The 55,533-nt window shown below is 72.4% G+C and carries 56 protein-coding genes and 2 pseudogenes (2 of these 58 running past the window's edge); 36 read left to right on the top strand and 22 right to left on the bottom strand.

Features of this window, described 5'->3' with window-relative positions:
• From D3272_RS07870 to D3272_RS07835, 8 genes are all read left to right on the top strand, one after another.
• Positions 1–206 carry the 3' portion of an AbrB/MazE/SpoVT family DNA-binding domain-containing protein gene (locus D3272_RS07870; protein ID WP_129218605.1) on the top strand. Its footprint begins 73 nt before the window's first position, so 206 of the gene's 279 nt are visible here — the last part of the coding sequence; its start codon lies off the left edge, out of view; its stop codon occupies positions 204–206.
• The gene (locus D3272_RS07865) at positions 193–537 is read left to right on the top strand and encodes a type II toxin-antitoxin system PemK/MazF family toxin (protein WP_129218604.1); all 345 of its coding nucleotides are present in this window, start codon (positions 193–195) and stop codon (positions 535–537) included. The genes D3272_RS07870 and D3272_RS07865 overlap by 14 nt, the downstream gene beginning before the upstream one ends.
• 70 nt (positions 538–607) lie before the next feature.
• Positions 608–1,261, top strand: coding sequence for a shikimate kinase (locus D3272_RS07860; RefSeq protein WP_129218603.1), 654 nt, complete (start codon positions 608–610; stop codon positions 1,259–1,261).
• Entirely contained in the window at positions 1,258–2,409 is a 1,152-nt protein-coding gene (aroB, locus tag D3272_RS07855; protein WP_129218602.1) for a 3-dehydroquinate synthase, read from the top strand. Before D3272_RS07860 ends, aroB begins: the two co-directional genes overlap by 4 nt.
• A gap of 4 nt (positions 2,410–2,413) precedes the next feature.
• Positions 2,414–3,871 (top strand): HlyC/CorC family transporter, encoded by a 1,458-nt coding sequence (locus tag D3272_RS07850; protein ID WP_129218601.1) that lies wholly within the window; start codon positions 2,414–2,416, stop codon positions 3,869–3,871.
• A gap of 111 nt (positions 3,872–3,982) precedes the next feature.
• Positions 3,983–4,237, top strand: coding sequence for a hypothetical protein (locus D3272_RS07845; RefSeq protein ID WP_129218600.1), 255 nt, complete (start codon positions 3,983–3,985; stop codon positions 4,235–4,237).
• A 101-nt stretch (positions 4,238–4,338) separates the two neighbouring features.
• A complete protein-coding gene (locus D3272_RS07840) occupies positions 4,339–4,551 on the top strand; it encodes a dodecin (protein ID WP_129218599.1) in 213 nt (70 codons plus the stop codon).
• 238 nt (positions 4,552–4,789) lie between these two features.
• On the top strand, positions 4,790–5,995 hold the full coding sequence (locus D3272_RS07835; protein ID WP_428977968.1) for an alpha-hydroxy acid oxidase: 1,206 nt from the start codon (positions 4,790–4,792) through the stop codon (positions 5,993–5,995).
• Positions 5,996–6,047: 52 nt separating this feature from the next.
• On the opposite strand, the pseudogene D3272_RS07830 reads toward D3272_RS07835, so the two are convergent.
• Together D3272_RS07830 and D3272_RS07825 are read right to left on the bottom strand one after the other, a co-directional pair.
• Positions 6,048–6,425 (bottom strand): annotated as a pseudogene (locus tag D3272_RS07830) (type II toxin-antitoxin system VapC family toxin); the annotation flags it as partial.
• Positions 6,422–6,682, bottom strand: coding sequence for a type II toxin-antitoxin system Phd/YefM family antitoxin (locus D3272_RS07825; protein WP_129218597.1), 261 nt, complete (start codon positions 6,680–6,682; stop codon positions 6,422–6,424). The gene D3272_RS07825 and the pseudogene D3272_RS07830, both read right to left, overlap by 4 nt.
• A 293-nt stretch (positions 6,683–6,975) precedes the next feature.
• On the opposite strand from D3272_RS07825, the gene D3272_RS07820 reads away from it, so the two are divergent.
• The 12 genes from D3272_RS07820 (at position 6,976) to trmB (ending at position 18,276) form a co-directional block, all read left to right on the top strand.
• The gene (locus tag D3272_RS07820) at positions 6,976–7,470 is read left to right on the top strand and encodes a DoxX family membrane protein (protein WP_129218596.1); all 495 of its coding nucleotides are present in this window, start codon (positions 6,976–6,978) and stop codon (positions 7,468–7,470) included.
• Positions 7,471–7,583: 113 nt separating this feature from the next.
• The gene (locus D3272_RS07815) at positions 7,584–8,153 is read left to right on the top strand and encodes a NifU family protein (RefSeq protein ID WP_129218595.1); all 570 of its coding nucleotides are present in this window, start codon (positions 7,584–7,586) and stop codon (positions 8,151–8,153) included.
• 102 nt (positions 8,154–8,255) lie between these two features.
• Positions 8,256–8,954 (top strand): tRNA (adenosine(37)-N6)-threonylcarbamoyltransferase complex dimerization subunit type 1 TsaB, encoded by a 699-nt coding sequence (gene tsaB / locus D3272_RS07810; protein WP_129218594.1) that lies wholly within the window; start codon positions 8,256–8,258, stop codon positions 8,952–8,954.
• 10 nt (positions 8,955–8,964) lie between these two features.
• Positions 8,965–9,441: a GNAT family N-acetyltransferase gene (locus tag D3272_RS07805; protein ID WP_165361269.1), complete on the top strand. Its 477-nt coding sequence runs from the start codon at positions 8,965–8,967 to the stop codon at positions 9,439–9,441.
• A gap of 144 nt (positions 9,442–9,585) precedes the next feature.
• A complete protein-coding gene (miaB, locus tag D3272_RS07800) occupies positions 9,586–11,145 on the top strand; it encodes a tRNA (N6-isopentenyl adenosine(37)-C2)-methylthiotransferase MiaB (protein WP_129218592.1) in 1,560 nt (519 codons plus the stop codon).
• Positions 11,142–12,251 (top strand): PhoH family protein, encoded by a 1,110-nt coding sequence (locus tag D3272_RS07795; protein ID WP_129218591.1) that lies wholly within the window; start codon positions 11,142–11,144, stop codon positions 12,249–12,251. The genes miaB and D3272_RS07795 overlap by 4 nt, the downstream gene beginning before the upstream one ends.
• Positions 12,248–12,751 (top strand): rRNA maturation RNase YbeY, encoded by a 504-nt coding sequence (gene ybeY / locus D3272_RS07790; RefSeq protein ID WP_129218590.1) that lies wholly within the window; start codon positions 12,248–12,250, stop codon positions 12,749–12,751. Before D3272_RS07795 ends, ybeY begins: the two co-directional genes overlap by 4 nt.
• Positions 12,748–13,719: a hemolysin family protein gene (locus D3272_RS07785; RefSeq protein ID WP_129218589.1), complete on the top strand. Its 972-nt coding sequence runs from the start codon at positions 12,748–12,750 to the stop codon at positions 13,717–13,719. The genes ybeY and D3272_RS07785 overlap by 4 nt, the downstream gene beginning before the upstream one ends.
• Before the next feature lie 150 nt (positions 13,720–13,869).
• Entirely contained in the window at positions 13,870–15,597 is a 1,728-nt protein-coding gene (gene lnt, locus D3272_RS07780) for an apolipoprotein N-acyltransferase (RefSeq protein ID WP_245496436.1), read from the top strand.
• A gap of 103 nt (positions 15,598–15,700) precedes the next feature.
• A complete protein-coding gene (locus D3272_RS07775; protein WP_129218588.1) occupies positions 15,701–16,165 on the top strand; it encodes a helix-turn-helix domain-containing protein in 465 nt (154 codons plus the stop codon).
• Between the two features lie 202 nt (positions 16,166–16,367).
• The gene (gene metK / locus D3272_RS07770; RefSeq protein ID WP_129218587.1) at positions 16,368–17,558 is read left to right on the top strand and encodes a methionine adenosyltransferase; all 1,191 of its coding nucleotides are present in this window, start codon (positions 16,368–16,370) and stop codon (positions 17,556–17,558) included.
• Positions 17,542–18,276, top strand: coding sequence for a tRNA (guanine(46)-N(7))-methyltransferase TrmB (gene trmB, locus D3272_RS07765; protein ID WP_428977965.1), 735 nt, complete (start codon positions 17,542–17,544; stop codon positions 18,274–18,276). The genes metK and trmB overlap by 17 nt, the downstream gene beginning before the upstream one ends.
• 69 nt (positions 18,277–18,345) lie before the next feature.
• Here the strand turns inward: trmB and D3272_RS07760 are convergent, their stop codons facing one another.
• From D3272_RS07760 to D3272_RS07740, 5 genes are all read right to left on the bottom strand, one after another.
• Entirely contained in the window at positions 18,346–20,319 is a 1,974-nt protein-coding gene (locus D3272_RS07760; RefSeq protein ID WP_207210162.1) for an acyl-CoA synthetase, read from the bottom strand.
• Positions 20,316–21,080, bottom strand: coding sequence for a M48 family metallopeptidase (locus D3272_RS07755; protein WP_129218586.1), 765 nt, complete (start codon positions 21,078–21,080; stop codon positions 20,316–20,318). Before D3272_RS07755 ends, D3272_RS07760 begins: the two co-directional genes overlap by 4 nt.
• A gap of 92 nt (positions 21,081–21,172) precedes the next feature.
• Complete coding sequence (locus D3272_RS07750) at positions 21,173–22,438, bottom strand: polyhydroxyalkanoate depolymerase (protein ID WP_129218585.1); 1,266 nt, start codon at positions 22,436–22,438, stop codon at positions 21,173–21,175.
• Between the two features lie 148 nt (positions 22,439–22,586).
• Positions 22,587–23,372, bottom strand: coding sequence for an ABC transporter permease (locus tag D3272_RS07745; RefSeq protein ID WP_245496442.1), 786 nt, complete (start codon positions 23,370–23,372; stop codon positions 22,587–22,589).
• A 64-nt stretch (positions 23,373–23,436) separates the two neighbouring features.
• Positions 23,437–24,240: an ABC transporter ATP-binding protein gene (locus tag D3272_RS07740; protein ID WP_129218662.1), complete on the bottom strand. Its 804-nt coding sequence runs from the start codon at positions 24,238–24,240 to the stop codon at positions 23,437–23,439.
• Positions 24,241–24,459: 219 nt separating this feature from the next.
• Between D3272_RS07740 and D3272_RS07735 the strand changes: the two genes are divergently transcribed.
• The 4 genes from D3272_RS07735 to D3272_RS07720 all read left to right on the top strand — a co-directional run bounded on the left by D3272_RS07735 (position 24,460) and on the right by D3272_RS07720 (position 29,296).
• Positions 24,460–25,830 (top strand): ActS/PrrB/RegB family redox-sensitive histidine kinase, encoded by a 1,371-nt coding sequence (locus D3272_RS07735; RefSeq protein ID WP_129218583.1) that lies wholly within the window; start codon positions 24,460–24,462, stop codon positions 25,828–25,830.
• Positions 25,831–25,954: 124 nt separating this feature from the next.
• Complete coding sequence (locus D3272_RS07730; RefSeq protein ID WP_129218582.1) at positions 25,955–26,530, top strand: ActR/PrrA/RegA family redox response regulator transcription factor; 576 nt, start codon at positions 25,955–25,957, stop codon at positions 26,528–26,530.
• Positions 26,531–26,659: 129 nt separating this feature from the next.
• The gene (locus D3272_RS07725) at positions 26,660–27,874 is read left to right on the top strand and encodes a lytic murein transglycosylase (RefSeq protein ID WP_129218581.1); all 1,215 of its coding nucleotides are present in this window, start codon (positions 26,660–26,662) and stop codon (positions 27,872–27,874) included.
• Positions 27,875–27,949: 75 nt separating this feature from the next.
• Positions 27,950–29,296, top strand: a complete 1,347-nt coding sequence (locus D3272_RS07720) for a sodium:proton antiporter (protein ID WP_245496435.1) — start codon at positions 27,950–27,952, stop codon at positions 29,294–29,296.
• Positions 29,297–29,300: 4 nt separating this feature from the next.
• On the opposite strand, the gene D3272_RS07715 is transcribed toward D3272_RS07720, so the two are convergent.
• From D3272_RS07715 to D3272_RS07700, 4 genes are all read right to left on the bottom strand, one after another.
• On the bottom strand, positions 29,301–30,599 hold the full coding sequence (locus tag D3272_RS07715; protein ID WP_129218580.1) for an MFS transporter: 1,299 nt from the start codon (positions 30,597–30,599) through the stop codon (positions 29,301–29,303).
• Positions 30,600–30,663: 64 nt separating this feature from the next.
• On the bottom strand, positions 30,664–30,894 hold the full coding sequence (locus D3272_RS07710) for a hypothetical protein (RefSeq protein ID WP_129218579.1): 231 nt from the start codon (positions 30,892–30,894) through the stop codon (positions 30,664–30,666).
• A 118-nt stretch (positions 30,895–31,012) separates the two neighbouring features.
• Positions 31,013–32,518, bottom strand: coding sequence for a carboxypeptidase M32 (locus D3272_RS07705; protein ID WP_129218578.1), 1,506 nt, complete (start codon positions 32,516–32,518; stop codon positions 31,013–31,015).
• A gap of 77 nt (positions 32,519–32,595) precedes the next feature.
• On the bottom strand, positions 32,596–32,799 hold the full coding sequence (locus D3272_RS07700) for a hypothetical protein (RefSeq protein WP_129218577.1): 204 nt from the start codon (positions 32,797–32,799) through the stop codon (positions 32,596–32,598).
• A 164-nt stretch (positions 32,800–32,963) separates the two neighbouring features.
• Between D3272_RS07700 and D3272_RS07695 the strand changes: the two genes are divergently transcribed.
• A complete protein-coding gene (locus D3272_RS07695) occupies positions 32,964–33,191 on the top strand; it encodes a hypothetical protein (RefSeq protein WP_129218576.1) in 228 nt (75 codons plus the stop codon).
• 21 nt (positions 33,192–33,212) lie between these two features.
• A pseudogene (locus D3272_RS28365) lies at positions 33,213–33,470 on the top strand (type II toxin-antitoxin system RelE/ParE family toxin); the annotation flags it as partial.
• Positions 33,471–33,524: 54 nt separating this feature from the next.
• On the opposite strand, the gene D3272_RS07685 reads toward D3272_RS28365, so the two are convergent.
• Both D3272_RS07685 and putA read right to left on the bottom strand, forming a co-directional pair.
• Complete coding sequence (locus D3272_RS07685) at positions 33,525–33,743, bottom strand: hypothetical protein (protein WP_165361268.1); 219 nt, start codon at positions 33,741–33,743, stop codon at positions 33,525–33,527.
• A gap of 67 nt (positions 33,744–33,810) precedes the next feature.
• The gene (gene putA / locus D3272_RS07680) at positions 33,811–37,488 is read right to left on the bottom strand and encodes a trifunctional transcriptional regulator/proline dehydrogenase/L-glutamate gamma-semialdehyde dehydrogenase (protein ID WP_207210161.1); all 3,678 of its coding nucleotides are present in this window, start codon (positions 37,486–37,488) and stop codon (positions 33,811–33,813) included.
• Positions 37,489–37,656: 168 nt separating this feature from the next.
• Between putA and D3272_RS07675 the strand changes: the two genes are divergently transcribed.
• Positions 37,657–38,118, top strand: coding sequence for an Lrp/AsnC ligand binding domain-containing protein (locus tag D3272_RS07675; RefSeq protein ID WP_129218573.1), 462 nt, complete (start codon positions 37,657–37,659; stop codon positions 38,116–38,118).
• 84 nt (positions 38,119–38,202) lie between these two features.
• Here D3272_RS07675 and D3272_RS07670 read toward each other — a convergent pair whose 3' ends face one another.
• Genes D3272_RS07670 through D3272_RS07660 form a run of 3 tightly spaced genes read right to left on the bottom strand, consistent with a single transcriptional unit; the run spans position 38,203 to position 39,071 of the window.
• Positions 38,203–38,589: a type II toxin-antitoxin system VapC family toxin gene (locus tag D3272_RS07670; RefSeq protein WP_129218572.1), complete on the bottom strand. Its 387-nt coding sequence runs from the start codon at positions 38,587–38,589 to the stop codon at positions 38,203–38,205.
• Between the two features lie 4 nt (positions 38,590–38,593).
• On the bottom strand, positions 38,594–38,842 hold the full coding sequence (locus D3272_RS07665) for an AbrB/MazE/SpoVT family DNA-binding domain-containing protein (protein WP_129218571.1): 249 nt from the start codon (positions 38,840–38,842) through the stop codon (positions 38,594–38,596).
• A 1-nt stretch (position 38,843) separates the two neighbouring features.
• The gene (locus D3272_RS07660) at positions 38,844–39,071 is read right to left on the bottom strand and encodes a hypothetical protein (RefSeq protein WP_129218570.1); all 228 of its coding nucleotides are present in this window, start codon (positions 39,069–39,071) and stop codon (positions 38,844–38,846) included.
• A gap of 228 nt (positions 39,072–39,299) precedes the next feature.
• Here D3272_RS07660 and D3272_RS07655 point away from each other — a divergent pair, with 228 nt between their 5' ends.
• From D3272_RS07655 to D3272_RS07640, 4 genes are all read left to right on the top strand, one after another.
• Entirely contained in the window at positions 39,300–39,629 is a 330-nt protein-coding gene (locus D3272_RS07655; protein ID WP_207210160.1) for a LysE family transporter, read from the top strand.
• Between the two features lie 163 nt (positions 39,630–39,792).
• A complete protein-coding gene (panS, locus tag D3272_RS07650; protein WP_129218568.1) occupies positions 39,793–40,737 on the top strand; it encodes a ketopantoate/pantoate/pantothenate transporter PanS in 945 nt (314 codons plus the stop codon).
• A 105-nt stretch (positions 40,738–40,842) separates the two neighbouring features.
• A complete protein-coding gene (locus tag D3272_RS07645) occupies positions 40,843–41,454 on the top strand; it encodes a pyridoxamine 5'-phosphate oxidase family protein (RefSeq protein WP_129218567.1) in 612 nt (203 codons plus the stop codon).
• 137 nt (positions 41,455–41,591) lie between these two features.
• Entirely contained in the window at positions 41,592–42,764 is a 1,173-nt protein-coding gene (locus D3272_RS07640; protein WP_129218566.1) for a dimethylmenaquinone methyltransferase, read from the top strand.
• Positions 42,765–43,054: 290 nt separating this feature from the next.
• On the opposite strand, the gene glcE is transcribed toward D3272_RS07640, so the two are convergent.
• Together glcE and D3272_RS07630 are read right to left on the bottom strand one after the other, a co-directional pair.
• On the bottom strand, positions 43,055–44,236 hold the full coding sequence (glcE, locus tag D3272_RS07635; protein ID WP_129218565.1) for a glycolate oxidase subunit GlcE: 1,182 nt from the start codon (positions 44,234–44,236) through the stop codon (positions 43,055–43,057).
• Between the two features lie 4 nt (positions 44,237–44,240).
• Complete coding sequence (locus tag D3272_RS07630; RefSeq protein WP_129218564.1) at positions 44,241–45,704, bottom strand: FAD-linked oxidase C-terminal domain-containing protein; 1,464 nt, start codon at positions 45,702–45,704, stop codon at positions 44,241–44,243.
• A 189-nt stretch (positions 45,705–45,893) separates the two neighbouring features.
• Here D3272_RS07630 and D3272_RS27880 point away from each other — a divergent pair, with 189 nt between their 5' ends.
• The 4 genes from D3272_RS27880 to D3272_RS07610 all read left to right on the top strand — a co-directional run bounded on the left by D3272_RS27880 (position 45,894) and on the right by D3272_RS07610 (position 50,779).
• Positions 45,894–46,586 (top strand): glutathione S-transferase family protein, encoded by a 693-nt coding sequence (locus D3272_RS27880; protein WP_129218563.1) that lies wholly within the window; start codon positions 45,894–45,896, stop codon positions 46,584–46,586.
• A complete protein-coding gene (gene queG, locus D3272_RS07620) occupies positions 46,583–47,707 on the top strand; it encodes a tRNA epoxyqueuosine(34) reductase QueG (protein WP_428977967.1) in 1,125 nt (374 codons plus the stop codon). The genes D3272_RS27880 and queG overlap by 4 nt, the downstream gene beginning before the upstream one ends.
• Positions 47,704–48,591 (top strand): SDR family oxidoreductase, encoded by an 888-nt coding sequence (locus D3272_RS07615; RefSeq protein WP_129218561.1) that lies wholly within the window; start codon positions 47,704–47,706, stop codon positions 48,589–48,591. Before queG ends, D3272_RS07615 begins: the two co-directional genes overlap by 4 nt.
• A 103-nt stretch (positions 48,592–48,694) precedes the next feature.
• The gene (locus D3272_RS07610; protein WP_129218560.1) at positions 48,695–50,779 is read left to right on the top strand and encodes a COG3904 family protein; all 2,085 of its coding nucleotides are present in this window, start codon (positions 48,695–48,697) and stop codon (positions 50,777–50,779) included.
• A gap of 3 nt (positions 50,780–50,782) precedes the next feature.
• On the opposite strand, the gene D3272_RS07605 is transcribed toward D3272_RS07610, so the two are convergent.
• Positions 50,783–52,399, bottom strand: a complete 1,617-nt coding sequence (locus D3272_RS07605; RefSeq protein ID WP_129218559.1) for an AMP-binding protein — start codon at positions 52,397–52,399, stop codon at positions 50,783–50,785.
• A gap of 94 nt (positions 52,400–52,493) precedes the next feature.
• Between D3272_RS07605 and D3272_RS07600 the strand changes: the two genes are divergently transcribed.
• Positions 52,494–52,997, top strand: coding sequence for an RNA pyrophosphohydrolase (locus D3272_RS07600; RefSeq protein ID WP_129218558.1), 504 nt, complete (start codon positions 52,494–52,496; stop codon positions 52,995–52,997).
• A gap of 21 nt (positions 52,998–53,018) precedes the next feature.
• Here D3272_RS07600 and D3272_RS07595 read toward each other — a convergent pair whose 3' ends face one another.
• The 3 genes in view from D3272_RS07595 to dxs are tightly spaced (each overlapping or abutting the next) and all read right to left on the bottom strand, a layout consistent with a single transcriptional unit that may run on beyond the window.
• On the bottom strand, positions 53,019–54,293 hold the full coding sequence (locus D3272_RS07595) for a class I SAM-dependent RNA methyltransferase (RefSeq protein WP_129218659.1): 1,275 nt from the start codon (positions 54,291–54,293) through the stop codon (positions 53,019–53,021).
• Positions 54,289–55,047 (bottom strand): TlyA family RNA methyltransferase, encoded by a 759-nt coding sequence (locus D3272_RS07590; protein ID WP_129218557.1) that lies wholly within the window; start codon positions 55,045–55,047, stop codon positions 54,289–54,291. Before D3272_RS07590 ends, D3272_RS07595 begins: the two co-directional genes overlap by 5 nt.
• Positions 55,044–55,533, bottom strand: partial view of a 1-deoxy-D-xylulose-5-phosphate synthase gene (dxs, locus tag D3272_RS07585; RefSeq protein WP_129218556.1) — the 3' portion only. Its footprint extends 1,466 nt past the window's final position; the window shows 490 of its 1,956 coding nt (coding positions 1,467–1,956); the start codon falls outside the window, past its right edge — the gene reads right to left on this strand; it ends in the stop codon at positions 55,044–55,046. Before dxs ends, D3272_RS07590 begins: the two co-directional genes overlap by 4 nt.

The following is a 55,533-nucleotide window of genomic DNA, read 5'->3' as shown; positions in this document are numbered from 1 at the left end:
CGCTTCGGATCCCCGCCCCGCTCGCCCAGACGCTGAGCGTCAAGGAAGGGCGTTCGGTCGAACTCAGGGTCGAGGATGGGCGTCTGATCGTCGTGCCGATCGATGACAAGCCGAGCTACGCCCTCGAAGACCTGATCGCCGGCATGGCCACCGACATGGCGGACGAGGCTTTCGCCGGAAGTCCGGTCGGCCATGAATCCTTCTGATGCCTACTGCCCCGACAGAGGCGACCTCATCTGGCTCGACAACGATCCATCCAAAGGACACGAACAGAGCGGTCACAGGCCGGCGCTGGTGCTGTCCCCCCGCGCCTACAACGTCAAATCGGGCCTCTGCGTCGTAGCGCCGATCACGAGCCGCAAGGCGAAATATGCGTTCGACGCCGAACTTCCCGAAGGTCTCGGCATCAAGGGCCTGGTGATCTCGGACCAGGTGTCGAGCAAGTCCTGGGCGCAGCGACGCTCCCGCCTCATCGGCACGGCTCCGCGGGCGCTGGTCGAGGACGTCGCCGCGAGGTTCAGGGCCCTGCTGCCGTGATCGCCCCCCTTGCGGGCGCTGTCCGCACGCGGGATTAGCAAGGCCGGATCTCCGTGCTAAGGGTCGGGGCATGAGGGCGACGGCGCAGTTCGGGGACCACGGGAGAGCGGAGCACGGCAGGGACGGCCACGGCGGCGAATCCCGCGCCGAACCGTCCGCGCGCGCCGACCCCGGCACCCGCACGGGCGTCATCCTGCAGCACCTCGGCGCCCGGCCCATCGTGCTCACCGGCATGATGGGTGCCGGCAAGACCGTGATGGGGCGCCGCCTCGCCGCCCACCTCGGGCTCGACTTCGTCGACAGCGACATCGAGATCGAAACCGCCGCCGGCATGACGATCCCCGACATCTTCGCCCGCCACGGCGAGCCCTTCTTCCGCGACCGCGAGAACCGCGTCGTCGGCCGGCTGATCGGCGGCGGCCCGCGCGTCGTCGCCACCGGCGGCGGGGCCTTCATCCACCCCGCCACCCGCGCCGCCATCAAGTCGGGAAGCTTCTCGGTTTGGATCAAGGCGGATTTCGACGTATTGATGCGCCGCGTGCGCAAGCGGTCCAACCGGCCGCTGCTGCGCACGCCCGACCCCGAAGGGACCCTGAAGCGCCTCATGGCCGAACGCTACCCCGTCTACGCGGAGGCCGATCTTACGGTCGAATCGCGCGACTGCTCGCACGACGTCATGGTGGACCAGATGGCGGCCGCCATCGCGGGGCGCCTCGTGCCATGACGCCCGACGCGGAAGCCAGCGGCACCGGCTCGGCGCCGACCCGCGTCCCGGTCGGGCTCGGGGACCGGTCCTACGACATCCTGATCGGGCCCGGCCTGCTGGCGCAGGCGGGGGCGCGCATCGCCGCGCTGGCGCCGGGCGCCGCCTGCGTGGTCGTCACGGACCGGCACGTCGCGGCCCGCCACCTCCCGGCGCTCGGGGCCTCGCTCGACGCCGCGGGCCTGCGCCATGCGGCCGTCGTGGTGGCGCCGGGCGAGGGCTCCAAGAGCTTCGACGCCTATGCCGAGGTCTGCGGCGCCGTGCTCGACGCGCGGGCGGAGCGCGGCGACATCGTCGTGGCGCTCGGCGGCGGCGTCGTCGGCGACCTCGCCGGCTTCGTGGCCGCCACGCTGAAGCGCGGCATGCGCTTCGTGCAGGTCCCGACGAGCCTCCTCGCCCAGGTCGATTCGTCGGTCGGCGGCAAGACCGGCATCAATGCCCCCCAGGGCAAGAACCTCGTCGGCGCCTTCCACCAGCCCAGCCTGGTGCTGGCCGACACCGGCTGCCTCGACACGCTGAGCCCGCGCGAGTTTCGCGCCGGCTATGCCGAAGTCGCCAAATACGGCCTCATCGACGATGCGGCCTTCTTCGATTGGCTCGACGGGAACCGCGCCGCGGTGTTCGGCGAGAACGGCCCGGCGCGCCGCCACGCCATCGCCCAGTCCTGCCGGGCCAAGGCCGCCGTCGTGGCGCGCGACGAGCACGAGCACGGCGACCGGGCGCTCCTCAACCTCGGCCACACGTTCGGCCACGCGCTGGAGCGGCTGAGCCGCTACGACGGCACCCGCCTCGTGCACGGCGAGGCGGTGGCGATCGGCATCGCGCTGGCTTTCCGCTTCTCGGCCGCGCAGGGCCTGTGCCCGATGTCCGATGCGGACCGCGTCGCCGCCCATCTCCGCGCCGTGGGCCTGCCGACCCGCATCCGGGACGTGCCGGGCTGGACGGACGGTGCCGAGGCGATCCTCGACGCCATGATGCAGGACAAGAAGGTGACGCGCGGACGCCTCAACCTCATCCTCGCCCGCGGCATCGGCCGGAGCTTCGTGGCACCGGACGTGCAGGCCGAAGCGGTGCGGGGCTTCCTCGACGACGAGCTGGTGAAGGACTGAACCGATGCATGGCGCTCCGGCCGAAGTCGCCGCCCAGGGGGTGGACCTTTGGCTCGATATCGCGATCGTGGTGGCCTGCATCACGCTGTCGGCCTTCTTCGCCGCCGCCGAGACGGCGCTGACGGCGGCGTCCCGGGCCCGCATGCACGCCATCGAGAAGGGTGGCGACGTGCGGGCCGGCATCGTGACGCGCCTGCTCGAGGACCGCGAGCGGTTCATCGGCGCCATGCTGCTCGGCAACAACGTCGCCAACATCAGCGCCTCGGCCCTCATCACCAGCGTGCTGCTGGCGCTGGTGGGCGAGACCGGCGTGATCTACGCCACCGTGATGATGACGGTGATCATCCTGGTCTTCGCCGAGGTGCTGCCCAAGACCATCGCCATCAACTTCCCGGACCGGGCCTCGCTGTTCCTGGCCCGCATGGTATCCGTGATGGTGGCGGTGTTCGGGCCCGTGCTCGCCGCGGTCGAGATCGTCGTGCGCGGCATCCTGCGGCTGTTCGGCGTCGACCTCGACGAGAACCGCTCCATGCTGAGCGGGGTCGAAGAGCTGAAGAGCGCCGTCGACCTGCTGCATCAGGAGGGCGGCGTCGAGCGCAGCGACCGCGACATGGTGGGCGGCCTGCTCGACCTCCATGACCTCGAAGTGCAGGACGTCATGGTCCACCGCACCAAGATGCAGAGCATCAACGCCGCCCTGCCTCCGGCCGAGGTGCTGCGCGAGGTCCTGGCGTCGCCCCACACGCGGCTGCCGCTGTGGCGCGGCGAGCCCGACGAGATCATCGGCGTGCTGCACGCCAAGGAAGTGCTGCGGGCGTTGAGCGAACTCGGCGGCGACGGGACGCGGCTCGACATCGACGCCATCGCCTTCGAGCCCTGGTTCGTGCCCGCCACGACCAGCCTGCAGGACCAGCTGCAGGAATTCCTGCGCCGCAAGCAGCATTTCGCCCTGGTGGTCGACGAATACGGCGAGGTCGAAGGCCTGGTGACGCTCGAAGACATCCTCGAGGAGATCGTCGGCGACATCCGCGACGAGCACGACCTGGCCGTCCAGGGCCTGCGCCTCAACGCCGACGGCAGCGTGACGGTGGACGGCTCGGTGCCGATCCGCGACCTCAACCGGGTGATGAACTGGGAGTTGCCCGACGAGGAGGCCAACACCATCGCCGGCCTCGTCATCCACGAGGCCCAGACCATCCCGGACGTCGGCCAGGTCTTCACCTTCCACGGCTTCCGCTTCGAGGTCCTGCGCAAGGTGCGCAACCTCCTGACGTTGATGCGGGTGACGCCGGACGGGGACGACGAGGCCGGCAAGGGGACGGCCGCCAAGGGCGCGGCACCCAAGGGCGCGGCACCAAAGGGCGCGGCCGCCAAGGGCGCGGCCTCGAAGCCGCTCCCCGCGCCCGCCGGCCGACGCAGGCCCGCCCCGCCGACGCCGCGCCTGCAGCTCGGCGCAGAATAATGTCGCACCCGGGAACTTTCCGTCGTCGGGCATTTCAGGTCCCATCATAGGTGAATGCCCGCCCCTTCGCCGGCCCTATCCTGACCCGTGCCACACGGACGGGACCGCCCGATGGACCGCGACGCCGACTTCCGCACCTGGAACATCTTTCGACGTCGTCACGACGAGGGGCTCTGCTGCGCGATCTCGGCCGAGACGCCGGTGCCGACCTTCCTCCTGTCCGGGGATTGGAACTTCGGCTTCGCCTTCGCCGACGGCGACCCGCCGGTCACGGGCTTCTGCGCCGAGGCCGCCGAGGTCGGCACCGGCTTCGGCGGCTTCTACCTGTTCCTGGCTTTCGCGGTGACGAGCCGGCAGCGTCACTGATCGGGCAGAAAAGCCCGGCCGCGGGAGCCGAAAGCGGGGTTCGCGCATTTCTCCTGTCCAGAGCGCCCGACGACGCGGCGCCACAGGCGACAGGAAGAGCGATGTCCGAGCATACCTACCGGCTGATCGAGGTCGTGGGCTCGTCCCCGAACGGCATCGACGATGCCATCAAGGAAGCCATCGTGGACGCGTCGAAGACCATCCGCAACATCCGCTGGTTCCAGGTGGTCGAGACCCGTGGCCACGTCGAGGACGGCAAGGTGGCGCACTTCCAGGTGACGTTGAAGATCGGCTTCACGCTCGACGACCGCTGAGAGTTGGTGAATGAGTGCCCTCGACCCTGAACGCGACGAGACTTCTCTCAACGTCCTCGGCGGGCACTCAGGCACGGGCTCGAAACGGCCACCACCTTCGACGTCTGCCCCGCCGCCTCCGCCCAAGAGCGCTTCCGTGAGCGACGCCGAGACGACGGGCCAGGCCCGACGCGACCGGCCGGCGTTTCCGGGCGATGGCGTCGGTCCGGCGGCAGCTCAGGCGACAGGCGTGGCGGGGGTGGCGCGGCGCCCCGACGAGGCGGTGCCGCGGCCGCTCCGGCGTTTCCTGGCGCTCGACGACTTCGTGCCGGCGGCGCGGCAGCGGCTGCCGCGGCAGATCTACGGCTATTACGCCGGTGCTGCCGAGACGAACCAATCGCGCGACGACAATCGGCGCGCCTTCCGCGACATCGCCTTCGTGCCGACGGTGCTGGCCGACGTGTCGCGTCGCTCGACGGCCGCGACCCTCTTCGGCCAGCCCTATCGCTTTCCCTTCGGCATCTCGCCCATGGGCCTGTCCGGCCTCGCGTGTTTCGAGGGCGACCTCGTGCTGGCCCGAGCCGCGCGGGCCGAAGCCATCCCCATGGTGGTCAGCGCCACCTCCATCATGCGGCTCGAGCGGCTCGCGGCCGAAGGCGGGGCGCGCTGGTTCCAGGCCTACCTGCCGGGCGAGCCCGAGCGCATCGCCGCCATGGTGGACCGCGTGGCGGCGGCGGGCTTCGACACCTTCGTCCTCACCGTCGACGTCCCGGTGCCGGCCAACCGCGAGAACAACACCCGCACGGGCTTCTCCATCCCGCTGCGCCCGAGCCTGCGGCTGCTGCTGGACGGCCTCACCCATCCGGACTGGTCGGTCGGCACCTTCGCCCGCACCCTGCGGGCCGGCATGCCCCACATGGAGAACATGGACGCCCACCGCGGCCCGCCGATCCTGTCGCGCGACCTCGTGCGCGCGGTCGGCAAGCGCGACGGGCTCTCGTGGGACCACGTCGACCTGATCCGGCGGCGCTGGCGGGGCCGCTTCGTGCTCAAGGGCGTGCTGTCGGCCGCCGATGCCGCCGAGGCCGCCCGGCGCGGCGTCGACGCCGTGTGGGTGTCGAACCACGGCGGGCGCCAGCTCGACGGCGCCCTCGCCCCCCTCCATGCCCTGCCCGCCATCAAGGCCGCCGCCGGTGCCATGACGGTGCTGTTCGACAGCGGGGTGCGGCGCGGCACTGATGTCCTGAAGGCGCTGGCGCTCGGCGCCGACTTCGTCTTCCTCGGCCGCCCCTTCCTCTTCGCGGCCGCGGCGGCCGGCGAAGCCGGCGTGCGTCACGCGGTCGGGCTGCTCGGCGCCGAGGTGGAGCGCGACATGGCGCTGCTCGGCGTCACGGACGTCGGCACGCTCGGCCCGCAGCACCTCTGCGACGCGCATCCGCGGCTGGGCTCGCACGGCGCCGACTAGCCCGCGCCGATCCGCAGGCTGGCGGGCCTGCGCATACGTGAACTGGCCGCAGCGCCGGCTGAACATCGGTCCCGGCGAAGTCGGTACCGACGTACAGGAGCGGTGCATCGCGCCCACTGGCGAGTGCATAGGCGAAGCAATCGCCGAAGTTGAGACTCGCTGGATCCACACCCTTGCCCCAGCGCGCATAGGCATCGGCGACCCGCCGAGCCTACAGTGCCGTCACGCTTTCGACTTCGAACGCGAGCCCATCGAGCAGCCGGCGCATCTCCTGACCGAGACTGCGCCGGTCCGCCACGACCAACGCCTCGGCCATTGTCCCAGCCGAGGTCGCCGGCGCTCCGGCGGTCTCCAGGGCGTCCATGCAGGCCTCTGCCTGTGGCTCATCGAGCAAGATGGCCATCAGCGCCGAGGTGTCCACCGCCATCATCGCGGCAGCCCATCATCGCCGTAGAGGTCGTCCTGGCTGCGGGCAGCGGAGGCGGAGGCGGCCGCCGCCTTTGCGGACCCGAGCCGGCGCAACTCTTCCCTCAGCGCCCGCCGCTCGACGGCTCCCCGCATCGACGGGACCGGCACCAGCCGCACCGCCGGGCGGCCATGGCGCGTCAGGACGACCTCGTCGCCCGCCTCGGCCCGGCGGACGAGATCGGTCAGCTGGGCCTTCGCATCCGTGACGGAAACCTGCATGTCCAGCCCTCGCCATACGGTCGTGTCGGCAGACCCGAGACAGACCGTCGAGCGATCCGCCTCAATGCCCCATCACGCCATGGACCGCGTCGGCCGATCCCAGCCCTGGGCCGGGATCCGGCCCTGGATCCGGCCCACGCCGCCGGGGGCGCGGGGCCGGGTGCGGAACGGCCGATCGCGTCTCGCCGGCGCGACGTGCCCCGGCTGGGCGCCGCGCCCCCGGATCCGAACCGGGACCCGGCCCGTTCCGAACCCGCCGGGGCGCCCGTCCCCCGCGATGTGCAGGAGCCAGCATGATCCGCAACCCCTTTCTCCGGACGCTGACGCGCGTCAGCCTCGTGTGCCTCTTCCCGCCGAGCGCGCTCGACAAGATCGTCAACCGCCAGCAGGCCCTGCAGCAGGCCTCGTCCGGCCCCCTGCCCGACCCGGCCCTGCTGCTCGACCTCGGCATCGCGGTCGAGACCATCGCGCCGCTGATGATCGTGATGGAGAAGCGCGACCGCGAGGCCGCCGTGGTGCTGGCCGGGTTCTGCGCCGCCACCGCCCTGCTCTATCACCAGTTCTGGACCTACGACGACCTGATGGTGCAGGACGGGAAGAGCGAGGGTCGCGAGCACCTGTGGGAGTTCCTGAAGAACTTCGGCCTCGTCGGCGGCCTCATGACGGTGGCGCTGGAGCATCGCCCGCGCCCGCCCAGGCCCGCCCCGCCCGTGCAGCGCCGGCCGGCGCCGAACCCCGCCCGCAAGGCGCAGATCCCGCCGCGGGCCCGCTACACGGCCTTCCGCTGAAGCCCGGTCCGCGCGGCGCGTGACGCGGGGACGGTCCCGGCCCTATAAGCGGGCGGGGCGCGTCCCCATCTCACCCATCTGAGGCCGGCTTTGAACCGGCTGGAGGATCATCCATGTTCATCGAAACCGAGCCGACCCCCAACCCCGCCACCCTGAAGTTCCTGCCCGGCCGCCCGGTGATGGCCGAGGGGACGCTGGACATGCGCGACGCCGCCGGCGCCGAGCGCTCGCCGCTGGCCCAGGCGCTGTTCTCGATCGAGGGCGTGTCGGGCGTGTTCTTCGGCGCCGATTTCCTGTCGGTCACCAAGGCGGGCGGCGATTGGGCCCAGATGAAGCCCGCGATCCTCGGCGCCATCATGGAACACTTCACCTCCGGCGCCCCCCTGCTCGAGGCCGGCCACGCCGCCCCCGCCGCCTATGGCGCGGACGGCGACGAGTTCTTCGACGACGCCGACACCGACACGGTCGACACCATCAAGGACCTCATCGAGACGCGCGTGCGCCCGGCCGTGGCCGGAGACGGCGGCGACATCACCTTCAAGGGCTTCCGCGACGGCATCGTCTACCTGAAGATGAAGGGCGCCTGCGCGGGCTGCCCGTCCTCGACGGCGACGCTGAAGAGCGGCATCCAGAATCTGTTGAAGCATTTCGTGCCGGAAGTTCACGCCGTCGAACAGATCTGATAGGCCGGACGGAGGAGCCCGTCACACGGGCGACATCAACCGGCCGCATCGCCGTCACGTCCCGTGGCCGCTGCAGAGCGGCCGCGACGGGGCGGTGCGGCGGTGATCCTGGCGATCGATACGGCATTGGCGGCGACGTCGGCCTGCCTGCTGGCCCCGGGCCAGACCGTGCCGGTCGCGGCCGAAACGCTGTTCATGGTGGCGGGGCATGCCGAAGCCCTGCTGCCCCTCGTCGACCGCGTCGTCGCCCGCGTCCCCGGCGGCTTCGCGGCCGTGACCCGCGTGGCCGTGACGATCGGGCCGGGATCCTTCACGGGCATCCGCATCGGCGTCGCGGCGGCCCGGGCCTTCGGCCTCGCCTGCCGGGTGCCGGTGGTGGGCGTGTCGACGCTGGCCGCCCTCGCCGCCCCCGCCATCGCGGTCGGGGCCCGCCCCCCCATCGTGGCGGCGATCGATGCGCGCCACGGCAACGTCTTCGTTCAAAGCTTCGGGTCACGCGGCGAAACCCTGATGGGCCCGGCGCTGCTGTCCGCCACCGAAGCGGCCCGCGCCCTCGGCCAGGGACCCCTGCGGCTCATCGGCTCCGGCGGCCCCGCGGTGGCGCGCGCCGCCTTCGCGCTCGGCGTCACGGCCGACACCGAGGGCTTCCACGCCCTGCCCGACATCGACTTCGTCGCCCGGCTCGGCCTGCTGGCCGATCCCGAGAGCGCCATCGCACGCCCGCTCTATCTCAAGGCGCCCGATGCCACGCCGCCGCGGCCCAGCGGCCTCCTTGCGGCCCCGGCCGCGCCGGCGTCCTGAGGAGCGCGCCATGTTCGGATGGACCCGGCCCAACCACGTGGCGGTGCTCCACGGCGACCGGGCGGCCGACTGCGCGCGGCTCCACGCCACCGGGTTTCCCCACCCCTGGGACGCGCTCGATTTCGAACGCCTGATCGGCGCCGAAACCTCGTTCGGCCATGCCGCCGTCGACACCCGGGACCCGCGCCGGGTGCTGGGCTTCATCCTGTCGCGCCGCGCCGCCGACGAGGCCGAGGTCCTGACCATCGTGGTCGACCCGGCGAGCCGCCGGCAGGGCGTGGCCGGGCGCCTGATGCAGGCCAACATCGAGACGCTGTCGCGCTATGGGGTGAGGTCGCTGTTCCTCGAGGTCGGCGAGGACAACGCGCCGGCGCGCCGGCTCTATGCCGGGCTCGGCTTCGCCGAGGTCGGTCGCCGCCAGGGCTATTACCGCCAGGCCGGCAGCGCCCCCGCCACCGCGCTGATCCTGCGCCGCGCCGTCGGCTGACGCGGCTCCGCCCGCCCGGCGGGGCGTGGCTGCGGCGCCGTGCACCGCGCTTTTTCGGGTCGCGTGCCGGGATTTCGGTCGTAACGGCGCGGAAAACGCTTAATATGAACTCTGGCGCCACCGCCTCGGCCCCATCGCGAGATCATGACGGACACACCTGTTCAGACGTTCGCCCACCCCGACGCGGCCCAAGGCGCGGGCCCAGGGGCCCGGCCCGGCCCGCAGCCAGGCAGTCCGGCGGGGGCGGGCGAGGCCCGTCCGCTGAAGCTCTTCATCAAGTCCTTCGGCTGCCAGATGAACGCCTATGACGCGGCCCGCATGGCCGACGTGCTGGCGCCCGAAGGTTACGCCGAAACCGCCACGCTGGAGGAGGCCGACCTCGTGGTGCTGAACACCTGCCACATCCGCGAGCGCGCCGCCGAGAAGATCTATTCCGAGCTCGGCAAGATCCGCGAGATGAAGGAGGCGGCGGGCCGCCCCGTCACCCTGGCGGTGGCGGGCTGCGTGGCCCAGGCCGAAGGCGCCGAGATCATCCGCCGCCAGCGCGCCGTGGACCTCGTGGTCGGCCCGCAGAGCTATCACCGTCTGCCCGACCTCGTGCGCCGGGCGCGCGCGGGCGGCGGGGTCGTCGACACCGACTTCCCGCTCGAAAGCAAGTTCGACCACCTGGCGGCGCCGTCGCGGGCCCGGACGCAGGCCCGCGGGGTTTCGGCCTTCGTCACCGTTCAGGAAGGCTGCGACAAGTTCTGCTCGTTCTGCGTCGTCCCCTACACGCGCGGGGCCGAAACGTCGCGGCCGCCCGAAGCCGTGCTGGCCGAGGTTGTCACGCTGGTCGACGCCGGGGTGCGGGAGGTGACGCTGCTCGGCCAGAACGTCAACGCCTATCACGGGGTGGATGCCGCGGGCGCCGGCTGGACGCTGGCGCGGCTCGCGCAAAGGCTCGCCGTGATCCCGGGCCTCGCCCGCATCCGCTACACGACGAGCCACCCGAACGACATGGAGCCGGCACTGGTGGCGGCGCACCGCGACCTCGGCGCCCTGATGCCCTTCCTGCACCTGCCCGTGCAATCGGGTTCGGACCGCATCCTGCACGCCATGAACCGCCGGCACGATGCCGCCGCCTATCTGGCGCTGGTCGGGGAGATCCGCGCCGCCCGGCCCGACATCGCCCTGTCGTCGGACTTCATCGTCGGCTTCCCGGGCGAGACCGAGCGCGATTTCGAGGATACGCTGGCGCTGGTGCGGCGCGTCGGCTTCGCCTCGACCTTCTCGTTCAAATATTCGCCACGGCCCGGCACGCCCGGCGCCGACCTCCCCGGCCAGGTGCCCGAGCCCGTGATGCGCGAGCGTCTCCACCGCCTCCAGGCGCTGCTGGAGGAGCAGAGGCAGGCCTTCAACCGCGCCTGCGTGGGCCGCACGCTCGACGTGCTGTTCGACAAGCCCGGCCGCCATCCCGGCCAGGTCGGCGGCCGCACGCCCTACCTCCAGGCCGTCCACGTCGAGGGCGCGCCGGACCTCGTCGGCACGGTGCGGCCGGTCGAGATCCTCACCGTCGGCCCGAACTCGCTTTCGGGCCGATTGGCCGATGCCGGCGACCGCGCCGGCGCCCTCTTCGACTCCGGCGCCCACGCCGGCACCTCCTTCGCCTCCGGCGCCCCCGCCGGCCTCTCCCCATCCCCCGTCGCGGAGCGGCTGGCATCATGAAGTCGCCCGATCGCACGCCCCAGCGCCGTTCCATCCGCGATGCCGGCCTGCCCGCACTCGGCCCCGACGGGCTGCCGGCCGACGGGCTCGGCGGCGCGACGGAGCGCACGGAGGTCACCCTGGCCTTCGGCGACAACCGGCTGACCTCGCTGGTGCTGGGCCAATACGACCAGAACATCGCCAAGCTCGAGCGCCGGCTCAACGTCGTCGCCAATGCCAACGGCAACCACATCGTGCTGAAGGGCACGCCCGAGGCCTGCGACCACGCCCGGCGGGTGCTGGAAGCGCTCTACGGGCGCGTGCAGGGCGGCGAATCCATCACGCCCGGCGACGTCGACGGCGCCATCGAGGAGGGGGCCCTGCAGGCCTCGCTCTTCCCCAAGGAGGCCGTCAACGAGCGGCTGGTCTTCGACGAGATCCGCACGCGCAAGCGCGGCGCCGTCAAGGCCCGCACCGTCGCGCAGGACCTGTACCTGCGCGCGCTGAAGAAATACGAGCTCGTCTTCGCCGAGGGGCCGGCCGGCACCGGCAAGACCTGGCTGGCGGTGGGCCATGCCGTGTCGCTGCTGGAGCGCGGCGCCGTGGAGCGGCTGATCCTGTCGCGCCCCGCCGTCGAGGCGGGCGAACGCCTGGGCTTCCTGCCGGGCGACATGCGCGAGAAGATCGACCCCTACCTGCGCCCCATCTACGACGCCCTCAACGAGTTCATGGACGCCCGCACGGTGGAGCGCGGCATGCAGACCGGCATCATCGAGGTGGCGCCGCTCGCCTTCATGCGCGGCCGCACTCTGTCCAACGCCGTGGTCCTGCTCGACGAGGCGCAGAACACCACGTCGATGCAGATGAAGATGATGCTGACCCGCCTCGGCGAAGGCTCGCGCATGATCATCAACGGCGACCCGAGCCAGACCGATCTGCCGCCCGGGCAGAAGTCCGGCCTGACGGAAGCCGTGAACCTGCTGTCCGGCGTCGAAGGCGTCGGCCACGTCAAGTTCCGCGAGGGCGACGTGGTGCGCCACGACCTCGTGCGGCGCATCGTGCAGGCCTACGACAAAGCTTCGCGCGACGCCCAGGAGGCCAGGGAGGCCCAGAAGCCGAACCGATGAGTCTTTCCGTCGATCTCGCCGTCGAAGACCCGTCCTGGACGGCGCTCGGCGACCTGCAGACCCTCGTCGGGCGGGCGGTCGAGGCCGCGCTGGCCGAGGCCGGCATCGCGCCGGACGACGCCGCCGAACTGTCCGTGCTGTTCTGCGACGACGCCACCATCCAGGGCCTGAACCGGCAGTGGCGCGGCCAGGACAAGCCCACCAACGTCCTGTCCTTCCCGACCGAGGGGCCCGGCGCCGAGGTGATGCTCGGCGACATCGCGGTGGCCTACGGCACGGTGCGCCGCGAAGCCGAGGCCGACGGCAAGACGATCGCCGACCACGTGAGCCACCTCGTCATCCACGGCACGCTCCACCTCCTGGGCGAGGACCACGAGGACGCCGCCGAGGCCGAAGCCATGGAGGAGCTCGAGCGCCGCGCCATGGCCCGGCTCGGCCTGCCGGACCCCTATGCCGGCACGGTGCCGGAGGCGGCCGACGGCGTGGGGACGATGCCATGAGGGACAACGACCGCGACGCGGCCGCCCGGCGCGCCAAGGCCGCGGCGCCGCCGGCCGGGCCGACCCTGTTCGACCGCGTCCGCGCCGTCTTCGGGCTGGGCGCGCCCTCGATCCGCGACGACATCGAGGACGCGCTCGAGGACACCGGCGCCGACAGCGTCTTCTCGCCCCAGGAGCGCGCCATGATGCGCAACGTCCTGGGCCTGCACGACCTGCGGGTCGTGGACATCATGGTGCCCCGTGCCGACGTCGTCGCGGTGGGCTCCAACATGACGCTGGGCGAGGTGCTGGGCGTGTTCCGCGAGGCCGGCCACTCGCGCCTGCCGGTGCACGGCGACACGCTCGACGATCCGCGCGGCATGATCCACATCCGTGATTTCGTCGAGATCCTGGCGTCGGGCGAGGCCGGGGCGCTGGAACGGCCGGTGGCGGGCGCCGACGTGACCCGCACGGTGCTCTTCGTGCCGCCCTCGATGCAGGCGCTGGACCTGCTCGTGAAGATGCAGGCGTCGCGCACCCACATGGCGCTGGTCATCGACGAATACGGCGGCACCGACGGGCTCGTCACCATCGAGGACATCGTCGAGATGATCGTCGGCGACATCGAGGACGAGCACGACGAGGACGAGGCGCCGCTGATCGAGGCCGGGACGGACGGCACCTTCCTGGCCGACGGCCGCGCGGCGCTCGACGACGTTTCCGCCATGGTGAGGGTCGACCTCACGGCGGGCGACGATGCCGAGGAGATCGACACGATCGGCGGCCTCGTCACCAGCCTCTGCGGTCGCCTGCCGATGCGGGGCGAGGTCGTTTCCGGGCACCCGGATTTCGACTTCGAAATCCTGGACGCCGATCCGCGCCGCGTGAAGCGCCTGCGCATTCGGCCGGTGGCGCCGGCCGCGGCGGAACCGGCGCCGGACGCGCCGCAGGACGGGGCCGAGGCCGGCCCGCGACCCGACCCGGCCTGAGCCCGTCCGCTCCCACGCGGGGGGGCGGCGGGCCGCCGGTGCCGTCCGTGACGCCGCCGGGACGGTGCGAAGCGGCACGGCCGGCGACCTCACCGGGCCGGGTCCAAGCTCCGCTTTAACGTGAGCCGAACAGGCTTTATGAGCACCGCCATGCCGATGGAAAGCGCCGCCCTGCCCCGACCGACGTCCCCCGCCGGCACTTCGCCGTTGAGCCACAGGATCGTCCTGGCCACGGGCTGGAGCCGCGCCGTCCTGGCGTTCCTCGCGGGAGCCTGCGGGGCGCTCGCCATGGCGCCGGTCGGCTTCTTCCCCGCCATGGTCCCCTCGCTGACCGTCGCGGTCTGGCTGATCGACGGGTCGGACCGGGCGACGCTGTCGCGGTCCGGCGCGCGCCGCCACCTGTGGCCCACGCTGCGCTGTGCCTTCGGCGCGGGATGGTGGTGGGGTTTGGGCTATTTCGTGGCGGGCCTCTATTGGCTCGGGGCCGCCTTCCTGGTCGATGCGGACAAGACCGCCTGGCTGATGCCCTTCGGCGTGCTCGGCCTGCCGGCCGTCCTGGCCGTCTATATGGGGCTCGCCTTCGCGGTGGCGCGGGCCGGCTGGATGGCGGGGACCGGGAGGGTCGCGGTCCTGGCATTGGCCCTGCTGATCACCGAACTCCTGCGCGGCGTGCTGTTCACCGGCTTTCCGTGGAACGACCTCGGCATGGCGCTCGGCACCGATCTCGTCCTCGCCCAGGGCGCCGCCATCGTCGGGCTGCACGGGCTGACGGCCCTGACGGTGCTGATCTTCGCCACGCCCGCCACGCTGGCCGACCGGCGCGCCACCGCCGCGGACGGCACGCCCGGACGGGTGGTGCTGCTGCCGACCGTGCTGGCCGCCGCCGCCCTGGCGGGGCTCGCGGGCTTCGGCGCGCTTCGGCTCGAGCAGGGCCATGTCGGCGCCGTGCCGGGCGTCAAGTTGCGCATCATGCAGCCCGACGTCTTCGGCGACGGCAGCTTCACCTACGAGAACAGGGACGCGTTGCTGCACAAGTACCTCGCGCTGTCGGACCGGGCGACCTCGGACGAGACCGGCGGGCTGGCGGACGTCACCCATCTGATCTGGCCCGAATCGCCCTTCCCCTTCATCCTGTCGCGCGATCCCGACGCCATGGACGCCATCGCCCGCGCCCTGGGGAAGGACGGCGTGCTGGTGACGGGGGCGGCGCGCGTCGACGGCACGCCGGGCTCCGCCACCCATCCGCCGCGCTACTTCAACGCCATCCAGGTGATCGGCCGGCAACCCGGCCCTGACGGCGGCGGGGCGGTCGGCGACACCTACGACAAGGTGCACCTCGTGCCGTTCGGCGAATACACGCCCTTCATGGCCGTGATGGAGCGCCTGGGGATCTCGCAGTTCGTCCCGATCCCCGGCGGTTTCACGCCCGGTCAGCGCCACCGCCTGCTCCATGTGCCCGGCCTCCCCCCGGTCGTGCCGGCCGTCTGCTACGAGGCCATCTTCTCGGGCGGCATCCTGCCACCAGAAGAGGCGCGGCTGGACGAAGGTGTCATCCTCAATGTTTCCGACGATGGCTGGTTCGGACACACGGCCGGCCCCTACCAACACCTGGCCCAAGCCCGGCTACGGGCCATCGAGCAAGGTTTGCCGCTGATCCGGGCCGCCAATACCGGCATATCCGCGATCATCGACCCATATGGCCGCATTTTAGAGGAGCTGCCGCTAGGTGAAGCTGGCGTTCTGGACGGTTTTTTGCCGAAAACTGTCGCGCCCACCATTTTCTCTGAGATAAATAAGTTCATTCCCATCATCGTAGCTTCTCTGTTGTTGACCCACATTTTTAACATGCGATACGGGATCGGACGGCGGCGCGCGTGAAGCTTGTCAGCGAGGTGGGCCGCCCACGTTTGGGCGCTCGACACTGCCCGGAACGGCCCGGCCCTGCGATCTTGAGGTGAGACACTTGTCCGAGGAACAACCCGTGAAGAAGCTGCCCAATCCCATCGACAAGCACGTCGGGAGCCGGGTCCGGATGCGCCGTGTGCTGATCGGGATGAGCCAGGAGCGGCTCGGCGGTGCTTTGGGGCTCACGTTCCAGCAGGTCCAGAAATACGAGAAGGGCACGAACCGCATCGGGGCGAGCCGCCTGCAGCAGATCGCCGGCGTGCTCAGCGTGCCCCCGGCCTTCTTCTTCGAGGACATGCCCGTCTCCGAAGGTGCGCCGGGCGAGGCCAGCTTCGCCGAGGAGGGGGCGGGTTTCGTCGTCGACTTCCTGTCCACGGCGGAAGGGCTGCTGCTCAACAAGGCCTTCGTGCGCATCAGGGAGCCGCGCGTGCGCAAGAAGATCATCGACCTCGTCACGGCGCTGGCCGACGAGGCTGCCCCGGCACCCCACGCCCTGGCCGCCGACGCGAGCGAGCGCGAAGACCACGACATGGTCGGTTGAGCGGCGCGGGGGCCGCCCGGAGGGCGGCAGCGACGTGACGGTCATGCCACCGTCGTTCTGTTTACCGAACGAAATGGCTTCTTTCGCTTGACGAAACGAACGCCCGGCGTTTAACAGGCAGTCATCGAAGCTTTTCGAGCGTCTGACAGGGCTGCGGCATCGGCCGGCCCGGGCTCCGTTCGACTCAACGAGGAGGCGTGGCGTGGCCCGTCCGAACTACCTTTTCACCAGCGAGTCCGTTTCCGAGGGACATCCCGACAAGGTCTGCGACCGGATCTCCGACGAGGTCGTCGACCTGTTCTTCCGGGAGGGTGCGAAGGCCGGCCTCGACCCCTACCAGATCCGCGTCGCCTGCGAGACGCTCGCCACGACCAACCGGGTCGTCATCGCCGGCGAGGTGCGCGGCCCCGCCATCGCCCCCGAGGCCATCGAGGCCGCGGCCCGCGCCGCCATCCGCGACATCGGCTACGAGCAGGACGGCTTCCACCACGAGACCGCCAAGATCGAGATCCTGCTGCACGCCCAGTCGGCCGACATCGCGGTCGGCGTCGACCAGGCCGGCAACAAGGAAGAGGGCGCGGGCGACCAGGGCATCATGTTCGGCTACGCCTGCCGGGAAACGCCGGAGCTGATGCCGGCGCCGATCTATTACGCCCATCGGCTGCTGCACGGCCTGTCGGACGCCCGCCGCTCGGGCCGCGAAACACGCCTCGGGCCCGACGCCAAGAGCCAGGTGACGGTGCGCTACGAAGACGGCGTGCCGGTCGGCGTGACTCAGATCGTGCTGTCGCACCAGCACACCGACGAGCACCTGACGTCGAACGACATCCGCACCCTCGTCGAGCCCTACATCCTCGCGGCCCTGCCGGACGGCTGGGTGAACGGCGACACGGTGTGGCACGTGAACCCCACCGGCAAGTTCTTCATCGGCGGGCCGGACGGCGACTGCGGCCTGACGGGCCGGAAGATCATCGTCGACACCTACGGCGGCGCCGCCCCGCACGGCGGCGGTGCCTTCTCGGGCAAGGACCCCACCAAGGTCGACCGCTCGGCCGCCTATGCGGCGCGCTACCTCGCCAAGAACGTCGTGGCGGCGGGCCTCGCCGACCGCTGCACGCTGCAGCTCTCCTACGCCATCGGCGTCGCCGAGCCGCTGTCGATCTACGCCGACTTGCACGGCACCGGCCAGGTCGACGCCGCCAAGCTCGAAACCGTGCTGATGCAGGTGATGCGCCTGTCGCCGCGCGGCATCCGCGAGCACCTGAAGCTTAACAAGCCGATCTACGCCCGCACCTCCTCCTACGGTCATTTTGGCCGGGCACCCGACGCGGACGGCGGCTTCTCCTGGGAAGCCACGGACCTCGCCGAGACGCTGCGTGGCCATTTCGCCTGAACGCGTGACGGTGCCGGACGCGGCGCCGGACCTCCCCGAGGGCCGGCACCGCGCCGGCGTGCTGCATGGGCGCCGCGCCGGCCGGCCGCTGCGCAAGGACCAGCGCGCCCGCATGGCGCGCGACCTGCCGAGCCTCGAGATCCCGCTCGCCGCGCTGTCGGACCCCGCCGCCCTGTTCCCCGCCCCCTTGGCGGGCCTCCGGCTCGAGGTGGGCTTCGGCGGCGGCGAGCACCTGGCCACCGAGGCCGGGCGTTTTCCCGACGTCGGCTTCATCGGATGCGAGCCCTTCCTCAACGGCGTCGCCAAGCTGGTGGAGCGCATCGACGCGCTCGACCTCGCCAACATCCGCCTGCATCCGGGCGATGCCGGCGAGCTTCTCGACGCCTTGCCGCCAGCCTGCCTCGACGGCGCCGACGTCTTCTATCCCGACCCCTGGCCGAAACGCCGCCAACGCAAGCGGCGCTTCCTGTCCGAGGGCAACCTCGACCGCCTGGCCCGGGCGCTGAAGCCCGGCGCGCCCCTGCGCTTCGCCACCGACATCGACGATTACGCCGGCTGGGTGCTGGCCCGCATCCTGCGCTCGACGGACTTCACCTGGGAGGCGGGCGAGGCCGACGACTGGCGGCGCCCCTTCCCGGGTTGGCCCTCCACCCGCTACGAGCAGAAGGCCATCCGCGAGGGCCGGCCGCCGGCCTATTTCACCTTCCGGCGGGGGTGACGGCTCCCGGGCCGGGCGCCCCGGGGACCGACGCCGCGGTGCCGCCCGGCCCGCGGGGCCTTCGGCGCGTCACCCCGCCGCCACATCCACCTGGAAGGTGGTGACGCCCGTGAAGGCCTGCCGGGCCGCCTGGGCCGATGCGGCCGGCACCGCCAGGGTCGCCACGGTGCCGCGCCGCGGATCCTGGGCGATGGAGGCCTGTCCCGCGATGCCCGCCTCCCGCAGCGTCTCCTCCACGAAGCGAAGGACCTCCGCTTCGCGCAGCGCCGGCTTGAAGATCTTGCCGACCGCGGTCAGCGGCAGCTTGTCGAGGATGCGGACGGCCTTGGGCCGTGCGGCGCGCTCGCCGACTTCGTTCTCGCAGTGGGCCAGCAGCCCGTCCTCGTCGATCGCTGCGCCGGGGTGGAGCTGGACATAGACGACCGGCAGTTCGCCGGCGTGGGGGTCGGGCCGGCCGATGGCGGCGGCGAGTTCGACGGCCGGGTGGCGCAGCACCGCGTCCTCGATGGCGCGGGGGTCGATGTTGTGGCCGCCCCGGATGATGAGGTCCTTGGCGCGCCCGGTGAGCCAAACGTAGCCCTCGGCGTCGATCCGGCCGAGGTCGCCGGTGTTGAGCCAGCGCCTGCCGTCGCCGCGGTCGATCCAGAGGCCGGGTTCCTGCGGCGCGCCGAGGTAGCCCTGGAACACGTTGGCGCCGCTGATCGCGATGGTGCCGGCCTCCCCCGGGGGGGCGTCGCCGAGATAGGCGCCGTGCTCGTCGAGCCGCACCGGGAGGATCGGCTGGAACGGCACGGCCAGCCCGACCGAACCCGGGCGGCGCTCGCCCCCGAAGGGGTTGATGGCCGACACGCAGGTGGTTTCGGTCAGGCCGTAGCCTTCGAGGAGTTGCACGCCGGTCAGGCGCTCGAAGGCGCGGATTTGGTCCGCCGACATGGGCGCGGCCCCGCAATAGCAGTAACGCAGGCAGGAGATGTCCTGCCCCGCCACGGGCCGGTCGAGCAGGGCCGCGTAGAGGGTCGGCACGCCGCTGAAGCTCGTGATCCGGTGATGCGCGACGATGTCCCAGAACCGGTCGAGCAGGCCCGGGGCCCGGAAGCCCTGGGGCGTACCGACCAGCACGCGGATGCCGCGATGGAAGGCGGCGAGGCCCGTCACCATCACGGCGTTGACGTGGAACAGCGGCAGCCCGCAGAACCAGGTGTCGCCCGGGCCCGCCACCTCCCCCACCATGCGGCCGCTCATCCAGGCGTTGGCGACCTCGTTGGCGTGGGTCCGCACGGCGATCTTGGGCCGGCCGGTGGTGCCGCCGGTGCAGAACAGCGAGGACACGTCGCCAGGCGCGATCGGCCGGGCGCGCAGCAGCCGATCGGTCGGCGCCGCCGCGGCGAGCCGGGCGTAGCGGTGGAGGGTGGGCCCGGTGGCGGCCTCCGCCTCCGCGGCGGCCCGCCGCCCGGCCCGCCAGCCCATGAGCTTGGCGGGGATCCGCCTCCAACCCGCCACCCCGTCGGCGAGGTCCACCAGGACCACGTCCCGCACCCCGGCCGACCGGGCCGCCGCCATGGCCTTGGCGTGGATGTCGGTGCCCGGGAAGGCCGCCAGCGTCACCACGACCCGCGCCTGCGCGACCCGAAGGATCTCGGCCACGGCCTCGGCGTCGAGCAGCGGGTTGATGGCCAGCGCCACGCCGGCCGCCTCGGCGCCCCAGAGCACGAAATGCGTCTCGGGCAGGTTCGGCAGGATGTAGGCGACGACGTCGGTCGGGCCGACGCCGAGCCGCGTCAACAGGTTGGCGGCCCGGGTCACCTCGGCGAAGAGGTCCTCGAAGCTCCAGTCCCGCGTCGTGCGGTGGTGCTTCACGCTCAGGAAGGAGGAGAGCGCCGGCCCGTCGCCGAAGCGCGCCGCGGCGCGGCGGAGCAGGTCGTAGGTGTCGGTCGGCAGGTCGGCCGGCCAGCCGGCGGCCTCGATGGCGGCGACGTCGGCGAGGCTGGCGAGAGGCGGCTCGCTCCCGCGTGGCGCCGCGCCGTCCGTCGCCATGCCGATCATGCTGCCGCTCCATATCGGTGCAGCGCCGGCCCGTGGCGCTTCAGCCAGTCTTCCGCCTCGTCCATCGCAGGTGCGAGGCCGCGCGTCACCTGCCAGAACCGCTCCGAATGGTCCATGTGGACGAGGTGGGCCACCTCGTGGGCGGCGAGGTAGTCGAGCACGGACGGGGGCGCGAGAATCAGCCGCCACGAGAAGTTGAGCGCCCCGCGGGACGAGCAGGACCCCCAGCGCGAGCGCGTGTCGCGCAGGGTGATGCGGGCGACGGGCCGCCCGACCGCCGCGGCATGGCGGGCCACGGCCGCGGCGAGATCCCGCCGCGCCTCGCCCATGAGGAACTGCAGCACCGCGGCCTCGGGATCGGCGGCGCGGGGCGACAGGCGCAGTACGGGCTCGCCGGCCTCGCCGAGGCCCGGCTGGCACAGCCGCAACGTCCCGGTGTCGAGCACGATGCGGTGGTCGATGCCGCGGAGCGGCACCGACGTGCCGGGCGCGAGGGGAAGCCGGCCCGGCAGGGCCGCGAGGCGCGTGCCGATCCACGCGGCGTTGCGCGCCGCAAAGGCCTGCGCGCTCTTCAGCGAGGCGCGCGGCGGCATGGTCAGCACGGCCGCGCCGTCGGCGGAGCGAACCCGCAGCGTGAAACGGCGCGCCGCCGCGACGCGCTTGACGCTCACCCGATAGGTCACGCCCTCGTGGACGACGTCCAGCACCGGCGCCGGCCCGCGCTCGGGCGGCTTCGGAACGGCGCGGGCGGGGGGACGCATCCAGAACATGCCAGGCAGTCTAAGCCGGATCGCGCCGGCACACCAAGGCTTCGCCGGACGAGGCCGCCGCCGTGGTCGCGTCGGACCTTCGATCAGGCCGCCTGCGCCCGGTCCACCGTCTCGACCCGGCGGGAGAACTCCACCATGCGGGGCACGATCTCGCTGCGGTAGCGCGAGCCGTTGAACACGCCGTAATGGCCGACGCCGGGCTGCAGGTAATGCAGTTTCAGCGCATCCGGCAGGTTGCGGCAGAGCCTCTGCGCGGCATTGGTCTGGCCGACGCCGGAGATGTCGTCGCGCTCGCCCTCCACCGTCATCAGGCCGGTGCGGCGGATGTCGCCGAGGTCGATCGTCTGCCCGGCATAGACGAACTCGCCCTTCGGCAACGACTGGCGGACGAACACCTGCTCGATCGTCTGCATGTAATATTCGGCGGTGAGGTCGAGGACCGACAGGTATTCGTCGTAGAACTCGCGGTGCTTCTCGGCGGGTTCGCCGTCGCCGGCCACGAGGTGGTGGAACATGTCGGTGTGGGCCTTCACGTGCCGGTCCATGTTCATCGCCATGAAGCCCGACAGCTGCAGGTAGCCGGGATAGACCCGCCGGCCCATGCCGGGATAGGGGAACGGCACGGTCTCGAGGCAGTTCTCGCGGAACCATTCGGTGCCGCGCTCCTCGGCGAGCTTGTTCACCGCCGTGGGGCTGCAGCGCGTGTCGATGGGGCCGCCCATCAGCGTCATGGAGGCGGGATGCAGCGGGTCGCCGTTCTTCTCCATGTGGGCCACCGCGATGATGAGCGGCACCGCCGGCTGGCACACGCCGAGCGTGTGGACCGGCACGCCGTCGCGTCCGAGGACCTGCAGCATCTCGATCAGGTAGGCGATGTAGTCGTCGAGGTCGAACTTGCCGAGGGCCAGCGGCACCATGCGGGCATCGGCCCAGTCGGTGACGTAGACGTCGAAATGCGGCAGCAGGGCCTCGACGGTGCCGCGCAGCAGCGTGGCGTAATGGCCCGACAGCGGCGCCACGACCAGCATGCGGGACTTCGGTGCCGTCCCGCCGTCGTCGTGCTTGCGGAAATGCAGCATCTTGCAGAAGGGCCGTTCCCACACGACCGTCTCGGTGACGGCGAGTTCGCGCCCGTCCACCGTCGTGTGGTCGAGGCCGAAGACCGGCTTGCCGTAGCGCCGCGTCATGCGCTCGAACAGTTCGGCCGAGGCGGCGAGGTTGCGGCCGAGCGGCGTATAGGTCCAGGGGTTGAGCGGGTTCTTGAACGTGAGGCGCGTCGCGTCGGACAGCGCCCGCGCCGGAGCCAGGGCGAGATGCGTCATCTCGAACATGGGATAGGTGATCTTCATCTGGCCCACGGCACACCAAGGGTTGGAGTTCGACGCCGGGGCGGGACGCGGGGGTGCCCCTCCCCGTGGCTGCACAGATAGCCGCTGCGCCCAGGGGCGACAACGGCGCGTGTCACGTTTCCGCATCGAATGCGGGCCGGATGCCGAATCATTCACCCATCTGCAGCAGGGTCCCGGCCGCGCGCGAAGCCCGCAGGAACCACAGGAAGGCCAGCGTGGCGGCGGCGAAGAGGCAGGCGTTGATGGCGAGCGCCTCGACCATGAGGTCGGTCCGCACGACGCCGTCGTTGAGGACCGCCCTGAGGCCCTCGAACACGTATGTCGGGGGCAGCGCCCAGGAGACCGGCTGCAGCCAGCCCGGCAGCACGGCGACCGGGTAGTAGACGCAGCAGAGCGGCAGCAGCAGGAACATGAAGCTCCAGGCGAGCTCCTCGGCGCCGAGCCCGTGGCGCAGGAGGAAGCCCGACACCACGAGGCCGACGCTCCAGCTGGTGAGCAGCAGGTTGGCGAAGAAGAACCCCAGCGCCAGCCCGAGACCCCACAGGTTGAAGCCGAAGAACAGCACCGCAAGGCCCGTGACCGGGACCACGCCGAGGGCGAGCCGCACGAGGCTCATCACCATCAGCGAGGCCACGAACTCCAGGGGGCGCAGCGGGCTCATGAACAGGTTGCCGACGTTGCGCGAATGCATCTCCTCGAGAAAGGAGAGCGAGAAGCCGAGCTGGCCGCGGAACAGCACGTCCCACAGCATGACGGCGCCGATCAGCGTGCCGGCCCCGACGGCCAGCTTGCCCTGCGGGCCGCCCGCCGCCGCCGCACCGCCGACGAAGCGCTGGATGAAGCCCCAGGTCACCAGCTGCACGGTCGGCCAGTACATGAGGTCGAGCAGCCGCGGCCAGGAGCCGCGCAGGAGGTAGGAATAGCGCGCCACCATGGCGCCGACGCGCGCGGGCGAGAAGGCGAGGCGGCTCACGGGCGCGCCCTCGGACGGGGCGGCGTCACGCCGTCGCCCCGTCGCCCGCCGCGGCGGGCCGGGCCTCGCCCGCGGCATCGGCCCGGGCCTCGCCGGTGCCGCGCGCGACGTCGAGGAACACCTCTTCCAGCGTGCCGCGGCCGAAGCGGGCCTTGAGGTCGCGGCTCGTGCCGTCCGCCACGATGCGGCCGGTCTTCATCACCACGACGCGGTCGCACAGGCGTTCGACCTCCGCCATGTTGTGGGACGCCAGCAGGATGCTGGTGCCGCGGGCGCGCCGGTCGGCCTCGATGAGGCCCCGCACCCAGTCGGCCGTGTCGGGGTCGAGCGAGGCCGTGGGCTCGTCGAGCAGCAGCACGTCGGGCCGGTTGAGCAGCGCCTTGGCGAGGGCGACGCGCGTCTTCTGGCCGGCCGACAGGGCGCCGGCCGGGCGATCCATGAAGTCGCCGAGGGCGAGGTCGGCCGCGAGTTCGGCGATGCGGGCGCGGCGGTCCGCCAGCCCGTAGAGCCGGGCGAAGACGTCGAGGTTCTGGCGCACGGTGAGGCGGTGGGGCATGTCGACGTAGGGGCTCTCGAAGTTCATGCGGCCGAGCACACGGTGCCGGTCCGTCGCCATGTCGGCGCCCAGCACCAGGGCCTGGCCCGAACTCGGCAGGATCAGCCCCATGATCATGCCGATCGTGGTGGTCTTGCCGGCGCCGTTGCCGCCGAGCAGGCCGCAGACGGTGCCGCGCGGGATGTCGAGGCTCAGCCCGTCGACGGCGGGCCGCCCCCGGTAGACCTTGGTGAGGGCGCGGAGCGCGATGGCGTGCGGCAGGGCGGCGGGCATCCGCCCCGTATAGACGATCCGTCGCACGGCGCCGAACCCGCAAGGGCCGGGGCCGGCAAGGGCAAAACCGCGCGGGGGGGCAGCCCGGCGCGGCGAAGCCCGCTATGGAGCGCTCGCGGCGCCCTCGCCCCGCGTGCACAGGCGCGCGGGCACTTTTGCATTTCGGGCGGCGTTGGCCCGGCAGCGCCGCGCCGCGATACCAGGACCCGTCCCGACCCCATGCCCAAACTGAGCGCCATCGACCTCGGGCAGCCCGCGCGGCGGCTGCGCGTCAACACCCTGTCGCGCCTGCGCTGGCTGGCGCTGACCGGCCAGGCCGGGGCCGTGCTCTTCACCCATCTCGTGCTCGGCTTCCCGCTGCCGCTCGTGGCCTGCCTGCTGATCATCGGCGCCTCGGTGGCCTGCAACATCATGCTGCGGCTCTATTACCCGCTGACGCACCGGCTGAACGACCGGGCCGCGACGGCGCTGCTCGGTTACGACCTCCTGCAGCTGTCCGCCCTGCTCTACCTCACGGGCGGGCTCGAGAACCCTTTCTCGATGCTGTTCCTGGCGCCCGTGATGATCTCGGCGGCCTCGCTGCCGCCGGGGCGCACCCTGGTGCTGGGGTCGGTGGCGGTGGTGGCCGCCACCCTGCTGGTGGTGTGGCACCGGCCCCTGCCCTGGCACCCCGGGGAAGAGATGCACCTGCCGTTCCTGTTCTCGGCCGGCATCTGGTGCGCCGTGGTGCTCGGCGTGGGGTTCATCGGCATCTACGCGTCGCGGGTGGCCGAGGAAGCCCGGCAGCTGTCCGACGCCCTGGCGGCCACGGAACTCGTGCTGGCGCGCGAGCAGCACCTGACGCAGCTCGACGGCCTCGCGGCGGCGGCGGCGCACGAACTCGGCACGCCCCTCGCCACCATCACGCTGGTGGTGCGCGAGATGCTCGGCCTCGTCGCCAAGTCGGGCCCGACCATCGAGGTTTCCCAGATCGCCGACGACATCCGCCTGCTCGACCAGGAAGCCCAGCGCTGCCGCGCCATCCTGGGCAAGCTGACCTCGCTCGGGACCGAGGCGGCCGGGCCCCTCGAGGAGATGACGCTGAGCCATCTCGTCGAAGAGGTGGTGGGCCCCCAGCGGAACTTCGACGTCGCCGTGACGGTGACGCCGATCGGCTTCGGCGACGAACCGGTCTGCGCCCGCAACCCCGCCATCCTCTACGGCCTCGGCAACCTCGTCGAGAATGCCGTGGACTTCGCCCGCCAGGTCGTGGCGATCGACGCCCATTGGACGCCCCAGGCCGTGAGCGTGACGGTGCGGGACGACGGGCCCGGGTTCGCCGCCGAGATCCTGTCGCGGCTCGGCGAACCCTACGTCACGACGCGCGGCGCGGGGGGGCGCAACAAATCCGAGGCCAATTCGGGCCTGGGCCTCGGGCTGTTCATCGCCAAGACGCTGCTGGAACGCTCCGGCGCCCGCGTCGTCACGTCCAACGCTTCGGCACCGGGCACGGGCGCGGTCGTCACGGTGACGTGGCCGCGCGCGCTGTTCGAGCGCGAACGGTCGGGGGCCGCCAGCGGCAAACAGCGCCGTACCCCTGTTTTGTTCTGATCCGCGCCTTATCTCATCCTGCATGGCCGCGAGGCCGACGACACGGCCCGTCCGAGGCGTGGACAAGCCCGAGCCTCGGGCAGGTCCGAAGCCCGCCCGAGGCCTCAGACCCACGGGATATGCCATGAGCCTTCAGTCCACGCCCGCCGATGCCGGCACGCCCCAGGTCCTCCACGGGGACGGTTCGCTGCTGATCGTCGACGACGACAAGCCCTTCCTCACTCGCCTGACCCGCGCCATGGCGAGCCGTGGCTTCCAGGTCGAGGCCGCCGAATCCGTCGCCGAAGGCCTCAGCGTCATCGAGCGCAGCGCCCCGGCCTATGCCGTGATCGACATGCGGCTCGCCGACGGCAACGGCCTCGACGTGATGTCCGAGCTGAAGGCCAAGCGGCCCGACGCCCGCGCCATCATCCTCACGGGCTACGGCAACATCGTCACGGCCGTGACGGCCGTGAAGCTCGGCGCCTTCGACTATCTCGCCAAGCCCGCCGATGCCGACGAGATCTACGGCGCCCTGATGGCCCTGCGCCACGACAAGGCCGAGGTGCCCGAGAACCCGATGTCGGCCGACCGGGTCCGCTGGGAGCACATCCAGCGCATCTACGAGCTGTGCGGTCGCAACGTGTCGGAGACGGCGCGCCGCCTCAACATGCATCGCCGCACCCTGCAGCGCATCCTGGCCAAGCGCGCCCCGCGCTGACCTCCCAAGGACAGGGCCGGCGCGGCCCTTCCTTCCACTTTGCGGACGAAGGGCACGACTGACGGCACCACGCCGCCTCGACCCTTCAGGAGCGAGCCTGTATTCCGGTCCGACCCAGGGGAGGATCGGATGCTCGGTTTGACGCGATGGCTGGCTGCCCCCCTCGTTGCCGCCGCGCTGGCGCTCCCGGCCCGCGCCGCCGAGCCCGCGCCGAAGCCTCCCTCGGCGGCGGCCCTGGCCGGGTTCATCGCCAGGCTGAGGCCCGCCGCGGAAGCGCGGGGCGTGTCGGCCACCACCTTCGACGCGGCCTTCGCCGGCATCGCCCCCGACCCCGCCGTCGCGGCCCTGACGCGGCGCCAGGCCGAACTCAACAAGCCGACCGGCGCCTATCTCGCCGCTGCCGTCACGCCGGCCCGCGTCGCGGAAGGCGCGGCGCTGCTGGCGCGATGGCACGACGATCTCGACCGCATCGCGGCGTCGTCCGGCGTGCCGGGGCCCGTCCTGGTGGCGATCTGGGGGCTCGAGACCGCATATGGTGCCGCGCCCGGGGCCAAGGACGTTGTCCGCTCCATGGCGACGCTCGGCGCCATGGGCTACCGGCCGGACCTCTACAGCGACGAATTGCTGGCGGCGCTCGACATCCTGCAGCGCGGGGACGCGTCGCGCGACCAGTTGCGCGGCTCCTGGGCGGGCGCCATGGGGCAGCCGCAGTTCATGCCGTCGAGCTTTCTCCGCTATGCGGCGGATGGCGACGGCGACGGCCGCCGCGACATCTGGGGCGACGTGCCCGACACGTTGGCGTCGATCGCCGGCTTCCTGCGCGGCCAGGGCTGGACTCCGGGCCTGCCCTGGGGGTTTCCCGTGACGCTGCCGGCCGGCTTCGACATCGGCAGCCAGCCCCGCGCGCCCTTCGCGGCCTGGGCCGGGCGCGGGCTCGTGCGGGCCGACGGGGGCGCCTTTCCCACCGAGGGCGACGCCGTGCTGTATTTCCCGGCGGGCGCCTCGGGGCCGGCTTTCCTGGCGACGACGAACTTCACCGTCATCAAGACATACAATTCGTCGGACAGCTACGTGCTGGCCGTCGGCACCCTCGCCGACCGCATGGCGGGGTCCGCCCCCGTGGCGGCCCCCTGGCCGACCGCGGCGCCGATCGGGCGCGAGGACCGCATCGCCCTCCAGGCGCGCCTCGCCGCGCTCGGCTATCCGGTCGACGACAGGACGGGCCGCATCAGCCTCGCGCTGCGCGACGCCATCCGGGCCGCGCAGGCGAAGAACGGCCTCGTGCCGGACGGCAACCCCACGGCGGCCCTGCTGCACGCCCTGCAGGCGGCCGGGGCGAGGTGAGGGTTAAGGTCCGGCGTTGAACCCGCTCTGCTTATCGCCGATAGGTCGCGTCCCCGACCCGTTCCGCGAGCCCCCATGATGCCATCCCACGCCGAGGTCGCCCCGACCCTCGCCTACGGCCTGCCCTTCGCGGGGCTGCTGCTGTCGATCGCGCTGCTGCCGCTGCTGCGGCCGCATTGGTGGGAGCGGCATTTCCCGTGGGTCACGGCCGTCTGGGCGCTGCTCTTCGCCCTGCCCTTCGCGGCGCTGCGCGGGACGGAGGAGGCCGGCAGAACGCTGCTGGAGGCGGTGGCGCACGAGTACCTGCCCTTCATCGTGCTGCTGCTGGCGCTCTTCGTGGTGGCGGGCGGTATCCGCATCTTCGGCAACCTCATCGGCACCCCGAACACCAACCTCGCCCTGCTGGGCCTCGGCACGCTCGGGGCGAGCCTGCTCGGCACGACCGGCGCCGCCATGCTGCTGATCCGCCCGCTGATCCGCGCCAACGGCGACCGCAAGCATCGGACCCATGTCTTCGTCTTCTTCATCTTCCTCGTCGGCAACATCGGCGGCTCGCTGACGCCCCTCGGCGACCCGCCGCTGTTCCTCGGCTTCCTGCGCGGCGTGGACTTCGGCTGGACGCTCGGCGCCATGGCGCCGCCGATGCTGCTGTCGTCGGGGCTGCTGCTGGCGCTGTTCACCCTGCTCGACCGCTGGTACTGGCGCCGGGAACCCGTGCTGCCTCCGAGCCACCTTCCGCGCAGCGTCGGCGTGGAGGGCCTCCACAACGTGGTCTTCCTCGCCGTGATCGTCGGCGCGGTGCTGATGAGCGGCCTGTGGCACTCGGGCCGGAGCCTGCCGGTCGGGCTCGGGGTGAGCCTGCGCTACGAGGACGCCGCCCGCGACCTCGCGCTGCTGGCGGCGGCCGGGCTGTCCTACGTGACCACGCCCTCGCGCATCCGCATCGAGAACGCCTTCACCTGGGTGCCGATCCGCGAGGTCGCGATCCTGTTCGCCGGCATCTTCATCACCATCGCGCCGGTCCTGGGGGCGCTGCAGGCCGGGGCCGCCGGGCCCTTCGCGCCCCTGCTTCACCTCGTCAGCCGGCCGGACGGCACGCCGGCGGTGGCGAACTACTTCTGGCTCACCGGCGCCCTGTCCTCGGTGCTCGACAATGCCCCGACCTACCTGGTCTTCTTCGACAGCGCAGGGGGCGACCCGGCGCGCCTCATGGGCGAGCATGCGGCGACGCTGCTCGCCATCTCCTGCGGCGCCGTCTTCATGGGCGCCAACACCTACCTCGGCAACGCGCCGAACTTCATGGTCAAGTCGATCTGCGAGGAACAGGGCATCCGCATGCCCGGCTTCTTCGGCTATCTGGCCTGGTCGGGACTGATCCTGCTGCCGCTCTTCGGCCTTCTGACGCTGGTGTTCTTCCGGTGAAGCGTCACGCTTCGCCGTCGTCAAGCCGCCGTCCGCGGGTTTCCGGCATGCCCAGCGCCGCCAGCGTGCCGAGGACGCTGAAGGCCGCGAGGTAATAGGCCGGCATCAGGCGATCGCCGGACACCGCCACGAGCTTGTTGACGAGGTAGTTGGTGGACCCGCCGAAGATCGAAACGGCCAGCGCGTAGACGATCGACAGTCCGGCGCTGCGGACGGAGCGCGGCAGCGATTCCGGGATCGCCACGATGATGGCGGCGGCGTTGATCGAGGACAGCGCCGACATCAGGAAGGTGACGGCATAGAGGGCGGCGGCCGACGGGGCGCGGGCGAGCCAGAAGAAGGCCGGCACGGCGAGGAGCGCGATCAGCGCCCGCGGCCACACCATCACGGGCCGTCGCCCGACCCGGTCGGCGAGCCAGCCGCCGAGCAGCGGGAAGGCGACCGACGCGAGGCCGAGCGCGATCGGCACCGCGGTCGACACCGTCTCGGTGAGGCCGAGGGTCGAGCGCGCATAGACCGGCATGTTGGTGCCGATGGCGTTCGACACCGTGGAGGCGGCGATGACCACGAAGGTCAGCCCGAGCAGCCGGCCATGGTCCCGCAGCAGAAGGCGCAGCACCGCGGTCGTCGAGCCCGGCGCCGCCGCGCCCTCGGCGGGGCCCGCCGTCTCGGGCAGGTGGCGGCGGATGACGAGGCCCACCGGCACGACGGCGAGGCCCAGCAGCACCATGACGCGCCAGCCCCACTGCCCCATGGCGCCCTCCCCCACGGCCAAAGACAGCGCCGAGGCCACGAGGCCGGCGAACAGCGCCGCGCAGCCCTGGCTGGCGATCTGCCAGGAGGCGATGAAGCCACGGCGCGGCGGCGGCGCCGCCTCGAGCAGGTAGGCGGTGGAGGGCCCGACCTCGCCGCCGAGCGCCAGGCCCTGGATCAGCCGCCCCGCGATGACGATGGCCTGGGCGGGCCAGCCGAGCGTCGCCGTGCCGGGCGTCACCGCCAGCAACAGCATGCCGAGCGCCATGAGCGCGATGGTCAGCACCATGGCGGGCTTGCGGCCGGCGCGGTCCGCCAGGGCACCGATGACGATGCCGCCGAGCGGCCGCATGACGTAGCCGATGCCGAACAGCGCCAGCGAGGCCAGCAGGCTGCTGGTCGGGTCCTTGGCGGGGAAGAAGGCTTCGCCGATCGGCACGGCGAAGAAGGCGTAGACGGTGAAGTCGTAGAACTCGAGCGCGTTGCCGAGCACCACGGCGGCGACGGCCTTGCCGTCCAGCCTGGGGTGGGTCGTGTCCGGGAGTGCCATCCGTCGAAGATGCGCGGGCGGCGGATTGGTTCAGCGGCGGGCGGCGGTTTCCCCCCGGGGCGGGTCAGCCGATGGCCGAGCCGAAGGTTTCCATGGTCCAGCGCGACGCGACGCGATGGGCCGCGTAGATCTTGAGGTCGGCGTCGTCGGGCTCGCGCCCGTCGCGCCAGTTCGGCCGGTCGTGCAGCCGCAGCCGCAGGTCCTGCACCGACGTGATGACGAAGGGATACACGTCCCCGGCGGGGCTGAAGACCGTGACCTCGTCCCCCATGCCCTTGACGGACCATTCCTTCATGGATCTCACCTCCAGGGAGTGACGGTACGGAACGGTCATAGTGGGGCTCAACGGCATCGGTAGGGCATGTTCATGTCAAAGGCGTCACAAGCCTTAAGGATGTTTTAAGCAAACCCCGTCACGCGGCCGCACCGTCGCCGAGATAGCGGCGGTTGAGATGCGCGAGGTAGCTGTCGAGGCCGAGCGGGCGACCGGTCGCCTCCGTCAGGATCTCGTCGGTGCTCTGCGAGGAGCCCTTGCCGTGGACGTTGGCCCTCAGCCAGCCGAGCAGCGGCGCGACGTCGCCCCGCGCCAGGCCGGGCCGGATGTCGGGCTCGGCGGCGGTCGCGGCCTCGAAGAGCTGGGCGGCCGCCACAGCCCCCAGCGTGTAGGTGGGAAAATAGCCGAAGGCGCCCCCGGGCCAGTGGATGTCCTGCAGGCAGCCGCGCGCCGCATCCGGCACGTCGAGGCCGAGCAGCGCCTTCACGCCCGCGTCGAAGGCGCCCGGCAGGTCGGCGACGGCGAGGTCGCCGTCCACCATGGCGCGTTCGAGGTCGTAGCGGAGCAGGATGTGGGCCGGGTAGGTCACCTCGTCGGCGTCGACGCGGATGAAGCCCGGGGCGACGCGGGTGTAGATGCGGTACAGCGTGTCGGGGTCGAGCCCGGCCGCCTCCGCCCCGAAGGCCTCGGCCAGCACGGGGGCGAGGTGGCGCATGAACTCCGGCGTGCGGCAGGCCTGCATTTCGAGGAGCAGCGACTGGCTCTCGTGCAGCGTCATGCCGCGCGCGTCGCCCACGGGCTGGCCGAGCCAGCGCTGCGGCCGGCCCTGCTCGTAGAGCGCGTGGCCGGTCTCGTGCACGACGCCCATGAGCGAGCGGGTGAAGTCCCCCTCGGCGTAGCGGGTGGTGATGCGCACGTCGGAGGTGGCGCCGCCGCAGAAGGGATGGAGGCTGGTGTCGAGCCGGCCGCGGGCGAAATCGAAGCCGAGGTCGCCCATCAGCCGCTCGCCCACCGCCCGCTGCGCCGCCACCGGGAAGGCTCCGGACACCGGGGGAAGCTCCCCCTGGCGGGCCTGGCGCTCGCAGGCCGCCCGGATGAGCCCGGGGATCTCGGCGCGGAGCCGGTCGAACAGCGGATCGATGCGGGCGCGGCGCAGGCCGGGGTCGTATTGGTCGAGCAGCGCGTCGTAGGGGGCGAGGCCGAGCGCCGCCCCCTTGGCCTCGCCGACCGCGCGGGCGAGGCGCAGCATCTCGGCGAGATGCGGGCGCAGGATCGCGAAATCGCTTCTGGCGCGCGCCTCGCGCCACGCCATCTCGGCGGCGGAGGCGGCCTTGGATTCGGCCTCGACGAGGTCGCCCGGCACCGCGACGGCATGGGCGTAGGCGCGCCGCATCTCGCCGAGGTTCGCGGCCTGCCAGGGGTCGAGGTCGGCGGCGCGGGCTTCGGCGGCGTCGAGCAGGTCGGCGGTGGTGGGGGCGACGAGCAGCTCGTGGGCGAGGCCGCGCAGCGTGGCGAGCTGCTCGGCGCGGCCCTCCGCGGCCCCGGTCGGCATCAGGGTCTGGGCATCCCAGCCGAGGATGCCGGCGGCATCGTTGAGGGAGCGGAGCCGGCCGAACAGCCGCTCGAGGGACAGGTAAGGGGTCATCCGTCCTCTCTACCAGAGCCGAGGGGGGCACGTCAGCGGCGCACCCTCCCGCATCGTCGCGCGGGAGGGTGCGGGTGTCAGTGGGACGTGGCGCCCTCGAGCGCGGCCTTGCCGGCCTCGGTCAAGACGAGCTGGCCCTTCTGGCGCGGCACCGGGCGGTTCTCGATGAGGCCGCCGGCGATCATCGGGTTCAGTTCCGACATGTTGAAGAAGATGCCGAGGACCGGCTCCTTGGCTTCGACCCAGCGCAGAAGCTTCTGCTGGTGAACGTCGACTTGCATGGCTTCCTCCGCCGTGGATGTGGGGATGAGTCTGGCGGGTCGTGGTTAACAAGTCGTGAAGGCCAGCCGCGCCGATCCGACCGGAAGAGGCGGGCAGGCCGTGCCGGGGGTCCTGGCGACATCGTGCCTGCCTTTCGGCGGCGTCCCGGTGTCGGATCGATGCCATGAGCAGCCTTGTCGATCACGCCGTGGAACGGCTCCGCGCCCTGCCCCCAGAGGTCCAGGACGAGGTGGCGCGCGTCCTCTTGCAACTGACTGGCGAAGATCAGCCGCATTATCGCTTGACGACCGAGGACGTGGCCGACCTCGACGCAGCCGATGCAGAGATCGCGCGTGGCGCGCTGGCGACCGATGACCAGATCCGCGCCGTCTGGGCGAAGCATGGTCCGTGAAGGTCACCCTTCACGACGACGGCCCTCCGGCAGCTCGATACCGTCCTGACCTACATCGGGGAGCGCAGTCCCCAGGGCGCCGAGAGCGTCGGGTTGCGCCTGCGAAGCCTGTTTGCTCTCCTCGCCGAACACCCGTTCATCGGCCGCACGACCGACCGCCCCGGCGTGCGTCGGCTATCGGCTCAGCCGTCGCCCTGTGCCGTCTTCTATCGCGTGAGCGGACAGACCGTGATCGTGCAGCGCATACGCCGTGTCTCGCGCCGGCTGGACCCGTCGTGATCGAGCGAGAGGCTCGCGTCTCGCTTCACCGGCGGAGGGGACGCGGAAGCGCCCTCAGATCAGCCCGTGGGCGACGGCATAGTCTTCGGCGGCCTTGCGGGCGAGTTCGAGGGTGCGGAGCGGGGGCGCGACCGGGAGGGTGCCGACCTTGACGCTGGTGCGCACCGGCTTGCGGGTCGCCTGGAGTTCGTCGAGCGGGAAGGTGAAACGCTGGCCGGCCTCGTTCGTGGCCTCCAGCCGGTCCTCGGCGATCGCCACCACGGTGAAGTTCATGCCCGCCTCGTCCCGATCCATCGCGCCGCCCCGGCCTGCGTAGAGGCCCGGGGCAGCGCGATCAAGCTCAGCCGATCGACATCAGGCTGGCATTGCCGCCCGCCGCCGCCGTGTTGGTGGAGATCGAGCATTCTTCCAGCAGGCGCACGAGGTCGTAGTCTTCCCGCTCGGCCGAGCGCAGGGCCTGCAGCGACAGGATGGGGCCGTCGCGCTCGGCGATGCGGCGCGACAGGGCGAGCAGCGCATCCGCCTCCCCCTCGAACAGCACGCCGCGCAGCCCCGCGACGGCGTACCAGTCGTCGACGACGAGCACCTGCGCGGCGACGTCGGCCGGCAGGCCGGCGAGGGTCGCGGCCGCGGGCCGCTCCACCACGGCGACGTTGCCGGTCGCCAGGATGGCGCCGACCTGGACGCGCAGGCCCGCTTCGCCGAGCGCCAGGGCGGCGATTCGGCCGCGCGGGCGCAGCGCGTAGACGTTGCGCTCGCCGACGGGGCCGGGCAGTTCCACCTTGGCGCCGAGCGCCGAGCGCGACAGGTCGGCGATGCAGCGCTCCGCCTCCGCCTCGTGGCCGCTCGCCCGCAGCCAGTCCGCGTAGGCGCGGGCGGTCGCGAGCGCGGGCGCGGCGGCTTCGAGGCCGCGCAGGGCGGTGGCGGGCGGGATGTCGAGCAGGCGCCCGAGGTAGAGCGGGCCGCCGGCCTTGGGCCCCGTGCCCGACAGGCCCGAGCCGCCGAAGGGCTGCACCCCCACCACGGCGCCGATGACGTTGCGGTTGACGTAGACGTTGCCGGCCTCGACCGCCCCGACGACGCGCGCGATCGTCTCGTCGATGCGGGTGTGGAGGCCGAAGGTGAGGCCGTAGCCGGTGGCGTTGATGGCGCCGACCAGCGCGTCGAGGTCCTGGCGGCGGAAGCGCAGCACGTGCAGCACGGGGCCGAAGACTTCGCGCTCCACGTCGGCGATGCGGCCGATCTCCACGATGGTGGGGGCCACGAAGGTGCCGTGGCGGGCCGCCTCGGGCAGCGGCAGGCTCTCGACGGCGTGGCCGCGGGCCCGCATGGCCTCGACGTGGGCCAGGATGCCGTCGCGCGCCTCCGCCGTGATGACGGGGCCGACGTCGACCGACAGGGCGCGGGGATCGCCGATCTCGAGTTCGCGCAGCGCCCCCTTCAGCATGGCGAGCGTGCGCTCCGCCACGTCCTCCTGCAGGCACAGGATGCGCAGGGCCGAGCAGCGCTGGCCGGCGGAATCGAAGGCCGAGGCGATGACGTCCGCCACCACCTGTTCGGCGAGGGCCGAGGAATCCACCACCAGCGCGTTCTGCCCGCCGGTCTCGGCGATGAGCGGCACGGGCTTGCCGTCCGGCGTCAGGCGGCCGGCGAGCTGGCGCTGGATCAGCCGCGCCACCGCGGTGGAACCGGTGAACATCACGCCCATGACACGGGCGTCGGCGACGAGCGCCGCCCCGACCTCGCCGGCCCCGGGCACGAGCTGGAGCGCGTCGGCCGGCACGCCGGCGGCGTGGAGCAGGCGCACGGCCTCGGCGGCGACGAGCGGCGTCTCCTCGGCGGGCTTGGCCAGCACCGGGTTGCCGGCCGCCAGCGCCGCCGCCACCTGGCCGGTGAAGATCGCCAGCGGGAAGTTCCAGGGGCTGATGCACACCACCGGGCCCAGCGCGGCGTGGCGCTCCGACCCGAAGGTGCGGGTGAGCTCGGCGCCGTAATAGCGCAGGAAGTCCACCGCCTCGCGCACCTCGGCGACGGCATTGGCGTAGGATTTGCCGGCCTCGCGCACGATGAGGCCGATCAGCACCGGCATGCGGGCTTCGAGGGCGTCGGCGGCGCCGGCCAGGCAGGCGGCGCGCGCGTCGGCGGGCGTGGCGGCCCAGGCTGGCGCGGCGGCGGCGGCCCGTGCCAGGGCTTCGGCGACCTCGGGCTCGGTCGCGTGGCGGGCGACCCCCACGACGTCGCGCCGGTCGGCCGGGTTCAGCACCGGCGCGGCGCCCTCCTCGTCCGTGACGCCGGGCGGCAGCGCCGTCCAACGCGTCGCCGCGCTCTTCTCGAGCGCGGCGCCGAGCGCCGCCAGCGCGTCCTCGTCCGACAGGTCGAGCCCGCGGGAGTTGGCCCGGTCCGGGAACAGGTCGCGCGGCGCCGCGATCCGCTCGTGCGGGGCGCCGACCGGGCTCATGGCCCGCACCGCCGCGACGGGGTCGACGACGAGGTCGTCGACCGCGACCCTGTCGTCGGCGATGCGGTTGACGAAGGACGAGTTGGCGCCGTTCTCGAGCAGGCGCCGCACCAGATAGGCCAGCAGCGTCTCGTGGGTGCCGACGGGCGCGTAGATGCGGCAAGGCCGGTCGAGCTTCTGCGGCCCCACCACCTCGTCGTAGAGCGGCTCGCCCATGCCGTGCAGGCACTGGAACTCATATTGGCCGCGGTAGAAGTTCGGCCCCGCCATGGCCATGATGGCCCCCACCGTCTGGGCGTTGTGGGTGGCGAACTGCGGGAAGACGGCGTCGGGCGCGGCGAGCAGCCGTCGCGCGCAGGCGAGGTAGCTCACGTCCGTGTGGACCTTGCGGGTGAAGACCGGGAAGCCGCCCTGCCCGTCCGCCTGGGCGCGCTTGATCTCGGAATCCCAATAGGCGCCCTTCACCAGCCGCACCATGATGCGGCGGTTCGAGCGGCGGGCGAGGTCGACGATCCAGTCGATGGCGAAGGGGCAGCGCTTGCCGTAGGCCTGGATGACGAAGCCGATGCCGTTCCAGCCCGCGAGGTCCGGGTCGAAGGCCAGGGCTTCGAGCAGGTCGAGCGAGATCTCGAGCCGGTCGGCTTCCTCGGCATCGATGTTGAGGCCGATGTCGTAGGATTTCGCCAGCGCCGCCAGCCCTTTGACGCGCGGCAGCAGCTCACCCGTCACGCGCGCCTGCTTGGCCCGGCTGTAGCGCGGGTGCAGGGCCGACAGCTTGATGGAGATGCCCGGCCCCTCGTAGATGCCGCGCCCCGCCGAAGCCCTGCCGATGGCGTGGATGGCGGTCTCGTAGTCGGCGAGGTAGCGGGTCGCGTCCTCGGCAGTCGTCGCGGCCTCGCCCAGCATGTCGTAGGAATAGCGGAAGCCGCGCGCTTCCAGCCTGCGGCTGTTCGCCAGCGCCTCGGCGATGGTCTGGCCGGTGACGAACTGCTCGCCCATCATGCGCATGGCGAGGTCGGTGCCCCGGCGGATCAGCGGCTCGCCGCCGCGGCCGATGAGGCGCGTCAGCGCGCTGCCGAGCGAGGATTCGCTCGTCGTGGTGGTGAGGCGCCCGGTGACGACGAGCCCCCAGGTGGCGGCGTTGACGAACAGCGACGGGCTCTGGCCGACATGGGCGCGCCAATCGCCGGTGGAGATCTTGTCGCGGATCAGGGCGTCGCGCGTGGCGCCGTCCGGGATGCGCAGCAGCGCTTCGGCGAGGCACATGAGGGCGACGCCCTCCTGGCTCGACAGGGCATATTCGTGGATCAACCCCTCGACGCCGCCGCCGCGCGGCTTGGCCCGCAGCCGCTCGACGAGGCTGCGCGCCGTGGCGGCGGCCTTCGCGCCGGCCTCGGCCGGCAAGCTCGCGCTCTCGAGCAGCGCCGCCACGCAGTCGGCCTCGGGCCGCCGATAGGCGGCCGTGATGGCGGCGCGCAGCGGGTCCTGCCGCTTCACCGAGGGGGCGAAGGCCGCGAAGGTCGAGGCCTCGGGCCGGCCGGCCGGAACAGGGATCGTCATGGGGGCGCTCGTGCGGCAGGCCGGCCAAGGGGACCGAGGGATCGGCGGGACCGGCTTCCCACCGTCGATGCCGCGTTGTATCACCCGTCGTGCCGCGCTTCCAGCGGCCGATCTCGCCATTTCGCCGCCGCATCAGCGGTAAAATGCGCGTTCGACCGGGGAACCGTCATGGACTCCAGCGACCTCAAGATCCTCGACATCCTGCAGGCCGACGGCCGCATCACGACGAGCGACCTCGCCGAGCGCCTGCGCCTGTCGCCCACCGCCACGGGCGAGCGGTTGCGCCGCCTGACGCGGGACGGCGTGATCACGGGCTATGGCGCGCGGCTCGACCCCGCCCGGCTCGGGCTGGGGCTGCTGGTCTTCGTCGAGGTGTCGCTCGACAAGACGACCTCGGACGTCTTCGCCCAGTTCGCCCGGGCGGTGCGGCTGACGCCCGAGATCCTGGAATGCCACATGGTGGCGGGCGGCTTCGACTATCTCGTCAAGGCCCGGGTCGCCGACATGGCGGCCTACCGCGGCTTCCTCGGCGACGTCCTGGTGGCGCTGCCGGGCGTGAAGGAGACCCGCACCTATGCCGTGATGGAGGAGGTGAAGCGCGACGGGCCGTTGCCGGTGCGGGGCGGGTGAGGGGATAGGCGCATCTGGGGGCTCAGGGGCGAGCCGTATAGGGCACGCCAAAGAAACGGGTCACGCGATATCTGCGTGGGGCCCTCAGCGGATGAGTTCGATCCGGACGGAGAGATCGAGCTGTCCCCAGGCTCGGTCTGCCGTGAGCGCAATCCACTGACAGATATCGGCCAGAGCCAAGCAAGCGCGATCGCCGAACGACAATCCGGCGCCACGAGTGGCGGCACGCAACTCGCCAGCCCTGATGGCTTGAGCGCGGTCGAAAGCGACGACGTCGAAACGGAGCGGGTCCAGCATGGCCGTTACGATTTCAGCGGTACCACCCCGCTCCACGATCTTCGCGACAACCTCCGATAAGTTCACAGCGGAGATCACGGCATCGTCAAAAGCGGCTTCGACCTTTTCGGCTCCGGCCTCGTCGTTGAGCAAGCACAGAAGAGCAGAGGCGTCGAGCACGTAGCGTTTGGGCAAAATCCTAGTCCCGGGCCGATTCGGCGCGCCGGTCGGCGATCAGCTCATCGACAAGGCTCACGTCTTGCGGAACAAGTTGACGCAAAATCCGTCGTGCATTCTTGAGATCCATCTTGCGGGGACGGACGCGCAGCTCGCCATCGACGATCTCGACGAGGACAGTGTCGCCGACCGTGATCCCGAGTTCACGACGGAGGATAGCCGGTATCACCAACGTCCCGCCATCCACGATCTTGACCGCGCGAGAGGTCATGTCACGATGTCCCTTCCTGCAACATCTCCCTTATGGTACCGATCGTGGTCCATTTCCACCCCTCTTCATTCTGATCCGAACAGCTCGTGCCACAGTCGATCAGAGAAGATGCGGTCCGGATGACCGCGTAGAACTCGGCGCCGGCAGCGGACAGGTGTCGTGCGCCCCAGCGCGCGGCGATCCGTCGATCCGCGAGCGGTTTGAAGACGAATATGAAGGCTTGGCTCACGGTCAAAAGCTTCGCGGTCGTCGGGGTCCCACGGGAGACCGTGGAAGGTGAAAGCGAAGCGCAGGCTTGGATTTGCGCTCTCGGCTGACCAAACGCTGCCGAATTACGAAGCGTGATCTCATGTGCTGGGTCACTGTCCATCTGTTGGGGTCTCGACTGGACCGAAAGGCGCTTGTCGCGCCACTATTCACGAGTGCTATGGCGGCAACCTCTCACGAGAAGGTCACCTTGACGTTAGCACCCCAGCTTCTGACTTTGTCAGCTGTCTTCCTTCTTGCATGTATCAGCCCAGGACCTGACTTCACCGCCGTCACGTCGAATGCGCTCGCCGATCGACTGCGGGGGTTGGGCGTTGCCGTCGGCGTCGCCGTCGCCTGTACGATTTGGGCTACGCTGGCGATGTTCGGTCTCGGCCTCCTGCTCACGAAAATCGCTTGGCTTCACGAAGCCGTTCGTCTGGGTGGCGCAGCGTACCTACACTACCTCGGCGTGAAGATGCTGCTCGGCGCTCGGCATCCGCCCGCCGGCATGCAGGTCGAAGCCACTCGAAACGCGTGAGTTCCCGACGCTCTGCATTGGCCTCGTCGATGGCGCAGGCGACCCTCCGGACCAGCCGCGAATGCGGAGGCGCGCCGCCCTTCCGGCCCCGGCGCTTTACGCCCGCCCCCGAACCTGAGACACGGTGCCACCCGCTTCCCTCGCGAAAGCCAGACCCGCCCCCGTGTCCCTCAGCCGCCTCTTCCCCCTCTGGGCCGCCATCGTGGCGGTCGCCGCCTATCTGGCGCCCGCCACCTTCCGGCCGCTGCTGCCCTGGGTCACGGACCTCCTGACGCTGGTGATGTTCGCGCTCGGCGTCACGCTGACCTTCGCGGATTTCCGCCGCGTCCTCCTGCGGCCGGCCCCCGTCGTCGCCGGGGTGGTGGTGCATTACCTCGTGATGCCGCTCGCCGCCTGGCTCATCGCCCGCGCGCTCGGCCTGCCGCCCGAGCCCACCACCGGCATGATCCTCGTCGGCAGCGTGGCGAGCGGCACGAGTTCGACGCTGATGGTGTTCCTCGCCGGCGGCGACGTCGCCCTCTCCGTCACCATCGCCGCCATGTCGACCCTCGTCGGCATCGTGGCGACGCCGCTGCTGGTGCGCTTCTACGTGGATGCTTCCGTGCCGGTCGACGTCTGGGCGCTGCTGCTCGGCATCGTGCAGATCGTGGCGGTGCCGGTGGGGTTGGGCCTGCTGCTGAACCAGGTCGCGCCCCGCCTCGTGCGCCGGTTCGAGCCCGCCCTGCCCCTCGTGTCCATGGCGGCCATCCTGCTCATCATCGCGGCCGTGGTGGCGGGCAGCCAGGCCAGCATCGCCGCCGTGGGGCCGCTCGTCATGCTGGCGGTGGTGCTGCACAACGGCGTCGGCCTCCTCGGCGGCTATTGGGGCGGGCGGGCGCTCGGCTTCGACGAGAGCACCTGCCGCACCCTGGCCTTCGAGGTCGGCATGCAGAACTCCGGCCTCGCGGCGGCGCTCGGCAAGCTGTATTTCTCGCCCCTCGCCGCCCTGCCGGGCGCCCTCTTCTCCGTGTGGCACAACCTGTCGGGCTCGATGCTGGCAGGCTATTGGGCCAACCGCCTGCCCGTCGCGGCGGACGCGGCGCCGCGCCCCCTCGCCGAAGAGGCCTGAGCCGAAGAGGCCTGAGCCTAGGACGCCCGAGCCGAGCCACCCTGCACGGCGGCGGTTGCCGCGGCGGGCGGGCCGGGGCAGTGTCGGGGCGCGGAGGAGCATCCCATGCCGATCACCAGTCTGGCCGAACTCGAGGCCCTCTACACGCCGGCGCCCTCGCAGCCCGCCCTGGTCAAGGAGGTGGACCGCATCACGCCGCACTACCGGCGGCTGATCGAGGCGTCCCCGTTCCTGGCCCTGGCCACGACGGGCCCCGAGGGGCTCGACTGCAGCCCGCGCGGCGATGGGGCCGGCTTCGTGCGTGTGCTCGACGACCGCACGCTCGTCATCCCGGACCGGCGCGGCAACAACCGCATCGACTCGCTGCGCAACATCCTGCGCGACCCGCGCGTGGCGCTGCTGTTCCTGATCCCCGGCTCCGGCACCACCTTCCGGGTCAACGGCCGCGCCACCGTGACGGCCGACCCGGAGCTGCTGGCATCCCTCGAGGTGGAAGGTCACCGGCCCCGCACCGCCATCGTCCTCACCGTCGAGGCCGCCTATTTCCAGTGTTCGCGCGCGGTGCTGCGCGCGGCCCTGTGGGACCCGGAGCGCCACGTCGCCCCCGACGCCCTGCCGACGCCCGGCGAGATCCTGGCGGCCCTGTCGGGCGACCGCGTCGGAGGCCCGGTCTACGACGCCGCCTGGCCGGAGCGCGCCAAGGCTTCGATGTGGTGAGGCTTCGATGTGGTGAGGCTACGATGTGATGAGGCTTCGCCCGGTGAGGCGTCCGGCGCGGCCGTGCCCGTGACGACCCGCCTCCCCTGTTCCCACCCCCGTCATCCACCCGCACCGGTCCTCGAGGCACCCGTCCCGTGAAGCTCACCCAGATCACCCACCACGACCTCGACGGATACGGCGCCGCCACGGTGGTGCGGTCCCGCGCCGACGTGGACCGCATCGTCCACGTGTCGCGCTATTCCGACGTCGGCCCCGTGGTGTCGGCCGAACTGGCGCGGCTCGGCCGGGCCGGAGAGCCCGAACGGCTGCTGATGACCGACCTCGGCCTCGAGGCGCCGGCCGTCGCCTTCATCCGGGACATGGTGGCGCTGAACGCCCGCCGCCCGCCGGAAAGGCGGCACGACCTCGTCGTCCTCGACCACCATGCCTCCTCGCTCGACCAGCTGGCGGCGGGCGGCTTCGGGCTCGGCGAGGGGCTTCCGGCCTGGCCCGATGCCAAGCGCGTGGCCACCGGCGACCCGGCCGTCACGGTGCTGATCGACGACACGCGCTGCGCCACGCGCCTCGCCTTCGACCACGGCGACCTCTTCGGCGCGCGGGACGCCGAGCCGGCGGTCGCCGAAGCCCTCGCCGTCATGGTCGAGGCGGTCGACGCCGTCGACCTGTGGAAGAAGGAGCGGCCGATCTTCCGCCAGGCCCAGGTGCTGGACGAGGTGTTCTGGGACAACGTGTCGGGCTACATCCCGCTCGGCCATCCCTGGCACGACCGCTTCATCGGCGACCTGCTGCTCGGCCTGGCGGCCCGCCTCGGCGGCGGTGCCGCCCCGGCCGCCATCGAGCGGGATGCCGGCGCGCTGCGCGCCGCCATCGTCGACGCCATGCTGGCCGGCCGGCCGGGCGACGACCCCGAGGCCACGACGCGCATGCGGCTCGCCCCCCTGCTGGCCGCCGCGCCGGAGCTGTTCCGGCGGCTGAAGGGCGGCGCGAAGCTGTCCTTCGGCCTCGATTCGGGGGTGTTCCAGCGCGTGTCGGACGCCATCCTGACGAGCCGCGACGCCGCGCTGGTCATCAACGTCGGCCGCTCGGGCTCCATGTCGTTCCGTTCCACCGACGGCTCGGCGCTGGATGCGGCCCGCAATTTCCGCGGCGGCGGCCACCGCGACGCCGCCGGCGGCCGCTTCGTCGCCAACGCCCCGACCAGCCTGGCGGATGCCGTGGACCAGGTCTCGGCCGTGCTCCACCCGCCCGAGCCCGCCCCCTCCAGCAGCCCCTTCGCGGTCCTGCGGGACCTCAAGCCCCGCGCCTGACACAGCAGGGCTCCGGACTCGGGTCGATGTGGAACCGTCGGGAGCGCCCTTCTCCCGCTGGCGGGAGGAAGTGGCGCCGCGCAGCGGCGTCGGACGAGGGTGGGAGCCCCGCGCGTCGTCGGTGCATCGACCCTTTGTGGCCTTTCAGCCCGTCGTCATCCCTCATCCGGCGCTTCGCGCCACCTTCTCCCCCCAGGGGAGAAGGGCGAAGCGGCTCCGTTGACCTCGGTTCGGAGCCCTGGCCAATACCGGTGGCTGGAGGCGACGCCGAGAGCGGTCCGGCGGCGGACTCACACCCCGCCGTACATCCGCCCGGGGTTCAGCACCCGCTCGGGGTCGCAGCTCGCCTTGATGGCGGCCGTCACGGCCCGCAGGGCCGGGGCCGGCGGCTCGAACACGTCGGCGGCGGCCCGCACGGCCTCGGGGGCCCGCACCAGCGTGGCATGGCCTCCGGCTTCCGCCACGGCGGCCCGCACCGCGGCGGCGCCCGCGTCGCCCGCGGGGTCCACCGCCAGCCAGAGCAGGCCGCCACCCCAGTCGAAGGCGTGGCGTTCCGCGACGCCGGCGAGCCGCGCCGCCACGGCCGGGCCCTTCGTGGGCGCCACGGACAGGCGCCAGACGGCCGCGTCGGGCCGGGCGTCCAGCGCCACGCCGTCGCGCAGCCCCTCCCAGAGCGGGGCCGCGCTGGCGGCGTCGCGCCGCTCGGCCGCGCCGAACGCGCCGAGCAGCGCGGCGAGCCGCGACGCCCGGTCGTCGACCGAAGCCTGGAACCCTTCGAGGCGCAGCAGGGTCACGGCGTCGCCCGGGCCACCGCCGGGCAGGTGCGCCGCCCCCGTGATCTCGAAGGGCGTGCCGATCGCCAGGGTCAGCGCCGCGACGGCCCTGGCGTCGTCGAGCCCGTGCAGCGCCAGCGTCAGCGCCGTCTCGGGCCGCGGCACCACCTTGAACACGACCTCGGTGAGGAAGCCCAGCGTGCCGTGGGCGCCGCATTGCAGCTTCACGAGGTCGAGCCCCGTGACGTTCTTCATCACCCGGCCGCCCGACTTGATCGCCTCGCCGGCCCCGTTGACGAAGCGGACGCCGATGAGCTGGTCGCGGATCGCCCCGGCGGCGAAGCGGCGCGGGCCCGAGGCGCCGGTGGCGACCAGCCCTCCGGCCGTGGGCTCGCCGGCCGTGCCGTAGAGGCGGCGGTGGTCGGCGGGTTCGACCGGCAGCATCTGCCCCCGCGCCGCCAGCGTCTCCTCGATGACCCGCACGGGCGTGCCGGCCCGCGCCCCGATGACGAGCTCGGAGGGCTCGTAGAGCGTGATGCCGGTGAGCCCGGCCGAGCACAGGACGTCGGTGGCGTTGGAGGGACGGCCGAGGCCGGCCCGCGTGCCGCCGCCGCGCAGCTGCAGGGGCCGGCGGGCGGCGCGGGCCTCGGCGACGACGGCGCAGGCCTCGGCCTCGGTGGTGGGGGTATGAAGGCTCATGGCCTCACGCGGCCGCCGGCCGCGCCGGCACCTCGGGCGGCAGCCGCCCGTCGAGCGGGAACACCTTGGCGGGGTTCAGCAGCCAGGCGGGGTCGAAGGCGGCGCGCACCCGCATCTGCTGGTCGAGGTCGGCCCTGTCGAACTGGCAGCCCATCAGGTCGCGCTTCTCGATGCCGACGCCGTGCTCGCCCGTGAGGCAGCCCCCCACCTCGACGCAGAGCCGGAGGATGTCGTTGCCGGCTTCCTCGGCCTTCTCCTGCTCGCGGGGGTCGTTGATGTTGTAGAGCACCAGCGGGTGGAGGTTGCCGTCGCCGGCGTGGAACACGTTGGCGGCCTTGAGGCCGTAGCCGTCGGTGATCTCGCGGATGCGGCGCAGCACTTCGGGCAGCCGCCCGGTCGGGATGGTGCCGTCCATGCAGATGTAGTCGGCGACGCGGCCGGTGGCGCCGAAGGCCGATTTCCGCCCCTTCCAGATCGCCGCCGTCTCGGCCGCCGAACGGCTCTCCTTGATGGTCTTGACACCGTGCTCCCGCGCGATGGCGATGATCTTGCGCAGCTGCTCGGTCATGTCGCCGGGGGAGCCCTCGACCTCGATGATCAGCATGGCTTCCACGTCGAGCGGGTAGCCCGCATGGGCGAAGGCTTCGCAGATCTCGATGGCGACCTTGTCCATGTACTCCATCGCCACCGGCACGATGCCGGCCCCGATGATGGCCGAAACGGTGTCGCCCGCCGCTTCCACGCTGTCGAAGCCGAAGAGCACGGGCTGGGCGCCCTCGGCGGCGCGCAGGATCCGCACCGTCGCTTCCGTGACGATGCCGAGCTGCCCCTCCGACCCCACGACGAGGCCGAGCAGGTCGAGCCCGCCCGCGTCCATGTGCTGGCCGCCGATGTCCACCACGGTGCCGTCCACCATCACCATGCGGACGCCGAGGACGTTGTTGGTGGTGACGCCGTATTTCAGGCAATGCGCCCCGCCCGAGTTCATCGCGATGTTGCCGGCGATGGTGCAGGCGAGCTGCGAGGACGGGTCGGGCGCGTAGAAGAAGCCGCGGTGCGCCACCGCCCCCGTGATGGCGAGGTTGGTGACGCCGGCCTCGACGCGGGCCGTGCGGTTGGCGAAATCGAGGTCGAGGATGCGGTTCAGCTTGCCGACCCCCACCACCACGGCGTCGGGCTGCGGGATGGCGCCGCCGCAGAGCGACGTGCCGGCGCCGCGCGGGATCACCTTGACGCCTTGGCCGTGGAGGAAGGCCATGACCCGCGACACCTCCTCGGTCGTGCGCGGCAGCACCACGGCGAGCGGCACCTGGCGGTAGGCCGTGAGGCCGTCGGTCTCGAAGGCGCGGCGCTCGTCCTCGCTGGTCACGAGGCATTCGGCGGGCAAAAGGGCGGCGAGGCCGGCGAGGATCGCGGGACGGCGGGCCAGGATGGACGGGTCGGGGGCGGGAAAGGCGATGGCCGACATCTGGTGTCCTCCCGGGGCGCGGTCTTGTCGGGGCAATATAGGCGGGCCCACGGCGGATGGGAACGGCACCGCGCCGGGCGCCGGGCCGAAACCGGTTGTCGCACCGTCCCACCCGGCCTATACCGGGCGGCGCCTTCGGTCCGCGACGTCCGAGGCCGCGCAGCGGGCCACACTGCCAGTACGGGCGAGATGACGGACCTCTATCACCACCCTCTCTGCCCCCATTCCCGCTTCATCCGCCTCGTCCTCGGCGAAATGGGGATCGAGCCCGACCTCATCGAGGAACGCGTCTTCGAGCGTCGCCGCGACTTCCTGGTCATGAACCCGGCCGGCACCACGCCCGTGATGGTGGAGCACGAGGCCGGACCCATCCCGGGGCCCGGGCCCATCTCGGAATACCTCGACGAGACGCGGGGCCTGGGGCTCGGGGACCGCCGGCTCCTGCCGGACGACCCCGTCGGCCGCGTCGAGACGCGGCGCCTGCTCGACTGGTTCAACGCCAAGTTCTTCGCCGAAGTCTCGGGCCACCTCATCACCGAGAAGGTCTACAAGCGCTTCATGACGCAGGACCAGGGTGGCGGCGCGCCCGACATGGACGCCGTGCGGGTGGCACGGGCCAACATCCGCTACCATCTGCGCTACATCGGCTTCCTCATCCGGAGCCGCAACTGGCTCGCCGGCGACCGGCTCACCTATGCCGATCTCGCCGCCGCCGCGCATCTGTCGAGCATCGATTTCCTGGGCGACGTGCCATGGGCGGAGGACGAGACGGCGAAGACCTGGTACGCGCGGGTGAAGTCGCGCCCCTCCTTCCGCACCCTGCTGGCCGACCGCGTGCCGGGCATCATCCCGAGCCCGGTCTACGCGGACCTGGATTTCTGACCGATGCGGAGGGGGCGAAGCGCCGGATCGCGGCGCGCGCCGCCGCCCTCGGCTTCGACGCCTGCCGGGTCGCATCCCCCGACGCCGTCCCCGAGGCCGCCGCGCGCCTGCGCGCCTGGCTCGCCGCCGGCCACCACGGCACGATGGACTGGATGGCCGAGACGGCCGAGCGCCGGGCGAGCCCCCGGGCGCTCTGGGGCGACGTCCGCTCCGTCGTCATGCTGGGCCTGAACTACGGCCCTGAAACCGACCCGCGCGCCGCCCTCGCCCGCCGCGACGCCGGCGCCGTCTCGGTCTATGCCCGCCACCGCGACTACCACGACGTCGTGAAGGGAAAGCTCAAGGAGCTGGCGGGCTTCATGACGCGGCTCGAGGCCGGCACCGACGTCAAGGTCTTCGTCGACACCGCGCCCGTCATGGAGAAGCCGCTGGCGGAGGCGGCGGGCCTCGGCTGGGCCGGCAAGCACACCAACCTCGTGTCGCGCGACTTCGGCTCCTGGCTGTTCCTGGGCTCGGTGTTCACGACGCTGGCGCTGCCGCCCGACGCGCCGGGCGGCGACGCCTGCGGCTCGTGCCGGGCCTGCCTCGACGCCTGCCCGACCGGGGCCTTCCCGGCGCCGCGCCAGCTCGATGCGCGGCGCTGCATCTCCTACCTCACCATCGAGCACAAGGGCCCGGTCGCGCCGGAGCTGCGCCCGCTGATGGGCAACCGCATCTACGGCTGCGACGACTGCCTCGCCGCCTGCCCCTGGAACAAGTTCGCCCAGGCCGGCCGGGACGCCAAGCTCAAGGCCCGGGACGACCTCGCCGCCCCGAGCCTCGACGCGCTGTCGCGGCTCGACGACGCGGGCTTCCGGGCGCTGTTCTCGGGGAGCCCGATCAAGCGCATCGGGGTCGACCGCTTCCTGCGCAACGTGCTCATCGCCATCGGGAACTCCGGCGACGCGGGGCTCGTCCCCCGGGCGCTGGCGCTGCTCCGCCATCCGTCGCCGCTGGTGCGCGGCATGGCGGTCTGGGCCGGGCGGCGGCTCCTCGGAATCGAAGCCCTGCTGGCGGCGTCGGCCGGGGCCTGCGCGGGCGAGACCGATCCTCACGTCCTGGCCGAATGGGAATGCCCATGAACCTCTTCGTCTTCGGCATCGGCTACACGGCCGGGCATTACCTGCGCCATCACGCCGGGCATTTCGATGCCGTGGCCGGCACGGTCCGTTCGGCGGACCGGGTGGCGGCATTGGCGGCCGACCGCATCCGGGCGCTCCGCTTCGACCCGCCCGACGCCGACCCCGCCATCGCCGAGGCCCTGGCGGCGGCCGATGCCCTGCTGGTGTCGGTGCAGCCGGCCGAGGGCGGCGACCCGGTGCTCGACCATTTCGGCGCCGCCATCGCGGAAGCGCCGCGCCTCAAGCGCATCGTCTACCTGTCGACCATCGGGGTCTACGGCGACCACGGCGGCGCCTGGATCGACGAGGACGTGCGCCCCGTTCCGGAAAGCGAGCGCGGGCGCACGCGGCTCGCCGTCGAGGACCGGTGGCTGGCGCTCGGCGCCCGGTCCGGCCGGGAGGTGGCGGTGCTGCGCCTCGCCGGCATCTACGGGCCGGGCCGCAACGCCATCGAGGACCTGCGCGACGGCACGGCGCGTCGCATCGACAAGCCCGGGCAGGTGTTCAACCGCATCCACGTCGACGACATCGGCCGGGCCATCTCGGCGGCGCTGCTGCGCGAAGGCGCGGGGCGCGCCTGGAACATCGCCGACGACGAGCCGGCCCCGGCCCCCGACGTCGTCGCCTATGCGGCCAAGCTCGTCGGCATCGCGCCGCCGCCGCTCATCCCCTTCGCCGAGGCCGAGCTGTCGCCCATGGCGCGGAGCTTCTACGGCGCCAACCGCCGCGTCTCCAACGCGGCCATGAAGGACGACCTCGGCGTGCGGCTGGGCTTTCCGACCTACCGCGACGGCCTCGCGGCCCTGATGCAGGAGGACCGGTCCGGCATCCCCGCCGCCCGCTGAGGACAGCGCGGCCCCCCATGGTCGGGCTCCGGTCGCGCGCTATCTTCGGTTGCGGCGGGCCAGAGCCGAGCTGTCGCACCGCCCCGCCACGGTGGTCGCCGCCATGGTTCGCCCGTCCCTGCGCCGCATCGCCCTCCTCGCCGGACTGCTGGCCTGCCGGACCCCCGTCGGACCGGGACCCGCCCTGGCCTTCACGCATGCCGAGGCGCTGGCGCCGATGACGGTGACGCTGGTGCGCAGCGATGCCGCCGATTGCGGCGCGGACTGCCCCGAATGGCTGGCGCTCACCGGCAAGATCGGGTTCGAGACACCCGCGATCCTGGCGACGGCGCTGGCCCGCCTTCGGGGTCGACGGGTGCCGGTCCTGCTCGACTCGCCCGGCGGCGAGAGCACCGCGGGGCTCGCCATGGGTCGGATGATCCGGGCCGGCAAGCTCGAAACGGTGGTGGCCAGCACCCTGCTGACGGAGTGCGGCGCCGGCGACGCCGCCTGCTCGTCCCGCCTGCGGACCGGCCTCCACCCCGGCCATGTCGGCGCATCCACGCCGCCGGCCTGCGCGTCGGCCTGCGTCTTCGTTCTGGCGGGCGGCACCGCCCGCGTCGTGCCCTACGATGCCTATGTCGGCGTTCATCAGGCGATGCGGGTCGAGACCTTCCGCCCCGTGATGAACACCTTCCGCATCCTCAAGCGGAGGATCGGCGGCCGGGTCATGGAGGTGAGCCGCACCCTCGTCGCAAGTCGCCCGCTGCCGACCCGCATCGTCAGGAGCGCGGCGCCGGCGAGCCTGTATTCGGCCTTCGATCGCTATCTGCTCGGCATGGGCGTCGACGAGTCCATCATGCCGCTGATGCGGGCCACACCGCCGAGCGGCATCCATTGGATGAGCCGGTCGGAGATGATCGCGACGCGGATCGCCACCGACGCGACGGGTGCCGCCGTGCTCCTCGCCGACGAGGCGGCGTCCCGGGCGGCCGTCGAGGCCGCGGCCGGCGCGCGGCGCGCGGCCCAGGCCGAGGCGGCGGCCCTGCGCCCCGTCCAGGCCCCGGCGGCCCTGACGCTCGAGGACGGCCGGCGGAGGACCGGCGTGGTCACCTGGCGCATCGACGCCACGTCGCGCGACGTGCCGGTCCTGATCGGCGACTGGCGTGTGCCGGAGCGCCACCTCGGCGGTTCGGTGGAGATCGTGCCGGAGGTCGGCTCCGGCGCGGCATCGTCCTTCGACCTGTCGGCCCGCATCACCGCGACGGCCGCGCCGGATGCCGCCGTGGTGGTCAACCTGCGCCCGCCACGGATCTGCGACCTGTCGCTCTGCCTGTCCGAATTCGGGGACGGTCCGGTCCAGGACGGACCTGCCGCCCTGTTCCACGTCGTGCGGAACTGGCGGGACGACTTCCTCACGCAGATGCACAAGCGCGACTGGCTGGTCTTCGATGTCCAGACCGACGACGGCTTGGGCCGCATCGCCCTCACCCTGTCGAGCCTCGACAATCACGCGATCGACCTGTGGGAGACGCTGTGCTGCGGTTTCGCCGCCGCCGGTGAACCCTGGACCGCGCCGGCGACGCTGCTGCCTGCCCTGCCGAACCCGCGCCAGCCCTTCCTGGTGTCGGGCTTCGGCCCGGTCATCCCCGTGGCGGACGGTGCGGAACCGGCCGTGCGGTCCCTCGCCGCCGCCGCGCTCTACGACGTCCAGCCGGCGCGCTTCGCCAGCGAGCCGGAGCGCCTTCGGGGTTCGGCGGTCTGGACCCCGATCGCCGCCTCCGGGCGGCCGCGGCGGCCGGACGAGCCCGTGCTCCTCGGCGACGTGGACGTCCCGGCGGCGAAACTGCACCTGCGGCTCCGCGTCAGGACGTCGGCCGTGGGGGTGTCGGCGCGCCTGAGCGTCGAGATCCATGCCACTTCCGCCGACGACGCGCTGTTCGGCCCGCCGGAGCGCCTCACCGTCATAACGCCCTTCGATCGCAACCGTCACCCGTTGCTGCTGGCCGCCTCCGTCGTCGGGCTGCGATGGGAAGGCGGCTACGAGGTGACGTTCGACATCCCCGAGACCGGGCCGATCGCGGGCGCGCTCCAGCTCGCCTTCGAGGACGCCGACCAGCGCAGGATCACGGTCGCGGTGCCCTTCGACCCAGCCACGGCGGCCCTGCTCCAGGCTGCGGCGCGACGGGACGACCCGGGCTCCAGCTGACGCTCACCCCCGCCCGCGCAGCACGCCGCGCATCACCTTGCCGGTGGTGGTCATCGGCAGGGCGGCGACGAAGTCCACGGCGCGCGGGTATTCGTGGGCCGACAGGTGCTGGCGCACGAAGCGCTGGATGGCTTCGGCCATGTCGGCGGAGGGCGCCACGCCGTCGCGCAGCACCACGAAGGCCTTGACGATCTCGGTGCGCAGCGCGTCCGGCTGGCCCACGACGGCGGCGGCGGCCACGGCGGGGTGGCGGAGCAGGCATTCCTCGATCTCGACGGGGCCGATGCGGAAGCCCGACGATGTGATGATGTCGTCGTCCCGCCCGAGGAACGACACGTAGCCGTCCCGGTCCATCGTGGCCTGGTCGCCGGTCGTCATCCAGTCGCCGATGAACTTCGCCGCCGTGGCCTCGGGCCGGTTCCAATAGCCGAGGAACAGCGTGGGGTCGGGCCGCCGCACCGCGATGCCGCCGGGCTCGCCGGGCTCGCAGCGCGTGCCGTCGGGCCGCAGCACCGCGACCGTGTGGCCCGGCGTCGCCCGGCCGATGGCGCCCCGCCGCACCGCGCCCCGCGCCGAAGCCGAGCCGAGCACGTAGTTGCACTCGGTCTGGCCGTAGACATCCTCGACCGCGCAGCCGAGCGCGCCGCGCGCCCAGTCCCGCGTTTCGGCGCCGAGCGCTTCGCCGGCCGCCGTGACGCTGCGCAGGCGCAGCGGGCCGCAGCCCTCCGGCGCGGCAGCGCGCAACATGCGGAGCGCGGTGGGCGGGATGAAGGCGCGCGTCACGGGGTGGTGGCGCAGCAGGCGGAAGACGCCGTCGGCGTCGAAGCCCTCGCCGCGCCGCGCCACGACCGGCACGCCGTGGTACAGCGCCGGCAGCACGGCGTTGAGCAGGCCGCCGGCCCAGGCCCAGTCGGCCGGGGTCCACATCAGGTCGTCGGGCTGCGGGAAGCCGCCGTGGCTGAAGCGCAGGCCCGGCAGGTGCCCGGCGAGCACGCGGTGGCCGTGCAGCGCCCCCTTGGGCTGGCCGGTGGTCCCGGACGTGTAGATCATCAGGGCGGGGTCGGCCGAGGCGGAGTCGACGGGCACGAAGGGCCCGGTTTCGCGGTCCAGCAGGTCGTCGAGCCCCAGCACGGCGCCGTCCCGCCCGTCGACCGAGACCACGTCGCGCAGCGTCGTCGGGGCGGGCGCTATGGCGGCGATCCGCGCCGCGCCGCGCGCATCCGTCACGGCGAGGCTCACGCCCGCATCGGCGAAGCGGTAGGCCAGGGCTTCGGGCCCGAAGACGGCCGCCAGCGGCAGCACGATGGCGCCGAGCTTGTAGAGGGCGACCTGGGCCACGATGGCGGCGGCCCCCTGCGGCAGGAACACGGCGACGCGGTCCCCCGCCGCCACGCCGAGCCGGCGCAGCGCCAGGGCGAGCCGGTCTGACCGGTCGCGCAGTTCGCCGTAGGTGGCGGTGGCGGGCCGGGCGCCGTGGAGGTCGAGGACGGCGACGCGGCCGGGCTCCACGGCGGCCCAGCGGTCGACGGCGGCCGTGCCGATGTTGAAGCGAACCGGCACGCCGACCGCCGCCGGCGGCGCCGGGAGCCGGTCGCGCTGGCGCGGCGGTTGGTACAGCATGGCGGTTTCGTCCATAGGATGACGCCGACACGCTACCATATTGCAGCGCAGCGACGCCAATCGCCGCGACGCAACAGAAGGATGCCCGCCCCGCATGACCGAGACTCCCCTGCCCTATCGGCCGAACGTCGGCATCGCGCTGTTCAATGCCGCCGGCCTCGTCTTCGCCGGCACGGCCGTCAATGCCGGGCCCGAGGTGGTCACGGCCGACCATGCCTGGCAGATGCCGCAGGGCGGCATCGACCCCGACGAGGACATCGCGGCGGCGGCACGGCGCGAGCTGTGGGAGGAGACCGGCATCGCCGACGTGTCGGTGCTGGCCATCACGCCGGACTGGTGGCCCTACGAGTTTCCGCCCTACGGCGGGAGACCGCACAAGCTGTCGGCCTTCCGGGGCCAGACCCAGCGCTGGGCGGCGCTGCGCTTCGAGGGCGACGAGGCCGCCATCGACCTCGCCAACCCGCCGCCGGGCTGCGTGGTGGAGTTCACCTCCTGGGCCTGGGTGCCGCTGGCCTCGCTGCCCGACCGGGTGATGCCGCACAAACGCGCCAACTACCTCAAGGTGGTCGAGGCCTTCGGGCGGTTCAGCGCCGGGTAGCAGAGCCCCCGCGGGCCCGCATCAGGACAGCAGCCGCCGCTTCTTCGCCACCCGCACCGGCCGGGTGAAGACCGCCACGAGCTCGACGTGGGCGGAATAGCGGAACTGGTCCACCGGCACGACGCTCTCCACCGCGTAGCCGCCCTTGACCAGCGTGGCGGCGTCGCGCGCGAAGGTGCCGGGGTCGCAGCTCACCGCCACGACGCGCGGCACGGCCGAGCGGGCGATCTCGGCCGCCTGGGCGGCGGCGCCGGCGCGGGGCGGGTCGAACACCACGGCGTCGAAGCCCTCGAGCTCGGCCGCCGCGAGGGGACGCTTGAACAGGTCGCGCACCTCGGTCCGCGGCTGGCGCAGGCCGGTGGCGCCGGCCGCGGCCCGCACCAGGGCGGCGATGGCGCCGCGCTCGGAATCCACGGCCGTCACCGCCGCGGCCTCGCCGAGGCGCAGCGCGAAGGTGCCGACGCCGCAGAACAGGTCGGCGACCCGCTTCGCCCCGCCGACGCCGGCGAGGACGCGCGCGGCCAGGGCGGCCTCGCCCGCCTCCGTCGCCTGCAGGAAGGCGCCGGGCGGCATGGCGAGGGCGGCGCGGCCCATGCGCAGCAGCGGCGCCCGCGCCTCGACCAGCACCTCGCCGTGGTTGGACAGCCGCGCGAGGTCGAGCGCGGCGGCCGCCGCCACCAGGGCGCGGCGCTGCTGCTCGCCCGCGGGCCCGAGCCCGCGCAGGTCGAGGTCGAGGCCCGTCTCGGTCGCCGTCACGACGAGGTCGAGCGGCTTGCCGGCCTGGCTGAGGATGGCGGCGACGCGACGTGCCGCCGGCAGTGCCCCCGCCAGGCCGGGCGCCAGGATGGGGCAGTGGGCGATGTCGACGATGCCGTGGGTGCGGGCCTGCATGAAGCCGACGCGCGGCGGCGCGCGCGGGGCTTCCAGCCGGGAATGGAAGGTGGCGCGCCGGCGGCCTGCGCCGTGGGCGTCGAGCGTCGCCTCGACCGGCACGTCGAGGCCCGCCTTGGCGAGGGCGGTCGCCACGAGGTCGCGCTTCCAGGCGAGGTAGTCGGGCCCCGGCAGCGTCTGCACGGCGCAGCCCCCGCAGGTGCCGTAATAGGGGCAGACCGGCTCTAGCCGATCCCGGCGCGGCTCGAGCAGGTCGAGGATGCGGGCCCGCTCGCCGTCGCGCTCCGCCAGCACGGTCTCGCCCGGCAGGGCATAGGGCACGTAGACGGGGGCGCCCTCGGCATCGTGCCCCACCCCCTCGCCGCGGCGGCCGAGATGGGCGATGGCGAGGCGAAGCGTGTCAATCGCCACGGCGGCGGGCTCCCAGCAGGAATTCGAGATTGCCGTCCCCGCCGGCGACCGGCGAGGGCGCGACGCCCAAGAGCGTCCATCCGGCGTCGGTCACGAAGGCGGCGATGTCGCGGCACACGGCCTCGTGCACGGCGGGGTCGCGCACGATGCCCTTCTTGAGGGCGCGGCGGCCGGCTTCGAACTGCGGCTTGACGAGCGCCACCAGCGCGGCCCGCGGCCCGGCCAGGGCGAGGGCCGGCGGCAGCACGATGCGCAGCGACACGAAGCTCGCGTCGCAGACCACGAGGTCGACGGGCGCGGCGAGGTCCGCCGGGGCCAGCGCCCGGATGTCGGTGGACTCGCGCAGCGTGATGCGGGGGTCGGCGCGGAGGCTGTGGTGGAACTGGTCCCGCCCCACGTCCACGGCCGTCACGTGGGCGGCGCCGCGGCGCAGCAGCACGTCGGTGAAACCGCCCGTCGAGGAGCCGACGTCGAGGCAGCGCAGCCCCGCCGGGTCGATGGCGAAGCCGTCGAGCGCCGCCGCCAGCTTGAGCCCGCCGCGGGACACGTAGGGATGGGCCGGCGTCGCCCGCAGCACGGCGTCGGCCGCCACCTTGCCGGCCGGCTTGGCGACAGTGACGCCGTCGGCCGTGACGAGGCCGGCCGCGATGGCTTCGGCGGCACGGGCCCGGCTCTCGAAGAAACCCGCCGCGACCAGCGCGACGTCGGCCCTGCGGGACGGTCCCGCCGCGTCGTCGGTTGCGGTCAGCCCGCCACCTTGGGGACGGCCCGGGGGGGCGTCCGCTTGGCGGCGGGGGACGCCTCGGCGCCCGCGCTCATGCCCAGGGCGTCCTGCACCTTGGCCACGATGCCCTTCGCGTCGAGCCCCGCCTGGGCATACATCTTCTCGGGCTTGTCATGGTCGATGAACGTGTCGGGCAGCACCATGGCGCGGACCTTGAGGCCGCCGTCGAGCAGGCCTTCCTCGCTGAGGAACTGCAGCACGAAGGAGCCGAAGCCGCCGACCGAGCCTTCCTCGATGGTGATGAGCACGTCGTGCTTCTCGGCCAGGCCGCGGATCATCTCGCGGTCGAGCGGCTTGGCGAAGCGGGCGTCCGCCACCGTGGTGGAGAGGCCCATGCCGGCCAGCGTGTCGGCGGCCTTCAGGGCTTCGGCGAGGCGGGTGCCGAGCGACAGGATGGCGACCTGCTTGCCCTCGCGCAGGATGCGGCCCTTGCCGATCTCGAGCGGGACG

The organism is Lichenibacterium ramalinae, assembly GCF_004137085.1.
In the GTDB taxonomy this organism is placed as follows: domain Bacteria; phylum Pseudomonadota; class Alphaproteobacteria; order Rhizobiales; family Beijerinckiaceae; genus Lichenihabitans; species Lichenihabitans ramalinae.
Note: the sequence above shows the minus strand (reverse complement) of the source record. Positions and strands in the feature narration are given on the sequence as shown.

Coding starts and splice junctions, on each gene's coding strand:
- D3272_RS07865 (WP_129218604.1), top strand. CDS start 193: ATGAATCCTTCTGATGCCTACTGCCCCGACAGAGGCGACCTCATCTGG.
- D3272_RS07860 (WP_129218603.1), top strand. CDS start 608: ATGAGGGCGACGGCGCAGTTCGGGGACCACGGGAGAGCGGAGCACGGC.
- aroB (WP_129218602.1), top strand. CDS start 1,258: ATGACGCCCGACGCGGAAGCCAGCGGCACCGGCTCGGCGCCGACCCGC.
- D3272_RS07850 (WP_129218601.1), top strand. CDS start 2,414: ATGCATGGCGCTCCGGCCGAAGTCGCCGCCCAGGGGGTGGACCTTTGG.
- D3272_RS07845 (WP_129218600.1), top strand. CDS start 3,983: ATGGACCGCGACGCCGACTTCCGCACCTGGAACATCTTTCGACGTCGT.
- D3272_RS07840 (WP_129218599.1), top strand. CDS start 4,339: ATGTCCGAGCATACCTACCGGCTGATCGAGGTCGTGGGCTCGTCCCCG.
- D3272_RS07825 (WP_129218597.1), bottom strand. CDS start 6,682: ATGCAGGTTTCCGTCACGGATGCGAAGGCCCAGCTGACCGATCTCGTC.
- D3272_RS07820 (WP_129218596.1), top strand. CDS start 6,976: ATGATCCGCAACCCCTTTCTCCGGACGCTGACGCGCGTCAGCCTCGTG.
- D3272_RS07815 (WP_129218595.1), top strand. CDS start 7,584: ATGTTCATCGAAACCGAGCCGACCCCCAACCCCGCCACCCTGAAGTTC.
- D3272_RS07805 (WP_165361269.1), top strand. CDS start 8,965: ATGTTCGGATGGACCCGGCCCAACCACGTGGCGGTGCTCCACGGCGAC.
- miaB (WP_129218592.1), top strand. CDS start 9,586: ATGACGGACACACCTGTTCAGACGTTCGCCCACCCCGACGCGGCCCAA.
- D3272_RS07795 (WP_129218591.1), top strand. CDS start 11,142: ATGAAGTCGCCCGATCGCACGCCCCAGCGCCGTTCCATCCGCGATGCC.
- ybeY (WP_129218590.1), top strand. CDS start 12,248: ATGAGTCTTTCCGTCGATCTCGCCGTCGAAGACCCGTCCTGGACGGCG.
- D3272_RS07785 (WP_129218589.1), top strand. CDS start 12,748: ATGAGGGACAACGACCGCGACGCGGCCGCCCGGCGCGCCAAGGCCGCG.
- lnt (WP_245496436.1), top strand. CDS start 13,870: ATGCCGATGGAAAGCGCCGCCCTGCCCCGACCGACGTCCCCCGCCGGC.
- D3272_RS07760 (WP_207210162.1), bottom strand. CDS start 20,319: ATGATCGGCATGGCGACGGACGGCGCGGCGCCACGCGGGAGCGAGCCG.
- D3272_RS07755 (WP_129218586.1), bottom strand. CDS start 21,080: ATGCGTCCCCCCGCCCGCGCCGTTCCGAAGCCGCCCGAGCGCGGGCCG.
- D3272_RS07750 (WP_129218585.1), bottom strand. CDS start 22,438: ATGAAGATCACCTATCCCATGTTCGAGATGACGCATCTCGCCCTGGCT.
- D3272_RS07745 (WP_245496442.1), bottom strand. CDS start 23,372: ATGGTGGCGCGCTATTCCTACCTCCTGCGCGGCTCCTGGCCGCGGCTG.
- D3272_RS07740 (WP_129218662.1), bottom strand. CDS start 24,240: ATGCCCGCCGCCCTGCCGCACGCCATCGCGCTCCGCGCCCTCACCAAG.
- D3272_RS07735 (WP_129218583.1), top strand. CDS start 24,460: ATGCCCAAACTGAGCGCCATCGACCTCGGGCAGCCCGCGCGGCGGCTG.
- D3272_RS07730 (WP_129218582.1), top strand. CDS start 25,955: ATGAGCCTTCAGTCCACGCCCGCCGATGCCGGCACGCCCCAGGTCCTC.
- D3272_RS07725 (WP_129218581.1), top strand. CDS start 26,660: ATGCTCGGTTTGACGCGATGGCTGGCTGCCCCCCTCGTTGCCGCCGCG.
- D3272_RS07720 (WP_245496435.1), top strand. CDS start 27,950: ATGATGCCATCCCACGCCGAGGTCGCCCCGACCCTCGCCTACGGCCTG.
- D3272_RS07715 (WP_129218580.1), bottom strand. CDS start 30,599: ATGGCACTCCCGGACACGACCCACCCCAGGCTGGACGGCAAGGCCGTC.
- D3272_RS07710 (WP_129218579.1), bottom strand. CDS start 30,894: ATGAAGGAATGGTCCGTCAAGGGCATGGGGGACGAGGTCACGGTCTTC.
- D3272_RS07705 (WP_129218578.1), bottom strand. CDS start 32,518: ATGACCCCTTACCTGTCCCTCGAGCGGCTGTTCGGCCGGCTCCGCTCC.
- D3272_RS07700 (WP_129218577.1), bottom strand. CDS start 32,799: ATGCAAGTCGACGTTCACCAGCAGAAGCTTCTGCGCTGGGTCGAAGCC.
- D3272_RS07695 (WP_129218576.1), top strand. CDS start 32,964: ATGAGCAGCCTTGTCGATCACGCCGTGGAACGGCTCCGCGCCCTGCCC.
- D3272_RS07685 (WP_165361268.1), bottom strand. CDS start 33,743: ATGAACTTCACCGTGGTGGCGATCGCCGAGGACCGGCTGGAGGCCACG.
- putA (WP_207210161.1), bottom strand. CDS start 37,488: ATGACGATCCCTGTTCCGGCCGGCCGGCCCGAGGCCTCGACCTTCGCG.
- D3272_RS07675 (WP_129218573.1), top strand. CDS start 37,657: ATGGACTCCAGCGACCTCAAGATCCTCGACATCCTGCAGGCCGACGGC.
- D3272_RS07665 (WP_129218571.1), bottom strand. CDS start 38,842: ATGACCTCTCGCGCGGTCAAGATCGTGGATGGCGGGACGTTGGTGATA.
- D3272_RS07645 (WP_129218567.1), top strand. CDS start 40,843: ATGCCGATCACCAGTCTGGCCGAACTCGAGGCCCTCTACACGCCGGCG.
- glcE (WP_129218565.1), bottom strand. CDS start 44,236: ATGAGCCTTCATACCCCCACCACCGAGGCCGAGGCCTGCGCCGTCGTC.
- D3272_RS07630 (WP_129218564.1), bottom strand. CDS start 45,704: ATGTCGGCCATCGCCTTTCCCGCCCCCGACCCGTCCATCCTGGCCCGC.
- D3272_RS27880 (WP_129218563.1), top strand. CDS start 45,894: ATGACGGACCTCTATCACCACCCTCTCTGCCCCCATTCCCGCTTCATC.
- D3272_RS07615 (WP_129218561.1), top strand. CDS start 47,704: ATGAACCTCTTCGTCTTCGGCATCGGCTACACGGCCGGGCATTACCTG.
- D3272_RS07610 (WP_129218560.1), top strand. CDS start 48,695: ATGGTTCGCCCGTCCCTGCGCCGCATCGCCCTCCTCGCCGGACTGCTG.
- D3272_RS07605 (WP_129218559.1), bottom strand. CDS start 52,399: ATGCTGTACCAACCGCCGCGCCAGCGCGACCGGCTCCCGGCGCCGCCG.
- D3272_RS07600 (WP_129218558.1), top strand. CDS start 52,494: ATGACCGAGACTCCCCTGCCCTATCGGCCGAACGTCGGCATCGCGCTG.